We start from the raw sequence: 57,671 nt of genomic DNA on the forward strand, positions 1-57,671 counted from the left end.
CTGTTGCCGTGCCGGGGGTTTGGCATCCGCGCCGGCACAGCGTTGTCGTTGGCGCCGGGCCCGTCAATACGCCCTAGCCCAGCCAGCGCACCGTGAAACGGATGAACTGACGGGTGAAGGCGTTATAGGGCGGTCGAAACAGAAAGGCGAGTGAAAAGCGGTCGCGTAATACCGAACGCTCGTGTGAGAACGCCCGATAGCCGGCATGGCCGTGGCTGTTGCCGATGCCGGAGTTGTTCACGCCGCCAAAGGGCAGTCGCTTGTGCAGGAACTGCAGCATGGCCGTATTGATCGCGGTGCCGCCCGCGCTGGTGCTCGCCAGGATACGATCGATCACGGCCTTGTCCTTGGCATAGATATAGAGCGCGAGCGGCTTGGGGCGCGCATTGATGTCGGCGATCGCGGTCGACAGATCGTTGAAACCCAGCACCGGCATCAATGGCCCGAAAATCTCTTCTTCCATGATTCGCGCATCGGCCGGGATGTCGGTGACGATCGTCGGGGCGATATAGCGATCGGTATTGTCCGGGATCGCGCCCGTGGTCAGGCGGGCACCGCGCTCGTGCGCGTCCTCGAGGATGCCGCGCAGCCGGGCATGATGCTTGTCGTTGACGATGCGACAGTAGTCTTGGTTGTCGGCCATCCGGCCCTGATCGCCGTAGAGCGCTTCCAGCGCACTCACGCAGGCCTTGAGAAAGGCATCCCGGATATCCTCATGGACATAGACATAATCGGGGGCGATACAGGTCTGCCCGTTGTTTGCGAACTTGGCCCAGACCAGCGTGCGGGCGGTATTGTCCAGATCGGCCGAGGCATCGACGACCACCGGCGACTTGCCGCCGAGTTCCAGCGTGACCGAACTCAGATGCTTTGCCGCGGCGGCCATCACTACCCGGCCGACCGCCGGCGAGCCGGTGAAAAAGATATGGTCGAACGGTAGATCGAGCAGGGACTGCGCGGTGGCGACGGCCCCCTGGACCACGGTGACCTCGCTCGGGTCGAACAGCTCGGCGATCATCTCTGCCATGAGGCGCGCACAGTGCGGGGTCAGCTCCGACGGCTTGAGTATGACCGTATTGCCGGCGGCGATCGCCGAGACGAGCGGGCCGAAGGACAGATTGATCGGATAGTTCCAGGGCGAGATGATCAGGCAGCGACCGCGTGGCTCGGTGTGAATGGCCGCCTGTGTCCCGAGTAGCAGCAGCGTCGGTCGCTTGCGCTGTGGCTTCATCCAGGACTTGAGCCGTGCACAGGCATGGCGCGCCTCGGCGACCACCGGCAGGATCTCGGTGACCTCGACCTCGGCACGTGGCTTGCCGAAATCGGCATGGCAGGCATCCATGATCGCCTCGCGCCTGTCGAACATCAGCCGGCGCAGGCGCCTGAGCTTGTCGATGCGCTCGGCTGCCGTCGACTCGCGCAGGGCCAGCGCCCGTGGTTGTTGGGCCTTGAACAGGCGTTGGATATCGGCCGCGCTTTTTTCGGCGGGCGCGTGCGGGGCCGCGGCAGGCGCCGAATCAGTCTCGGTCATGCGTCTCCTCCTGGCGAGAATCGCCTTGTTCTATGACCGGTCCCGCCTGGGCCGGCCTTTGTGATCTCGATCATGACGCGGCGTGGCTGAACGGCCGTTGTGCGCTCAGTGTCTCGACCAGCGACGGATCGCGTGCGTAGGACGTGAAGAACATGTGCGCGATCAGATGCACCAGCGCCTGATGATCGGCCGGCTGACGTGTCCCCAGCGGCAGCACGATCGCCTCGACCTGGGTGATGAACGCTTCGGCGACCTGCGCGGCGGGCATCGGCAAGGCCAGTGTGCCGTCGTCCTCGCCGGCTCGGAGGATATGAGTGGTGGCCTCTCGGGCCGTGGCCTCGAATTCGGTCTGGACCCGAATGGCCTCGTCCACGCGAGCGCTGGCCGGGCGCAGCCAGTAGCCGGCCACCCCGTGGGCCACACGCGGATCACGCACGAGCGAGGCCAGCCCCGTGAAGGCCGCGAGAATCTGATGGGCCGGCCGTGTTTCGGCCAGGGCGGCAGCAAAGACATGGGCTTCGAACAGCCCCACCAGATCCTGCATGCAATCGGCATAAAGCGCCGACTTGCTCGTGTAATGCCAGTAGAGCCCCGGCTTGGTCAGCCCGCATTCGCGTGCCAGATGCGTCATGGACACGCCGTCGTAGCCGAACTGGCCGAATAGTCGGAAAGCCGTGCGACGCACGACATCCGAGGATGAAACATCGGCAGGCGACGATGAGGACAGCGTATGAGACATGGCGCGTGGCAACGAAACCTTCATCGAGACTAGGGCCTGTTGATGTTTCTTGCGAGTCCGCGCCAAGCGCTGTTCTGCGGCAAGACGAGGCGTAGCAGGCATGGCGTGTCGTTCTGCGCCAGCGTGCCAGAGCGCTGTATTGCCGTCGCGTCTTTGATTTCGGGGTGCTTGTCCCTTTGGGTTGGGCCGCCCATGAAAAATCGACGATTGGCGCCCTGCGGCATTACGAGTCTGGATCGTGGCACGCCACGATCGGCGACTCGCGCCTTGCCGGACACACGGCGGTCTCTCGACGAAAAGGCACTCGAACGAAACATCAACAGGCCCAAGCACGCAGCTTCGGGATGTCAGCCGCTTGACCGATCGGTCAGCCCGGCTCTAAGTTACATTGCGTGGTGTAAAAAATACAGCAGCCAGTGAAGGCTGACGGAGGAGACCATGTCCAGCCCTGAAATGACGCTTGAACAAGCGCGTGCCTACGACAAGAAACGCTGGCTGTGGCCGATGGGTTTCGGCATCGTGATTCTCGTGGGTATCGCCACCCTGTGCGGTTGGTGGTTCGGCATCACGTGGCTGATGTATGCCGGCCCGATCGTTGTCTACGGCTTCGTGCCGGCCCTGGACTGGCTGATCGGCAAGGACAGCAGCAATCCGCCGGAGCGGGTGCTGGATATCCTCGAGCACGATCCGTACTACCGTTATTCGACCTATGTCTTCGTCGTCGTCCAGTTCTTCTTCGTGATCGGCGCTTCGGCGGTCGTGGGGCTGGGGGATCTGACCTTCTGGCAGTGGCTCGGGCTGACGGCCACGCTGGGCATGCTTTCCGGCGTGGCCATCAACACCGCCCACGAACTCGGCCACAAGAACACCCGTATCGAAAGCTGGCTGGCCCGCATCGCGCTGGCACCGGTTGCCTACGGGCATTTCTATGTCGAGCACAACTTCGGCCATCACGGCAACGTCGCTACACCCGAAGATCCGGCCAGTGCCCGCATGGGCGAGTCGTTCTGGCGTTTTTTGTGGCGGACCATGGGCGGCAGTGCCCGGTCGGCCGTGCGCATCGAGAAGGCGCGTCTGGCACGCAAGGGCCAGGGTTTCTGGACGCCGCGCAACGAGATCCTGCAGTCCTGGGGCCTCACGCTCGTGATCTTCATCACGCTGCCGGCCCTGTTCGGTTGGCCGGTGCTGCCGTTTCTGATCGTCCAGGCCTTCATCGGCGCCTCGCTGCTCGAGGCCGTGAATTACTGCGAGCACTACGGTCTGCTGCGACAGAAGACCGCCAACGGTCGCTACGAGCGCTGCCGGCCGGAGCATTCCTGGAACAACGATCACATCGTGACCAATATCTTCCTGTTTCACCTGCAGCGACATTCCGATCACCACGCCCATCCGACCCGGCGCTATCAGTCGCTGCGACATTTCGACGAGGCCCCGGAGCTGCCGACCGGCTATGCCGGCATGATCGTGCTGGCCTATTGCCCGCCGCTCTGGCGTCGCGTCATGGACAAGCGGGTGGTCGCCCATTACGACGGCGATATCCGGCGCGCCAATCTGGAACCGCGCCAGCGCGCGCGGCTGCTGGCCCAGTACCCGCCGCCGCAGGCGTCGGCCGCTGCATGAATTCCCCAATCGCCGCTCGCCAGGCGATTTGGTAGCCTTGGCGGCAACCGAAGGCGGGCCCGGTCGATGCCGGGGTCGTCGTCGCCGTGATCCATCCAATGCCGAGGAACGTAATGAAGAAGTGGCAGTGCATCGTCTGCGGGTTCGAATACGACGAAGCAGAAGGCATGCCTGACGAAGGCATCGAGCCGGGCACCAAGTGGGACGATATCCCCGACGACTGGACGTGCCCGGATTGCGGCGCCCCCAAGGATGACTTCGAAATGATGGAAGTCGAATAGGCGTCACGCCACCCGAACGGGGCCGCGACAGCGGCCCCTTTTTGATTGCCAACCATAAAGAGGCGTCATGGATCAGGACCCGATCATCATCATTGGCACCGGCCTGGCCGGTTACAGCGTGGCCCGGGAATTCCGCAAGCACGACAAGCAGACGCCGGTCGTTCTGATCACGCGTGACGACGGAGCCAGCTATTACAAGCCGGACATCTCCGAGGCCAAGGCCAAGGGGCGCGATCCGGCCGAGCTCGTGCAGAAGACCGCCGAGGAAATGGCCGAGATGCTCGACGTGGTCGTGCGCACGCACGAACAGGTCGAAACCATCCAGCCCGAGGCCCACCAGATCCAGCTGGCCGGCGAGACGCTGACCTACGACAAGCTGGTGCTGGCCTGGGGCGCCGAGCCGGTCGTGCTCAATCTGTGCGGCGATGCCACCGACGACATCCACAAGGTCAATCATCTCGCCGATTACCGCATCTTTCGCGACAACCTGCCGGCCGATGCACACGTGGCGGTCCTGGGGGCCGGATTGATCGGCTGCGAGTTCGCCAACGATCTGACCGAGGCCGGCCATCCCGTGACCGTGGCCGACCCGGCCGCATGGCCGCTGTCGCAGTTGATTCCGCAGGCTGCCGGCGAGGCGGTCCAGAACGCGTTGTCCCACGCCGGGGTGACATGGCATCTCGGCCATGCCGCGACCGGCGTGCACCACGGCGAGGACGGCAAGTATCGCATCACGCTCGACGATGAGACCGTCGTCGAGGCCGATATCGTGCTCTCGGCCGTCGGCCTCAAGGCCAGCGTCCAGCTGGCCGAGGATGCCGGGCTGTCCGTGGACCGTGGCATCGTGGTCGATCGGACGCTGCGCACCTCCGATGCCGATATCTATGCACTCGGCGACTGTGCCGAGGTGGACGGCCACTGGCGGCCCTATGTCGCCCCGCTCATGCAGTGCGCGCGCACGCTCGGCAAGACACTGGCCGCGGACGAGGACGACACACCCGGCCAGGTCACTTACCCGACGTTGCCGATCATCATCAAGACACACGCCTGCCCTGTGATCGCCTATCCGCCGGTCGATGGCCACGGCGAATGGCAGGTCGAAGGCGACGGCAGCGCGCTCGAGGCCACATGCCGCGACAAGAACGGCAACATGGTGGGCTTCGTGCTGACCGGCGAGGCCACCAACAAGCGGCGTGACTACATCAAGGACGCGCCGGCGTTGATGGGCTGAGTACGCCGGGCCCGACCGGGGCCCGGTCGGCGCGACGGCACGACGATGAGCCTGTCGGCGCCGCTGCGGTGGCCGGCCGCCGCGGCGTGTTTAGGCGCGCCGGCGCCGCTGACCACGGATGAACCACCACACAATCGCCGCCGTCAGCGCGGCCGCGGCGATCATCGAGACCGGTTTCAGGTAGACCGCGATGACATCCCAGTGCACGCCCAGCTCGTAGCCGGCCACGGCCAGCGCCAGATTCCAGGGCAATGCGCCGAGCAGCGAGTAGATCAGGAAACGCCCGAGCGGCATCCGGCCAATCCCGGCCGGCAGCGAGATGAACGTACGAAACGCCGGCAGCAGGCGCGCGATGAACACCGTGGCCTCGCCGTGACGGGCGAACCAGTGCTCCGCCTGATCCAGATGGGATTCATTGAGCCGGACATAGCGGCCGTAGCGTGCGATCAGCGGCCGGCCGCCACGCCGGCCCACGGTATAGGCGATCCAGCTGCCCAGCGTGTTGGCCAGCGTCGCTGCAATTACCACCGCCGTCAGCGACAACGCGCCCTGGGCGGCCATGAACCCGGCCGGCGGCACGACGAGTTCGCTCGGAATCGGGATACAGGCGCTTTCCAGCGCGCTCAGGATGAACACGGCCAGCAGGCCGAATTGTTCGATGAAAGCGATCAGGGCATCGGACACGAGGCGATTTCCGAACGAATGGGCGGATCAGGCGGCGGCCGGGGCGCCGGTGGCCACACGCGCAAGCCGTTGGCCGGCCGTGCGCGCGCCTTTGATGTTGCCGGCCATCGGGCCGAGCACGAGGCTTGCCGGTCGGCCGATCACATGTAGCCCGGGGGCCGCCTGCAGCATCGAATCCAGAGCCAGGTGGCCGGCCCCGTCATCGACCAGCGCCAGCCGCTGAACCACCCGGGCCAGCACACTGTCCGGTGTCGGGGCGCTTGCGAAACCGGTCGCCAGGATCACGCGCTCGGCGGCCAGGCGGCGTCCGTCGGCCAGCAGCACGGCATCGTCGTCCCGGGCCACCGCCGTGCCGCGTCGCCAGGTCAGCGACCCGGCGGCCAGCGCGGCCGTGATATCGGCATGGACATCCGGCGGCAGGGTGCCCGGCCGGCGCGCCTCGGCCAGCAAGGCGGTGCGCTCGGCCGTCGGCGTGGCCACGAAGGGGGTCATGCAGCGCGGGCCGGCATAACAGGGCTCGGCGTCGAAATCCGAGGCCCGCGGCGGCGCGCGCGTCAGCCAGCACACCCGATGCCCGGCCCGCATGGCCCGCAGTGCCAGCTGCGCGCCAGTGATGCCGCCGCCGATGACGACGGTGGCCGCGCCCGGTTCGCCGAGATCGAAATCCGGGTCGAAGACGTGTTCGGCGTCATCCAGGCCCGGCGGCCGGTAGGGCCGTCCGGGCCCGGTCGCCAGCACCACCCGGGCGGCTCGACGACGAGCGCCGTCATCGGTGGCGACCTGCCAGTCCGTATCGCCCGGCGCCACGTCGAGCGCCCGGGCGGTGATCTGGGGCAGGCGCCCCAGCGTGGCTTCGGCGTGGGCTTCGAACAGGGCTCTGGATGGGCGTCGGTAATAGCCGAGGGCATGGCGCGCGTCGTAGCCGTGAGCGTCGGAGAATCGGCGCAGGCTGTCGGCCCGCGCCCCCAGATGATGGGCGTTGGACGAACGCAGATAGCGCATGTCGCAGGCCGCGGCCCGGCGCCGCCAGGCCGCCAGCGCCGGCGCGGGGTCGATCACCGCGAGCCGGCTGTCGGGCGCGGCATGGGCGATCGCCCGGGCCGCGAATCGCCCATGCGGGCCGCCGCCGATGATGAGCCAGTCGTAATCGGTCATGGGCGCAACGACCAGGGTCCGGGCTCAGGCCAGCTGCTGCAGCTGGGTGCCCGTGAGCAGCCAGCGCAACGAACCGGTCCCGCCCTCGGGGGCGCCGGGAAACTCGAGTAACGCCGCGCCGGCCCGGCTGAACGACAGCAGCCGATCGCGCTTGCGGGTCAGGCTCCAGGACGTCCACGCCGCCAGATCCGGTTCGTGGCCGACGAGCACGACACGTCGCTCGCCGAAGTGGGTGTGCAGCCAGTCATCCAGCGCGCTCACATCCACCGGCGGCGCCAGCACATCGGCCTGGTCGATCGGGGCATCGTCCAGATAAGGGGCGATGATCGCCGCGGTCTGGCGCGCGCGCAGCAGCGGGCTGGTCAGAATGTCGTCGACCGGCATGTCGGACAACAGCTGACGCAGCCCGATGGCCGCCGCGCGCGTGGCCCGCTCGCCGGCCGCGGTCAGCGGGCGCTCCGCATCGGACAGGCCCATGCCATGGGCGGTGGTGGCATCCAGCGCAATGCCGTGGCGTATGACGATGACATCCATGACGGAATTGTCGCGCGTTCGGCCGGCGCGAGCCAGTCGTACCGGCATCGCGCTATCGGCAGACCGGCGAACGAAGAAAAAATTCATCGCCGTCCGGGGCGGGCTCGTTGCGCGGCTTGATATCGCTTGTGTGGCAAGCAGATGCCCTGGGACTGTGCGTATCGATCGGCTCGCGGCAGCCGGCGGACCGGGCTCGGGCGAGACACAAGACAGACCGAACGTGTCGACAGGCTGGCCAAAGCGTGATCATCCGCGCCAAGCCTTTGTTGGCGCGAGGGATCGGCGTTTTCCACAGGGTTTATCCACAGTGTTATGCCCAGCTTGTTCATTTTTGGCACACAATATGTAGTGATTGGGGCCCCAAAATGGCCGCTTGACCACAGCATCTAGTGGAGTATCTTGTCCTGCCAACAGCGCTGAAACGCTCGATGGCGCAGCGCGTTGGGGGATCAGCCAAATCACGGTGCGCGGGCGTCTCGCGTGCCACAAAGCGCGGAGCACACATGGCAGAAGCACAGGTTTCGGAGCGCGCCGAGTCGCGGCCGCAGTCCGGCGAGCAGCACGACAGCAACGGTGCCGCTATTGCCGCCACGCAGCCGGGCTCGTACAAGGTCATCCGGCGCAACGGCAAGGTCACGCCGTTCGATGCCTCCAAGATCGAGCTGGCCGTCACCAAGGCCTTCATTGACGTGGAAGGCCAGCAGGGCGCGGCCTCGTCGCGCATCCGCCAGACCGTCAAGGACATCACCGAACAGGTGGTCTCCGGCGTGACCCGAAGCCTGCCCGGCGGCGGCGCGGTCCACATCGAGGACATCCAGGACTACGTCGAGCTGGCGCTGATGCGCTTCGGCGAGCACAAGATCGCGCGTTCCTATGTGCTCTACCGTGAAGAACGGGCCCGCGAGCGTGCCGCCAAGAAGGCCGAAACCAGCGAGACAGCTACGGCCGAAGCGCCCAGCGACATCCAGGTCAAGTTCAAGAACGGCCAGTCCGCCGAGCTGGACCGGGACCGTCTCCAGCGCGTGATCGCCGAGGCCTGCGAGGGGATCGACGGCGTCACCGCCCAGACTGTCTTCGACGACACGCTCAAAAACGCCTACGACGGCATCACCGAGGACGAGCTGTCCACAGCGCTCATCCTGTCGGCCCGCCAGCGTCTGGAAGCCGAGCCCAACTACGGCAGCACGGCGGCCCGCCTGCTCATGGACAAGCTGCGCCACGAAGCGCTGACGTTCCTGGCGGGCGGCGAAGTCATCTACGCCACGCATGCCGAAATGCGCGAGCAGTATGCGAGCTATTTCGCCGACTATATCCATCGCGGCGTGCACCACGAGCTGCTGGATCCGCGTCTGGCCGAGTACGACCTCGACCAGCTCGGCAAGGCGCTGATCGCCGATCGCGATCTCGAGTTCACCTATCTCGGCCTGCAGACGCTCTACGATCGCTACTTCATCCATCAGAACAACGTGCGCTTCGAGCTGCCGCAGGCGTTCTACATGCGTGTGGCGATGGGCCTGGCGATCAACGAGATCGAGCGCGAAGAAAAAGCCATCGAGTTCTACAAGCTGCTCTCTTCGTTCGACTTCATGAGCAGCACGCCCACGCTGTTCAACTCCGGTACCCTGCGCCCGCAGCTGTCCTCCTGCTATCTCACCTCGGTGGACGACGATCTGCACGGCATCTACGAGGCGGTCCAGGACAACGCACTGTTGTCGAAATTCGCCGGCGGTCTGGGCAACGACTGGACGCCGGTGCGGGCCATGGGCGCCCACATCAAGGGCACCAACGGCAAGAGCCAGGGCGTCGTGCCGTTCTTGAAGGTGGTCAACGATACGGCCGTGGCCGTGAACCAGGGCGGCAAGCGCAAGGGCGCGGTCTGTGCCTATCTGGAAACCTGGCACAAGGACATCGAGGAATTCCTCGATCTGCGCAAGAACACCGGTGACGACCGGCGGCGCTGCCACGACATGAACACCGCGAACTGGATCCCGGATCTGTTCGTCAAGCGCGTGCTGAACGACGAGCCGTGGACGCTGTTCTCGCCCAACGACGTGCCCGAACTGCACGATCTGACCGGCCGCGCCTTCCAGGAGGCCTACGAGGCCTACGAGCGCAAGGCGGAAGCCGGCGAGATCACGAACTTCAAGACCATCCAGGCCGTCACCCTGTGGCGCAAGATGCTCTCCATGCTGTTCGAAACGGGCCACCCGTGGTTCACCTTCAAGGACCCGTGCAACCTGCGGTCCCCGCAGCAGCACAAGGGCGTGGTGCACAGCTCGAATCTCTGCACCGAGATCACGCTGAACACCGCGCCCGGCAAGGAAATCGCGGTCTGCAACCTGGGCTCGGTGAACCTGCCGCAGCATATCGAGAACGGTGTCCTGAACACCGAAAAGCTCGAGGCGACCATCAACACCGCCATGCGCATGCTCGATAACGTCATCGAGTACAACTACTACAGCGTCAAGACCGCCCGGGACTCCAACCTGCGCCATCGCCCCGTGGGCATGGGCCTGATGGGCTTCCAGGACGCCCTCTACAAGCTGAAACTGCCCTACGAGTCGGACGAGGCCGTCGCGTTCGCCGATCGCTCCATGGAACAGATCAGCTACTACGCCATCCAGGCCTCCACCAACCTGGCCGAAGAGCGGGGCGCCTACAGCACGTTCAAGGGCAGCCTGTGGGATCAGGGCATCCTGCCGATCGATTCCATCAAGCTGCTGCGCGAGAACCGTGGCGCCGAATACCTCGACCAGGACGAGTCGCAGACGCTGGATTGGGAGACCCTGCGGGCTCGCGTGCAGCAGGTGGGCATGCGCAACTCCAACTGCATGGCCATCGCCCCGACGGCGACCATCGCCAACATCACCGGCGTGTCGCAGTCCATCGAGCCGACGTATCAGAACCTGTACGTCAAATCGAACCTGTCGGGCGAGTTCACCGTCGCCAACCCCTATCTGGTCGAAGACCTCAAGGCACGCGGCCTGTGGGACCAGGTCATGGCCAACGACCTGAAGTATTACGACGGCTCCGTCCAGGCCATCGACCGCATCCCGGACGAACTCAAGGTGCTCTATAAATGCGCCTTCGAGATCGACCCGCGCTGGCTGGTGGAATCCGGTTCGCGGCGCCAGAAGTGGCTGGACCAGGCCCAGAGCCTGAACCTTTACATGGCCGAACCCTCGGGCCGCAAGCTGGACGAGCTCTACAAGCTCGCCTGGAAGAAAGGCCTGAAGACCACCTACTACCTGCGCACCATGGGGGCGACGCACACCGAGAAATCTACCATCTCGGATCATCGCCTGAACGCCGTGGCCAACGGCGGCAAGGGCTCGGGCGGTGGCCACACGGCCGGTAGCGGCAACGGCGGCAGCCCCGCGGCCAGCAGCACCGGCGGCGGCGCCAGCGGGCACGCGGCGAGCGGCAACGGGGCCAGCGCCCGGTCGACGGCGAGTGCCGCCAGCCCGGCGCCGGCGGCGGCCCCGGTCGCCCCCATGGCCTGTGCCATCGACGACCCGGACTGCGAGGCCTGTCAGTAAGACAGTCGGGCCGGCGCTTGCCGCCGGCCCACTGTCATCGACACCCGCGTTCTAAACCGTAATTAAAGCAGCACACGACAGGAACCCATCATGCTCGACTTCGAAGACACCCCGCGCCAAGGCACGCCGAGCAATCCGGGTGCGAGTTCCAACCCGAATCCGGCCGGTAACACGCCGGACCCGTTCGCACTGGACAAACAGGCCGAGGCGCCGCAGCCGTCGGCCGACGACGGTGGTGCCGTCACCGGCCTCGAACAGGTCGAGCTGGGCGGCGATCGCGTCTCCGTCGACGAAAAGCAGATCATCAACTGCCGCGCCGACGTGAACCAGCTCGTGCCCTTCAAGTACACCTGGGCCTGGGAAAAGTACCTCAACGCCTGCGCCAACCACTGGATGCCGCAGGAAGTGAACATGGCCGCGGACATCGCCACCTGGCAGGACCCGAACGGCCTCACCGACGACGAGCGCGAGATCCTGAAGCGCGGCTTCGGCTTCTTCTCCTCCAGCGAATCGCTGGTAGCCAACAATCTGGTGCTGGGCATCTACAAGCACCTCACCAACCCCGAATGCCGCCAGTACCTGCTGCGTCAGGCGTTTGAAGAAGCCGTGCACGGCCACTGCTTCCAGTACATCGTGGAGTCCTTGAACCTCGACGAGGGCGAGATCTTCAACATGTACCGTGAGCTGCCCAGCGTGCATAACAAGGCCGCCTGGGCCATGCAGTTCACGCAAAGCCTGTCGGACCCGAACTTCCAGACCGGCACGCCCGAAAACGACCAGAAATTCCTGCGCGACCTCATCGCCTTCTACGTCATTTTCGAAGGCATCTGGTTCTATGCCGGCTTCGTGCAGTTCCTGTCGTTTGGCCGCCGCAACAAGATGACCGGCACCGCCGAACAGGTGCAATACATCATGCGTGATGAGTCTATGCACCTGAACTTCGGCATCGACGTCATCAACCAGATCAAGATCGAAAACCCGCACCTCTGGTCCGAGGCCTTCCAGGAAGAAGCCCGCACCATGATCGACGAGGCCATGCACCTCGAAATCGAATCCGCCCATGACACCATGCCGCGTGGCGTGCTGGGCTTGAACGCTTCGATGTTCGATGAATACATGAAGTTCATTGCCAACCGGCGTTGCTCGCAGATTGGTCTCGCCGAGCTTTATCCCGGTGCGGAAAACCCGTTCCCGTGGATGAGCGAGATGATGGATCTCAACAAAGAGAAGAACTTCTTTGAGACTCGGGTGATTGAGTATCAGACGGGTGGGGCGTTGAGCTGGGATTGATTAATCTCGTTATGGATGCTTAATTGTGAAATAACAATCCGAGGAGATCACTGATGCCGTCTAGCGAACAAATAAGTGCGAGTAGAAAGTTGTTGCAGAACCCCTACGCATACCTAGACGACATCGGTGGATTCTCGGCACTCCCGGTGACTTCGAAGGGAGCGAAAAAACAGGCTGATAGAGAGACGATCAAAACATCCTTGGCCAAGCTCCGGAACGATATCTCGGTCGGCAAGCGACTTTCAGATAACGAAATAGCGCTGGCAGCTAGATGGGCCCATAAGCAAATTTGGCAAAGTAGAGATCTAATTTGGGGGACGAACTTACCCAAGGATCGGGCAGAAATGATCAATGCTGCCGAGCTTCTTGGACTGATTGGCTATAGGGTTAATCGCGAGAAAGTGCTTGGCCAATTTATGGTCGGCGGGCAACGCGCCGAAGTGGCCGGGATCTTGGATCGGGATAATGAGGAGGTTCATATTTCCCCGATGTTTGATCCCGAGGTGTGTAATTTTACGCTCGCTCATGAGGTAGGGCATGTATTGCTTCATGAAGGTACAGGATTGCATCGTGATCGTGCGCTAGATGGTACCTCTTCCAAACTTCGGCGAGTTGGCATCGAGTATGAGGCTGACAAGTTTGCCAGCTATTTTTTAATGCCCGAGAAAACACTAAAAGCGAAATTCAAAAAATTCTTTGGCACCGAACTTTTCGTCATTAATGAAGTAACAGCTTTTGCGTTTCAAAGAGATACGGTTTCAGCTTTTAAAAGTCAACATGCTTCAATAAGAGCGCTTGCTCGTAAGCTTGCCTCTGCCGAATCTTACGATGGGAAAAGGTTCAATTCTTTAGCTGCGCAGTTTGGAGTGTCGGTGGAGGCAATGGCGATAAGGATGGAAGAATTGAACTTGGTGCAATACTAGGAAGTTCCGAGTAAGCATCAGGCTGTCGGCCTTCACAATCAGTCTATAACTTTTTACTGGCTAATATTGAGAAATAGCCGGTAAAGGTGGTGCCGATATCTTACGTGCTGTTACCTTTTGACCTTTTGTCTTTTTTTTGAGAGAAAACGGTATGATTTTGCGCGACTACTTTTTTGCCGCTGTTTAGCATGATCACGCCTCAGTATGTCGGCAGGTGCGACTGCAATTAACAACGTAATTAACTGTAAGCCGGTAAGGATTAACAAGCTGGTATAGGATATACCGCGAAGAAGCTGGACCTGCGCCCTAAGCCACGGTATTTGTTCCAATAAAGGCTTTAGCACACTCAGCAGAAGTGCGACAGCAACTATCAGAGCCGCAAAAAAAATTGGTTGAATGAGCTTTTTGAGCCGTATCTCATCGCGGAGCGAGGTTTGCTCGTCAGAATGCCTAGCGGCTCTCGTTAGAATTTCCGGGTATATGATTGCTAGCCATGCTCCCATGACGCCGAACACTATCGCGGATGTATTACGAAGTGCTGCGTAAAGGGGCATTTGTTCCGACATAGGAATATGGCGTCCATACCAGTATGCGATAGCAGCGATGGCTGCCCCTATGGTTATGCCCACTAGTAGATGACGGAAAGCCATGTTCTGGTCAGTCTAAGAGATCAAGCATGCGCCGGCGGGTTCTCACTAGTTCGCTAAGCAGGGATCGGGAATTAACTACTTCCTCATTTGCTCGTTGAACCTCGATGTCGAATTTGTCGCGAGCAAGGCTATTACCGAACCATCGCGGTACTTGCTCACCCCGCATTATCACCCCAACATCTATCCACTTGCTGTCTCCGTCGGCGTCTTCTTCCCGCCATTGTTCGATAATGCCTTCTAGTTCGTCCTGCGTCGGCTGGTAGTCTATTTCGTACCGAACGTGATGAGTTTGCTGAATTTCCTGGGGTTCGCTAATACCAAAAGCGGTTAATAGGGTGCCCCATGGGTCTAAGTGATCGTCCACATAGGGTTCGAGCGCATTCTTTTTGATGAGGCGTCGAATATGCGCTTGGTTATCTCGGATATACTCGAGCTCCCCGGGCTTCCGGACGGGCTGTGATCGGAACCGCGGCCAAAAATGCTCAGGTTCGTCAGCGTCGTCGAAGGCGTATCCTAATATCTCGTGCTCTTCGTGGTTATCTTTATTGACGACTGTATAGCTGGAAAACTTAGCCATAAAATCATTTAGATAGCGGTAAAGATTTCTTCGGCCGTTCATCCTATTTCTGAAGCGAATAGTCGCGTAGACATTGCGCGCCGGAACAAACCAAAAATAGGTAGCAAAACCGGGGATGCTATTTTCAGGGATATCAGAGAACTGTACCTCAGTATTCCCGACGGCTTGTCTAGCAAGCACGCTTGGTATTGACCCATCAACGCTTGGAACTTCATTCCAAGTGACTAATAGAAAGTCGCCGGTTACGTCATCGGATACTAGGTCGAAGCAATAAGTCGGCATGCCGTCGTCGGAATCGTCGACCTCGAATGTGCACGTTTCGCCGAGTGCAAGCCCTCCTTCGTGAACCCATGTATGAAGCTGGCTCAAGATATCCGAAATATCACCGAAAGCTGCCTCATCTTCACCGGTTTTGTAATAGCCGCATTCGGTTATTTCGTAAAATCGAACACTTATTTCTTCCACGACGTGTTGGCCCCTTCCCCTAGATAGTGCAGAAAGGATAGTGGCTCAGGTTACATTGTGGTTCAAGCGGATAGAGAGGCTGATGGGGTCAGATTGAGCTAGCCCGGCTCCCACGGACAGGTCAATCAAGCAAAAGCCTGATGCGTTTCCTCCACTTCTAGCGGTGTTCGGTAACCCGGCGTTTGATGGATGCACTGGCGGTTATAGAACACCTCGATATATTCGAAGATCGCGGTACGAGCCGCTTGGCGGCTGGCAAACACGCGACGATCGATGAGCTCGGGAATAATAGGGGTCAGACCCCTAAAAAAACCTCGGGAGTAAGTTGTTGATGCCTCGATTGACCGGCGGCTGGTAGCCCGTCAATCGGGAAGATTTGCGGGCTTTTTCAGCAGCCTCCTAAAAAACCTATAGTCAGGTCGGCTGATCTGGTCCGGCTTTATTTCGAAGCCGATAAATCGATCTCGTCGAGGTTAAGCCCGCGAATACAACCTGACAAAGCGATGGTCGAAGGCCTCGATGTCCTAGAAAAAGTGCCGAAACGACAGCTGGCAGTCGGCTTGCCCTTGCGCGTTCCAGCTTTCGTACTCGCAGCGTGCCCGGAGTGCGTTGTTGCGCGATACCGGCAGGTTGGCGCTCAGGCCGGCACGCGTTCGATGGAATCCTTGGGCGAAATAACGCTGTGATAGCTCGAGGCCCCATTGCACCGTGGGCGTGATCCATAGCGCCCCGGCGTTGGCGCCCAGGCCGGTCCCGAACGTTGGCTCTTGGGTCGCGACGGTTTCCAGGCGTGCGGCCGCAAAGACGTAAGGCACCACGTCACCCACGCGCCAGGACAACCCCGGGCCACCGTCCAGGTACAGGCCCAGCTGGCGGGTCGAGCCCGCCGGCGTTTGCTCGAGGCCGCTGTCCACAAACCACGATATCGGCTTGAAGAAAGTGCCACGCGGGGCAATCGAGCGGATATTGACCAGTCCGAGACGTTCCAGCTCGATGTCGCCGTTGTCGTAGGCCCGCAGCTTTAAATCCAGGCCCTGAATACCGGCGCCTGTGGGGAAACCCTGGGGACGGTCGAGTACGTCGTGGTAGGTCATGCGAAACCCGAACTCGCCGTACGAAGCGCCGTCGATACGCCCGCCGGCCAGCGAGATCAGATGCGTGGCATGGCCTTTTTCGGGCGGCGCCGGTGGTGTCGCGGGCGCGGCCGCCGGCGCCGGATTCCTTTGTATCGCACGCAGCAAGGCCAGACTGTCATGCGCGGTGCTCTTATCGCGCTGGCGCGTGCGCCCATCGACGCGTAATGCTTGATACGCCACCTGGGCCACCCGGTGACGTGCCGCCGGTCGCAGATCCTGAAACGCCGGCGTTTCCAGCAATCCGGTATTCCGGGTCAGTCGCTTGGTCAGTGCCCGCTCGGAAGAACTCAATGGGTCTGCGTACCGCTGCAGCGTGTGGATCTTGGACGGCCGGTAATGGTTGTCGCTGACTAGGCCCGCATCAACGAGGGTACGAATGGTATGGACCGGCAGCTCGGCAAATCGCTGGCCGGCCAGCAGCGGTAAATCCGGACGCGCGACGTGAATCAGCTCAAGCAGGCGAAACGAGCAGTTCTCGTCGAAGAAGAAGTAATCGAAATTGACCCCGCGCAACTCCCAGAGATGCCGAACCAGCCAGTCGAGTGCGTCGTGATCCAGGTTCAACGGGTATTCCCATATATCCCGGTTTTCGATGAACCCGTATCGATGGATCGTTTCGACGTAAGAATTGACCGAGAACCGGCCCGGATAACCGCCGACCAGGCCGCGCCAGACATAAAGCGCCGAGCCGTCTGCGCCCGTCGACTGGGCGGAGAAATTGATGGCCCGAGAGAGATACGCCGATTCGGGCTTGGCCGAGGCGTCGAGTCGGAGCAGGGTATGGCCGAACATCGATGAAGGGCTATTCAGATACGCGGCCGGAAAAACCATTACGAGCCGCCCGATCGGCATGCGATCCCGCCAGTCCTGGTAGTCGGTGCAATGGGCGAGCGCATCGGTCGTGTCCCAGCCAAGTTGTGTGGCCACGAATTTGTAGCGTGCTGGATACCGGCATCGCGCCGGGCTGTCGGGCTTGGCCAGGGCCTGGATGGTGGCGGCTAGCTCGTCGGCCGCGTTGGTGGCGCCATCGGACGCCAGGAAAAAGTTCGGGTCGTCCACATAGCTTTCGCCCACGCCGCGCAGCGTCGCGCCGGGGTTGTAATGCAACAGCGCCTGCCAACGCGGTGTATCAGCCAGGCGCGCAATCGTTGCGGTATCGGGCATGGCCTGGGCGCTATCGCGCGCTGCCGCGGAAGAGGATATGCACACGCTGGCTGTGACCCCGACCAGGCCCAGCGCGAACCAGCACAAAAAACGCATCGCTACCTGCCACTAGACATAAAAAACCCTGCCAAGGCGAATGCCTGGCAGGGCGTGCATGGCCCGTTGGCCAACGCAGATTTACGAGGCGTAAACCTTCAGGCGTTCATCCTGGCGCATGACGGAATCGATATGCGTCATCACCTGCCCGGCATCGACATCCTGGCTCGGGAATACATCGGCAAAGTGTTGATGCATGACGGTATCAAAGTGGGCTCGGTCTTCCGGCTCAATGCCCATGGATACCGACAAGGCTGTGAGCGCCTCGCCATGGCCCACGGCCATATCCTGTGCCACTTCCTCCAGCATGCCATTCATCGCCAGAAGGCTCTTGCCGTCGTAGGTCAGCGCGCCACTCGTGTCACAACCATTGGTACCGCTGGTCATACCGAACGTTGCGTTGCCCGAAGTCCCGTTCACCGTTGTGGCCAGCAAGTGCACGGGCAAGCCGCTCTTGCCCTCGAACAACAGATTACCCCAGCCGCAGCCGTCCCCGCCGGGGGCGACAGCACTAGCCGACGCGCTCATACCCAACAACGCGGCGCCTACCAGAATCTTTTTCATAACTCCCTCTTTATTTGATTAATAACCCCAGAAGGCCATGATCCCCATGTGCCTTTCGCCTGACGATAGCTTGGCCTCGTGCAGCACACAACACATAGTCTTCTGAGGGCACCACAATGCGTCAGAATTCAAATGCCATCAACGCTTTTCTACATCGTGTGGGAGTGACAATAATTGTGACGTAAACGTAAATTATGGAATGTAATGGCCCGCAATCTAATTTCGCGTGTCGAGAATTCGGCATATTCGTCGCCGGTCGGCCGGCGACGTGCGGTTTGTTCATTCATGCTGGTTGCCCCATGCGTTGACGGATCAGGGCGTGGCTGCCTCTTTCGCAGCGTCATGAGATCAGCGTCGGCGTCGATTTTGGTCACTGCGCGGCTGCGACGATGTCGGGCGCCCTGGGTATAGGCCTATCGCGCATCGGCGCCGGCCGATGTTCGCGCGGGTGTCGATGGATTGGCCGCGCTGCGGTCTTGGCCGCCTTTCTTCGAGGGTGTGTCGACAGCGTTCTGCGTGGTCGCAGGAGATGCTACGGAATCGAACACGCCGGCCTGGTCAAGAAAATGGACTATACCGAGTTGGAGGGGATCAGGCCGGAGAGCGACAAAATGACGCCGCCGAGATACAGCCCCACTCCGAAGGAAATATGAGCGATCAGCGAGCGGATTCGTGCCGCATTCGGGCGTGCGCTGTGTGAAGCCGCCAGCCCGGCGCCGAATGCCGGCTGCATGATCAAAAAGGGGGCGGCAACGGATAACCCGCCGACGATTAATGCAGGCAGAAGCGTTGGATCGCTCGCCCACTCAAGGCTGCACGCTATGAGGAGAATGGCCGCGAAGACGAGGCCTATTGCGTAATGGACGAGCCAACCAATGAGCGCTTCACTCGCCACGCGGGGCGAATCGGCGATGGCGGCGTGGCTGAATTGCCCGCGCGACATGTGTCCGATCCAGCGACCAACGAGGGCGTAATTCAGGCCGGGAATGCCGAAGATGCGCTGTTGCATCCAGGCACATGCATCCATGAATGCGGTGGCAGTTATGCCGATGGCGGTCGCGGCACCGAGCGCGGTCACGAGGTCGTGCATGGGTCTGAAGTCTTTGCTTGTGTCGAGTTTCGCTCGCCTGAGCGCCGGTTGGGCAGTTCTTGTCTGGCGTCGGCGTTTACCGAGGCGCAGGGATAAGACACGATACGACTTCAAGTTGACTTGAAGTCAAGCATGCAACGGATCGATATTGGCGACGTGGTACGACGCTCGGGCGTGCCGGCCTCGACCCTTCGCTACTATGAATCGAAGAATTTGCTGAGCCCCGCCGGCCGGGCCGGACTGCGTCGATTATTCTCTGAAGATGTGTTTGAACGCCTTGCGCTGATATCGCTCGGTCAACGAGCCGGCTTCTCACTGGATGAGATCGCTGCGATGTTTGATGCGAAGGGGCAGACGGCGATCGATCACGAACAATTGCGAATGAAGGCGGACGAATTGGACGAAACCATTCGCCAACTCTGCGCCATGCGAGATGGGCTGCGACATGCCGCGTCCTGCCCGGCGTCAACCCATATGGAATGCCCGACGTTTCGGCGTCTGATTCGATTGGCATCGGCTGACCGCGTACGCAAACAACGGTAAAGCCGCGCCAGAGTCCGTCCGGAATATGCCATCACAGGTGCATGGCACCGTTTCTCGATTCAACGAGTTGCCAGTTTCAAACGAACAGTACGCACGCTGTCTCTGGCGTCTTTAGTAAACCGCGGCCTCTACGCGTGCCTGAACGATCAGGACGCAGGTGACGGCGCCGTCATGTTCGATACATCCAGCTTTTCATTCCGGGTCCGGAAGATCGCGGCGCTTTTTTCCAGGTCCTGTGCCTGTTCATTGAGGGCGCGGGCAGAGGCTGCGGATTCGTCGACCAGGGCGACGTTCTGTTGCCGCATTTCGTCCATCTGCGTGATGGCCACGCCCACCTGCTCGATTCCGGCACGTTGTTCACTGGCCGCTGTCGAGACGTCGTGCATCAACTGACTGGCACGCTGGATGGATTGAACGACCTCACCCATCGTCTCTCGCGTCTGATCAACCTCTGTCCCCCCGGTGTTGATACGCTCGCGGGATGACTGAATCAGCTGCTTGATCTGTTGCGCGGATTGTTTCGTGCTCTCGGACAACGCACGAACTTCGCCCGCCACGACCGCGAAACCGCGTCCGTGTTCACCGGCGCGCGCGGCCTCGACCGAGGCATTCAGTGCCAGCAGATTGGTCTGAAACGCGATATCGTCGATCACGCTGACGATCGTATTGATCTGTTCGGAGGACTCGCGGATCTGGCGCATCGTCTCGACCAGATCGCCAATCTGTTCGCCGCCCCGAGTGGCTGTATGGGAGGCCTGGTCGGCCAGTTCCGAGGCGGCGCGGGCATTTTGCTCGCCGCTGGCCACCGTGGCGGTCAATTCCTCCATGCTGCTCGATGTCTGTTCGAGCGCGGCGGCCTGGGCTTCTGTGCGGTCTGCCAGTTTCCGGTTGCCCTCGGCGATGCTCGAAGTTGCCGGCGTGACCACCTCCATGCCTCGTTTCACGTCTTTGACGATGTTGATCAGGCTGTAGCGCATGACGTTAAGCGAACTCATCACGCGTCCGACCTCGTCAGTTTGATTCGCCTCGATCTTCGCCGTCAGGTTACCGGCTGCAATCTGGCGACTGAGCGTCAGGGCCTCGCCCAGTGGCCGGGTGATATGCCGATTGAGTCGAACGGCCCAGCCAACGAGCGCCAGCGAAAAGATACAGACCATTATACCGAGCCCCCACAGCATCCGATCATGAATTGGCCCGGCCGCCGTTTCTGTCCCAGACGGTACGTCCGATGGCGTCAGCCCCGTATGTGCCGATGCGAGCTCAGACAGATGATGCGCCCCGTAGGCGCCCAGCAATGCAGTTGCCAAGAGCCCCAGAATGCCGACTGCGGCCATCAGCCCGAGTTGAAAGCCAAACGATACGTCGGTTAGACGGGCCAGACGGGCACGAAGCGAGTGCTCGCGTATCTCGCCCGAGGCCAGGTGTACACGTGGGGGCCGGCCTTCACGCATCCGTGCGTATACGCGGGCTGCCTGATCTTTTTCGGTCGCGGTGGCGGCACGCCGAACGGAGGCATAGCCAACCGCTTCCCCGTTCTGGATGATCGGCATCACAGTCGCATGGACCCAGTAGAAGTCACCGTTCTTGCGCCGATTCTTCACGATGCCGGTCCAGGTTCGGCCGGCACGAATCGTTTCCCAAAAGTCGGCGAATGCCTCGGGTGGCATGTCCGGGTGGCGGATCATATTGTGCGGTGCGCTGGCCAGCTCGCCCCAGTCAAAGCCGCTGACTTCGACGAACGTGGGGTTGGCGTAGACGATATGACTGTCGAGGTCGGTCTGTGAAATCAGATACTGATGCTCGCCCAGCACATATTCGGTGTCAGTAACCGGCGTATTGAGCCTCATGCGTGTGTCTCCAGACAGAAACGAAAGCGCTCGACCGCGCCGATTCGTTTCATAACGGCCAGAGATGCGAATTCTTGAGGGTTTGTCGCTTAATCCGAAGGTGGCCCGTTTTTTCGAGCAGATCATGCTTGGCTCGACTAAAAAAGGGCTAATGGGCCGCTATATGCTGCATATTTTTTCTACGCGCGTAGTCGGTGCGTGAGCCGTTGAAAGGGTGGCCATCCATACTGGAATAAAGCGTCGGCGTCAGTACGGGGCGCGGTTTGTCCGCGCTTTGAATGCTTTCGAAGGCCTCATGGCCTGCCTTTTTTGTGATCCGCAATTTTATTGCTCTAAATGAAGTTTCGAGCGGCCATCAAATGCTTTGCTTGCGATCGCAGTGTTATAAAAGCCGCGAAAGACAATTTCCTACCCGCGCTGAAACAGCGTCAAACCGGCTGTAACGATACTTGATCCGGCCGGCATATATTTTAAGAGGTATGACTCTGTGACGGATGAGGCACAGGACGCTGGTACGAAGCCGGCCCGACTTACTGATGAGCAAAAAGCGAAATTCCCGCTGATATCCCCCGAGCCGATCGATGATGTCGGGCAAACGCTAAAGGTATGCAGTTACCTCGTCATCGCGTTCGGTGTCGTGGCGTTGCTGACGGGGGGCTACAACATCATTTTCGGACCCGAAACAATTCGCTACAACGTGATTAAGGGGATGACATTCCCGCAGTTTCTACAAGCCTACCCGGGGCCGATCGCATCTCTCGGATTCATCGCAATTGCGCTGGGCCGTATGCTGGCGACCAAAGCCGATCAGATGCAGTTGGAATCATTCAACGAAACGCTCATAGAGACGCTCAGAGAAGAAGACATCGAAGCAGAAGACCTGGGCGATCAATACAAGCTGGATGTTTCAAAAAGAAAAGACGGCAATATCGAGATCGGGCTCGTCGATGTGTCACTTGCAGAGCCTCAAACTGGCGGCTCATAAGGCATAGTCGGCGTAGGCCGCGTGCTTCCAGGGCCGGGGCATGAAATCTTGAGCCGTGGCCGATCGAACTGGTGTTAGAAGCTGACGCAACCGTGTCAGTTTCTCAGACGTTGTGCGGCAGTGTAATCGTGACGCGTAGCCCCTGCGTTGAGAGGTTGTTGAGGACCAGATCGCCGCCGTGGGCGCGGACAATTGAGCGGGCAGCGCCGAGACCAAGGCCGACACCGCCGGTCCGCCTGTTGCGCGAGTTTTCCAGCCGGAAGAAAGGACGGAAAACGGCCGCTTGTTGATGGTGCGGGATGCCGGGGCCTGGGTCGTCGACGTACAGCCGTAGTTCGTGTTCCGTTTCATGTAGCGTGACGCGACCGCCGCGTCCGTATTTGACGGCGTTATCGATAACGTTGGTTAGCGCGCGCCGTATCGCATTTGGTCGTCCTTCTGCGATTTGGTGAGGAGGGCCGTCGAAAACGACGTTTGTGCTCGAGGCGGTGTCCTCGATCACCAGGTGAATGAGTTCGGACAGGTCGAAGCGGGTATGCGGTTCTGGATCGGTTTCATTGCGAAAGAAGCTGAGCGCGGCGTCGATCATGTGCTGCATTTCGTCGACGTCGCGGAATAGCCGGCTTTTCTGATCGGCATCTTCGATGAATTCGCCGCGCAGGCGCAGCCGAGTCAGTGGGGCGCGTAGATCGTGCGAGATCGCTGTGAGCATGTCGTTGCGATCGGTTACGAAGCGCTGGATGCGTTCTTGCATATGGTTGAAGGCTTCAATGACGACTCTGAACTCGCGGGGGCCGTGTGCTGGCATGGGATGCGCCTGGATATCGGTACTGAAACGATGTGCCGTATCGGCGGCCTGTTTCATGGGGCGCGCCAGGCGACGGCTGGCGAGAACGGCGACGACTAGTGTCGAAGCAAGTACGAATAGGCCAATGATGAAATAGCGGGTCGATTTATCGACGCCCCATAGGCGTTTGGTGGCGGTCAGAACCACCCAGGAACCGTCCGGTAGATCCACCGCGAGATGGTAGGCCGAAAGCGGCTCGCCGGTCTTGCCGAGATCACGGGGCGTGAAGCCGGCTGCACGTGCCCGCGGCCGATCGAGTAGCTTGCGGATCGTTTGGGTACCGTCCATCGTGTGCTGGCGTGAGATGGGCAATGGCACGTGGGCTTCATCGGTATACCAAGCCACGGCCACCCGAGATGTAGAGGCCGCCGCGGCGAGTTGCCGCCGTTGCGCTTTCGGCATACGGCCGATCGTATGGACGATGGCGGCAGCACGTTCACCCAGGCCGCCTCCGGGAAAGTCAGGGCGTGCCCATATACCGGCTAGATTGACGAATGCCGCGTTCAGCACGATGCATATCGCGATTGCGATCACGATGTTGAACGCGATCCAGCCGGATAGCGTATCGAGTGCGCCGCATCGTATCTTCACGAGGAGCGCTCGACGGATACATCGAACACGTAGCCGCCGTTGCGCACTGTTCGGATGATGTGTGGATGTGTCGCGTCGACCTCTATCTTGCGGCGCAGCCGACTGACCTGCACATCAATGCTGCGATCAAAGGCATCGTGCAGTGGGCCGTGGGCAATGTTCATGAGTTCGTCGCGCGTGAGGACGCGCCGGGCATGCTCGGCGAAGGCGAGTAGCAGTTCGAACTCGCCGGCGGAAAGCGGCGTGAGTGTATTGTCGGCCGAGCGTAGCTCACGCCGGGCCAAATCCAGCTGCCAGCCGCTGAAATGCAGTCGAGGACGTGGCGTGGCGATGAAGGCGCCCTCGAACGACTGGCTTCGTCGCAGCACTGCCCGTACGCGAGCGAGCAGCTCGTGGGCGTCGAACGGCTTGGTCACGTAGTCGTCGGCGCCGATCTCCAGGCCGATCACTCGATCGGTCGGGGCGTCGACGCCAGTGACCATGATGATCGGCAGCGCACGTGTCTGGCGCAGGCGACGACACAGGCTCAAGCCGTCCTCGCCGGGCAGCATCACGTCGAGAATAGCGAGATCATAGTGCGTCGACGCCAGACAGCGGTCCATTGCATCGCCATTGCCGGCGCTGTCTACGGCATAACCATAACGTTTGAAAAAACGCTGAATCAGGGTGCATATCTCGTCGTCGTCATCGACGATCAGAAGTCTGGGCATGACGTTTGAACGGTAGGGCGTTTGATACGAGAGCGACCGGGCCGAGCATAAAAGAAAAACCGCAGCCAAATATTTCCCGGCTGAAACATCGTGTCGATGCGGTTACATCGCCGAGAACGCCGAGAAACAACGACTTCGTACAGTCGGCGGTGTGCCCGCGCATCTTGGAAAGAGCCTCGGTGCGCGATGCCATTCATTGTCGACTCGGATATTGCCGACATGCGCATTCGTTTGAATTTACTGCCTCACGTGCTGCTGCTCTGCGTGATGCCGTTGGCGGCTTGCGTACACAGTCCGCCATCGGCGCCCTGGGATCCGATCGAGCCGGTCAATCGCGGCGTGTTCAAGTTCAACCGTGTTGCCGATAGATACGTCATCCGCCCAGTAGCTCAGGGGTACACGACAATCACGCCCGAGCCGATACGTGCCGGTGTCGGTAATTTTTTCGACAACTTGCATGCCCCGATCGTAATGGCCAACAGCCTGTTGCAACTCAAATGGGGCAGCTTCAACGATGCGCTTGGCCGGTTCATGATCAACACGACGGCAGGCGTCGCCGGTCTAGTGGATGTCGCCACGCGGCTGGATATCGCGGACCCGGATGAAGACCTGGGGCAGACGCTCGGCCACTGGGGGCTGGGCGCTGGACCGTATCTGGTCCTGCCGTTTCTGGGGCCAAGCGGCGGTCGAGACTTGATTGGTTTTGTCGGGGATCGAGCCTGGGCGCCCGCCATCGGCGATATCGATGCCCTCGACGACGAGTATGGCTATGTCCCGCCTCTGCTGACAGGTCTGGATTTCATCGACGCGCGGGCGCGTCTTATGGACCTCGACTCGGTCTTGGACTCCCAGATTGATCCCTATGCCTTCGCCCGCGAATACTATCTACAACGACGCGATGACGAGGTGCACGATCGCCCGATTGATCGGCGATCGCCGCCGGACTGATTTTCGGGGGGCTATGCGCTAAAAAACGCGGGCCTTGAGCGTGAACCATGCCGGAATAGGGCCGGCTGGGGTTTGTAATCACAGACCCGGTGATCGATGTTCTATGATGCGCGCTCGTTGTAAATGAACGGCAGTTAGTGGCTATGGCACGGTTCAGATCTCGTCCGGTTTTGATCGCGCTGGCGACATGCGTTTTATTGAGTGTGATGACATCTGCGGCGGCCGAATCTTCGGTGACGCAGCTCAGGGTTATTGACAAAAAAATCGGTGATGGCACGAAGGCGACGCCGGGAACACGCGTCACGGTCGATTACACCGGCTGGCTCTATGACGCGAATGCCAAGGATCATCGCGGCAAGAAATTCGATAGTTCGCGCGATCGTGGCCAGCCTTTAAGCTTCGAACTCGGCTTCGGCCGAGTGATCGATGGTTGGGATCGCGGCATCGCCGGAATGCGTGTCGGCGGCGAACGGACGCTGATCATCCCGCCCGATCTGGCCTACGGCGCCCAGGGCTCGGGCGGCTCGATTCCGCCGAATGCAACGCTGATCTTCGACGTTACGCTCGAGGATGTATTGCAGTAGTGCAGCCCTGCGATGCACCGGGCGTTGATCGGACCGGCGCAATCAACGCTGACTTTTTCGGGTTTATGACGTGCGTGTGCGGCGGATCGGCTGTTTGATGCCAATATGCCCATTGCGTGTTCTTCAGCCGTCGCGGCGCGGAGACGTACGAGAAGATGCCGTACGCGTAGCTTTGTCGAGTTCCGATCAGATCACTTGCCACTATGCGGGCGAATGCAGGAACAAATCATATTCTCGCGGCCCGACGCATATGCTGTCAGCGGTCATAGGGGCGCCCCGGTTTGTTATTGAGGCCCTTGTTGATAATCAGGCACACGCTCATCTGGAAAAATATGTTGATCGCGCATGTCAGGTAGAAGAGGCCGCCGTAATAGAAGTAAGGGATAACGACAGCAATCTGATTGGCCCGGATCCATACATGAATAAAAAAAGCGTCCAGTGCTGCAAAAAGAAAACCGAACATGATCGCGGCGATGTAACCCGGGCCAGGGTTGGTGCGCTCGTGGTGTTGTAAGCCATTACCGGAACCTGATCGATGTTGCGGTCCGTTTGTTTCGTTCGATATCTTCATTTGATTTGTAAGTTCAAGCTTGATCGGTTCTTTTTTGAGATCCGCCAGCTTCGTTTGGCTGACATGTTCGTCGTTGATCGGTGCTCGAGAAAGCCATCCCTTGGCCGCTTATATGCTGAAGAGTTTGGCTTTTTTTCTTCGGGTTCGGTTTGTTCAAGAGCATTGGCTTGATTGAGTTGCGTGCCAGCACGTCGCGAGGGGATTTATTAGTGCCGCGAAAAAGACAGGCATTCACGCGATAGCCACTCAGCGAACGCGGCGGCCATTGGCGGCGGTTCACCGGTGGCCGGCATGAGCAATGCGTAGGACAGTGGCGATGGCAGGGCGAACCGGTCGCCAAACGGGCGCACGAGCACACCGCTTGCCAGTCGGTCGGCCGCCAGCACGCTGCTGGTCAGGGCAACGCCGCGGCCCGCGATCGCCTGATCCAGAGCCAGTCCGAACAACGAGAAACGCCGGTGTGTGCGCGCTGATACCGGCGCCGCACCGGCGGCATCGAGCCAGGCGCGCCAGTCGGGAAACAGGCTGGCCTGCGCCGATTCCCATGCCACGTGCAGCAGCGTGTGATGCGCGAGATCGGCGGGTTCGTCGAGCGGTGTGTTGCCAGCCAATAGTGCCGGTGAGCAGACCGGAAAGACGGTTTCGGTCATGAGCGGCTGAGTGCGCACGCCCGGCCATGGCCCTCGGCCGTAGCGAATGGCCAACTGGGCACTGCTGCTGTGCCATGCCGGCGCGATATGGGCCGCACTCGCATCGAGGGCGAGATCGATGCCCGGATTTTTGGCTTCGAAATCCGCCAGGCGCGGCAGCAGCCAGTGTTGAATGAGTGACGGTGCGGCGCTGACGGTGAGTTGCGGGGCAGCCGGTATGCTTGCTCGCGCGGCTTCGTAGCCCTGGGCCAGCGCGCGCAAGGCGTCGTCGGCCGCGCGGGCCAGTCGCATGCCACGCGGTGTGAGCTTCACGCCGTGGGCGTGTCGCTCGAATACCGCCGCCCCCAGATGTTGCTCGAGCGTCTTGACCTGGCGGCTGATCGCGCCCGGGGTCAGGTGCAACGCCTCGGCCGCGCTCTTGAAGCTCTCGTGGCGGGCCGCGAAGGTGAACGCGCGCAGGGCATTCAGCGGCAGATGCTCGATCATGTGTTGCGTTTTTGTAAGCCTCGTCGACCAGTTTAATCGTTTGCCGGCTTCGCGGCGGATTGCTCTGATGGGCTGCATGATCCAACCGAATTTGCGGACATGAGCCAACGAACGCCTGCCCGAGCAACACACTGGACGCCGGAAACGCGTCGATCGATGGATATGTCGGGTAGCCTTTTGATGCTGCTGTTCTGCGTCGCGCTCGGGTTGCAGCAAGTGGCTATCAAAGCAGTGGCCGCGGATGTCGCGCCCCTGGCCCAGGTTGCCATTCGCTCAACACTGGCCGCGTTGCTGGTGGTGGCCGTGGCACGGTTGCGCGGTGTGCGATGGGTTGATGCCCGGGCGGTGTTGGGGCCGGGGCTGGCGGTGGCGGCCGGCTTTGCCGCGGAATTCACCTTCATTGCGCTCGGCCTGGGCTATACGACGGCCTCGCATATGTCGGTGTTTCTCTACACTGCGCCGGTCTTCGCCGCACTCGGACTGCACTGGTGGGTGCCGGGCGAGCAGTTGTCGCCGCGTCACTGGGTCGGCATCGCGATCGCGTTCGGCGGGATGGTGCTGGCCATGGCGCCGGGCGGGAAAGCATCCGCGGGCCCCGCGCCGACCGCGTTGGTCGTGGGCGACATACTGGGCATTCTGGCCGGTATGAGCTGGGCGGCGACGACGATCGTGATTCGCACCACACGGCTTTCCAGCCAGCGTCCGATCGTGACGCTGGCCTATCAACTCGTTTTCGCCGGGCTGTCGCTTCTTGTCGTCGCCGGTCTGCTCGGCGATCTGTCGACCATGCGGCTCTCGCCGCTGGCCTGGGCCAGTCTGGCGTTTCAGACGCTGGGTATCTCGTTCGCGATGCTCCTGCTCTGGTTCGCGTTATTACGGCGTTATCTGGCCTCGCGGCTGGGCGTGTTCTCGTTTCTGTCGCCTGTCTTCGGTGTGATCTTTGGTGCGCTGCTGCTCGGGGAGACGCTGACGGCCTCGTTTGTTGCCGGGGGCGTGGCGATCATCGTCGGCATCGTGATCGTCAGCCTGCCGAGCGGGGCCGCGCGCGCCTGATCGACTAGGGCCTGTAAACACGTCCCGCGTGCGCCGCGCCGGCGCTCATTTTTTGCAAGACAAGGCATCGAGCGCGTACGGCCGTCATTCTGGCGTCGCGAACGACAACGTCGGATTGCGCAAAAATGACCGCCGTTCCGTCGGGTTGCGCCCAAAAACCGGCCAGGCAAGGCGCATGACACCGGCCTCGGTCATTTCAAGGTCAAGCCATGCAACGCTGCGTGGCCGGTTTTGGGGCGGCCACCCGGTCACGTGCGACGTGTTATTAATCCGGCACCAAAACCGCTGACGACGTCAGCTGTTTTCAACGCCATCGAAAAATAAACGCCGGCACTTGTCCGTCTTTTTATTTTCAATGGCTTCACGGCCGGTGCTGGATGTCTGTTCCATTGACGGCCTCGAGACGCCTCAACCTGCGGGTGGGTCGATGCGCAGATGCAGATAGCGTTCGGCCTGTTCGGCGGCCCCGAGCGTGGCCCCCAATAGCGGCGCCTGGGCGCCAAAGGCTGTCTGCGTCATCTCGATCGGTCGGGGCAGGGCGTGGGATACGGCACGACGTAGCGCTTCGGCGAATGCCGGGCTGTCGAAGACCCGGCCGGCAAACACGAGAGCGCCCGGATTCAGTGTGATGACCGTGTTGGCGATCGCTGCGGCGATGGCATCGATCACGGCCGTGGCGGTTGCATCCTGTGGCCGGGTATCGAACATCGAGATCAGTCTGTCGGTGTCGATCGATGAATCGGAAGGGGAGGCGATACCCAGTTCGATCAGGCGCTGTACGAGCGTCTGACCGGGCGCGAGACGATTGTGTCCAATTTCGCCGGCCAGCCCGTCAGCGCCGCGGTACAGCGCACCGTTGACGTGTATCGCAGCACCGATACCGGCACCGATGAAGACATAGACAAAATTCGGCTGCCGCTGCATGAGGCCGATACGGCTTTCGGCGAAGGCTGCCCAGTTGACGTCGTTATCGACATGCAAGGTCTCGGGAGCGCGGTCGAAGATGGCGCTGCCGACGTCGATGTGGCCCGCGGCGAACGGCGAATTGGGCATGTCGATCACGCGGCCGGTTCGTGGATCGACCGGGTCGGCGACAGAGCAGGTGACGGCCAGGCACTCGCCACTGGCGTGTCGATGCCCCTCGGCAACGAGCGTTCGGCTGGCGGCGACGAGCTGTTCGGTCGTCAGCGGCGTGCCCGATCGATCGATTCGTTCCCAGAGTACGCCGCGGGACAGATCGCAGACCCGCAGCCCGATCCAGTCATGATCCAGTGCCAGGCTCACGGTATGGCCGCGCGCACCTTGAATATCGTAGAGCTGCGGTGTCCGACCGCGTTGGCCGGGACAGGAGCCCGTCTCACGAATGAGATTGGCCTGTTGAAGCCGCCGTGCCGATTCGGAGGCCGTCGGACGGGATATGCCGATATTGGCCGACAAGCCGGCGCGCGAGGCCGGCCCGTGAACGCGCAGATAATCGAAGCACTGTCGGTCGACGTCGGTGATCGCCGCCAGGCACGCATCGTCGGATCGCATCGGTTGGGCTGTCGTCATGACACTTTTGTCGCAATCGATGCCATAGAGGGTGACAGGTGGTGATGCCCGAGGCTATCGTCATCCATCATTAGTTAGCAGTGCTTACAAAAGGAGGGGGCAGATGTCGGATCATGCAATGGCGGTTTCATCTGCCACATTGCCCGATGACCTATCGGGCGAGATTCGCGCGCTCAAAGCCGAGGCACGGGCACAGATCGGTGATGTTGAGGGGCTTTTTGCCGCCGTCTCGGACTTCATCGCGCAGGAAGTCGCCGACATCGAGGCGGTGCGCGCTGCCGGGGGTGATGTCTGGCCACAGATCGAGTACGCCGATATCGCCAACGGCCGCGTGACGGATGCCCAGGTCCGCGATATCAAACGCCGGGGGTGTGCCGTCATTCGCAATCATTTCCCGCATGAACAAGCCGCCGCGTGGGATCGGCAGCTGGTGGCGTATCTGGACGATAATGATTTCGATCGCGTCTATCGCGGGCCCGGTGACGATTTCTTCGGCAGCCTGTCGGCCTCGCGGCCGCCGATCCTGCCGATCTACTGGTCGCATCCGCAGATGGAGGCACGCCAGCACGAACGCATGGCCGATGTGCAATCGTTCATGAATCGGCTTTGGGTACATGAGTCGGAAGGCCGGACCTGGTTCGACCCCGACCGCAATCTGCTCTATCCCGACCGGGTGCGTCGTCGCCCACCGGGCACGACCTCGAACGGTCTCGGTGCCCACGTGGACTCCGGCTCGGTGGAGCGCTGGCTTCATCCGGCCTATCAGAAAGTCTTTCGGCACGTGCTGAATCACGAATTCGACAAGTACAACCCATGGGATGCCGCCTGGCGGAGCGATATCGGTGAGTACGAAGGCTCGACGATGTGTTCGGCCTTTCGCACCTTCCAGGGCTGGACGGCACTGTCCGACATGCCGGCCGATCAGGGCGTGCTGCACACGGTGCCGATTCCGGCCGCCATGATTTATGTGCTGCTGCGGCCACTATTGTCGGATGTGCCGGCGGATTCGCTTTGCGGCGCGGCCCCGCATCAGGCGCTACCGATCAGCGAGGAATGGCATCCGCTGCTCATGCGTGCGCTGACCGGTGTACCGAAAATCAACGCCGGCGACTCGGTCTGGTGGCACTGCGACGTGATCCATGCCGTGGCACCGGTCACGGATCAGACCGGCTGGAGTAACGTGATCTATATCCCGGCTGCGCCGTGGTGTGATCGCAATGCCCGCTATGCGCAAAGCGTGGCGGAGGCCTTTACCGAAGGCCGCTCGCCGGATGATTTCCCCGAAGAACATTATGAAACAGCATGGAACGATCGCTTCGGACCGGCCGAGCTGAATGCCTACGGGCGTCGTGGTATGGGCCTTGGCGAGGCTTGAGCCCGAAGAATGCCGGCGGCCATCCGGAGAAAACAGCCGCGCGGCATGATCGGTCGTGGCGCCCGCCAGGAGAGGCGTCCGGTGCTTCGAGGGTGGCGAAAGCACCGGGCGCCTCGCCGCGCCGTGCGACCGATCGGATGACCGGTTACTGGAAGACCGGAAAAGCGCTGGCCTCGCCGTAGTCCTCGATCGGCGCCATGTTCTTCAAGGTTTCCATGTCCTTGTCGGCGATGACGAAGTCGACGTCGGCGTTGTTCTTCATGTGGTCCGGGTTGGCCGTCTTGGGCAACGGCAGCAGGCCGAGCTGCAGGTCATAGCGGATACACAGCTGCGGAATGGACACGCCGTACTGCTTGGCCATCTCGGCGATCTGTTCATTCTTGAACAACTCGCCGTGTCCGACCGGTGAATAGGCTTCGACCAGCAGCCCCTTGTCCTGCGAATACTGGATCAGATCCCAGGGCGTATTGCTGACATGCGCCAGGATCTGATTGACCACCGGTTTGACCGTGCAGGACGACAGAATGTTGTCGATATCCTGCGCCGCGAAGTTGGACAGACCGATCGCCCGGATCTTGCCGGCTTTGTGGGCATCCTCGAGTGCGCGCCATGCCTCGCGATTGCCTTCGAAGAAACGGTCCGAGCTGCCGAAGTGGTCCCAGGGCTGCGGGCTGTGGATGATCATCAGATCGATATGATCCAGGCCCATCTTTTCCAGCGATTCATCGATGGCTTCAGCGGCCCCGGCGTAGTCCTTGTATCGGGCAGCGAGCTTGGTCGTGACGAAGATTTCGTCGCGGCTGACACCGCTGGCCTTGATGCCGGCAGCCACCTCGCCTTCATTGCCGTAGTCCTGGGCGGTATCGATGTGTCGATAGCCGATCTTCACGGCCTCCTTGACCGCATTCTCGGCATCATTGCCCTCGATGAGCCATGTGCCGAGCCCGATCTTCGGGACGTCCACACCGTTGGCAAGCGTAAAGGTCTCTTTAATCATCATGATCCTCGGTGTTCCAGATGAACTCTGCATCGACACGGCTCCGGCGCGGGGCGACGCGAAGCGTCGTGACCAAGGCCCGGACCCGATATGGATGGCACTTTTAAAAAAGCTGGCTGCGCCGAATGCACAAATCAAGTCCCCGGGCGCGTCAGCGTGATGCCGAGGGTCTGTTGATGTTTCGTGCGAGTGCCTTTTCGTCAAGAGGCCGCAGTGTGTCCAGCAAGGCGCGAGTTGCCGATCGTGGCGTGCCACGATCAAGGCTCGCAACGCCGCCGGGCGGGATTTGTGGCCCAACCCTTGGGGACAAGTGTTGTTTTGCGGCAATCCAGCGTTCTAGCACGCTGGCGCAGAACGACACGCTATGCGTGCTATGCCTCGTCTTGCCACAAAACAGCACTTGGCGCGGACTCGCACGAAACATCAACAGGCCCTAGCGTATGCGATCGAGCGTTCTGTCGCGCAGGACGGCGTGGTGATAAAGCGCCGCGCCCGCGTGGCCGAGCGCTAAAAACAGCAGGCCCCAGGCCATTGTGCTGTGCAGCAGATCCGCCGGGGCTTCGAGAAACAGCATTTCGCGTTCTGCGCTCGGGATCCAGCGCACGCCCCAGACCGCCATACCGTGCCCGGAGGCCCAGGCCCGCAGAATCGCGGTGCCGGGAATCAAGAGCGTGAGCATGTTCAAGGTGATGTGCCCGGCACGGGCCAGATGACCGGTCCACGTACCGGGTTGCGTCGGGCGCATCCCCAGGGCGCGCATTCGCCAACCCCAGGCCAGTCTTGCCAGCATCAATCCGAAGACGGTCAGGCCCACCAGCCCGTGCGGCGCGACCGAGGACAGGGCCCGCGTGGCTGGGGTATCGCCCACCCAACGCCATGACAGCACCGTCGTGAACTGCATCAGCAATAGTACGGCGACCGCCCAGTGCAACCACCGCGTGACGGTGCCGTAGCGAGCCGGCCGATCCGCCCATCGACCCTGTCCTCGCCGGGACGTGCTCATCGACCGGCGCTCGCGACGACAGAGCACATCGAAGTCGGTTGCGATCGTACAGCCATGTGCCCTCTTTTATTAACCCGGCCTAAAAATAGATGATTTTTCGGGTTGATAACGCGCGTGTGCGACAGCACGCGCGCCACGGCCAACGGCCGTGAAGCCGTTGAAAATAAAAAGACGGACAAGGGCCGGCGTTTCTTTCGATGGCGTTGAAAACAGCTGACGTCGTCAGCTGTTTTGGTGCCGGATTAATATTACGACAAGTCTCCCGCATGCGCCGGTCATTCTATCGTCGTGTGCGGGCCTCAGGGCAGCTTCCATTGGGCCCAATCGATTGCCGTTGCCGTCACGAGAATCGGTCGCGCGTCGGGCAAGATGGACCGATGGCCCGAGGCGCCGCGTGCTGTCCGGTGCGATGTCGACGCGCAGTGGCTCGTGGGAGAGTTTTCGCCGGTGCTCGCGGTTCGCCACATCGGCTATATTGCCCCAAGGCGTCCGAGTCGGCGGGGATGAAGGGATGGGGCGACGCAGACGAAAACAGGGCCGTGGATTCGAACGGATCGCCGGGGCGCCGTGGCCGGCCGGAATCATGGTCGGCATCATCGGGTTTGTCACGATCCGTTACGGCATCAGCTGGGTGCTCTACAGTTACGGGGATCCGTATCTCGATTCGATGGCGGATGCCATCCGCGATGAGGGATTCGGCGGGATGGCCTGGCTGGTCCTGGGCGTATGCTGGGCAGGTGCCTTGATATCGTTCGTATCGGATCGGCTGCCATCGCGATCGGCGCCGCACAAACGATCACCGGCCCCGCGGCGAAGACGACGCCGCCGAACCGCCGCTTCGTCAACATCCCGACAGGGGCCCACGTCCTCGGCCGACGCATCGGCCTCAGAATCTCGATCGCCGCTCCTGTCGACCGCTGTGCCGAATGAACCGGCGCCCGTGACGAACCACAATATCGCGAACCTGAGTTGGCAGCAGTTCGAGCAACTGGTCGCGGCGAGCTTTCGTCGAAAGGGCTTCGTGGCGACGCTGACCGCCGATGGCGCGGACGAGGGCGTTGATATCGTCCTGACAGAACGCGACAACGTCCTGCTCGTCCAGTGCAAGCATTGGGCCGCCCGGCCGGTCGGCGTGAATATCGTCCGCGAGTTGTTCGGCGTCATGCATGCCAAGACTGCCCGCAAGGCGATATTGGCCACATCCGGCCTGTTGACGCCCGATGCGCATCGGTTCTGTCGCGAGAATTCGATTCATTGCATCGACGCCGAGGCCCTGCCGTCGTTCATCGATCCCGCGGCGATGCCGCCGCAGCATGAAATCGTCGGCAATCGGTCTGATCTCTGTCCGTTGTGTGGCGCGGCCATGGTGACCCGGACCGCCAGTCGGTCCGGCCGCCGCTTGCGGGGTTGCTCTCGTTTCCCGGCCTGCAAGGGCACGCGGTCGACCACAGCCGCGTCTGTCTGACTCGGTGCGCTGGGTGCGCTGATCGTCGCCGGAGGCGCGCCGCGGCTGCCACAAGCCACAGCGGATGCCACCTTGATCGGGTGTGTCGACAGCTCATCGACGCGATGCCGGCTGTGCGAGGGCGCGCTGCGCATGCCGGCAATACCCTGACGCTATTTCAGGCCATGGGTGTTGGACATTGGTCTTAGCGAACTCGGGAGGCAGGTCGTTTCTTTCGCCCGTGGTGCCTGAGTTGGCGTGGTTTCGGCCGGTCGATAAGCAATATGTATCGGCCCGCATGGCAGTGGTATTGGTCGCCGGCCTTCGTGCGCTGCTACCCATGACGTGAAGCGCCGTGATGGCCCGAAGACCAGTGGCATGGTCGACGTCGATAGCCCGATCGAGCCGGTTAGGGATCGATGCGCCAAGCGGGGCCTGCGCGGCGCTGGTTCGACAATTAAAACAAACGGCCGACTCGAGCATGTTTCGGTCGTCGCCAGAGGAGAAAGATTCATGCGATATACCGATGTGATTCGCCGCGGCATGGGCGTGGTTGCTGCCTTGGGGCTGGGCACGATGAGCGCGCACGCCAGCGTGATCGGGTTCGATACGCCGGCCGATTTCTCGGGAGCGCCTTATCAGGTGACTCTCGGTGAAACCGCTGATGCCGGTTATGTATTCGATCGTTTCCTGTTCGACCCGGCGGCCGGACGCGACGGCGGCTCGTCACCCGGCGTGGCGACGCTGGGCAGTGCCCTGATATCGGCCTCGCCGATCGCCGCCGATACGTTGAATACCTACCTCGAAGGCACATCGATCCGCGACGACATGGTCTTCGGCGGCCCGTTCGAGGCCTTCGATGAGCCCGCCCAGGCGCTGACCGACGACGACTTCGCGTTTCTGGGGTTCAAGTTCCTGCTCGAGGACGGCACGCACTTCGGTTATGCCGAGCTGAGCGATTTCACCCTGAAACGGTTCGCTTATCAATCGACGCCGGATACCGCCATCACGACGGGGGCGGCCATCGACCAGCGGCTGCCGGGGCATGACGTCAATCCGGTTCCGACGCCGGCGGGCGTGTGGTTCTTCGGCGCCGGCATCGCACTCATCGGCTGGGCGCGGTGGCGCAAGCGCGGGGCGCCGTACGGCGGGTCGTCTGACCTGTTGGGCCCGGTGCCGGTCTGAAGGCCAAGCACCGACACACGAACCATCAATACGCGGCTCAGCGAACGGGAGAGCGCCATGACACGATTCGACAAGACGAGACGACGGGTTCTCAAGTGGGCCGGTGGGGGGCTCGCCGGCCTGGCGGCCACGCGCCTGACCGGGCCATTCGAGTGGATCAATACCGCTCGGGCCTCGGCAGGCGGCCATCCGGGCATCGATCCGCGAGCACCGTCCGGACTGCTCACGGATCTGTTGAGCGATCCACTGGGTATCCGTGTCACCGATCACCAGCCGAGGTTGTCCTGGATCGTCCCGGCGCTCGGCCCCGTACCGACGCAGGCGGCGTATCGGGTCCAGATCGGGCGGACCCAAAGCGGTATCGCGGCCGGCCGAGATCTGGTCTGGGACAGCGGGCGCGTCGAATCCGATGTCTCGACCGGCGTTGTCTACGGCGGGCCGTCGTTGGCACCGAACACGGTCTATTACTGGCGGGTTCGGACGTGGCAGAAACACGGCCATGCCTCGATGTGGTCGGCGCCGCAGCGCGTGGTCACGGAGATGGGCGACGGCTGGACCGGAACGCCCATCTGGGCGCCGACAGTCGCCGCGGAACCCGATCAGGACATCGACCCCAACGACTGGTTGCTGGCGCGTACCGAATTCCAGATCGACGGCCGGGTGCAGTCGGCCTGGATTCAGGCCAGCGCGCGATCGCCCGAGGCGGCACGTCAGTATGTCTATCGGCTCGCGGTCAATGAGGCGTTCGCCGGGGTCGGGCCAGTGCGTTCGTTCGACCCGGAAACTGAGACGCGTTATCACACACACGACATCACGGGCCTGCTCAAGGTTGGCGCGAACGTGGTCTCGGCGTTCTGTTACACGGCCGAGGATCATGCTTTTCTGGCGGATATCGTCGTGGTCTATGAAGATGGCCGACGTCAGGTGATCGGGACCGGCGACGATTGGCGGGTGCGTCTGGCCGGGGGCTGGCGGCCGCCGAACGGGTTTTTCGGCGGTTTCTATGAAGCCCCGCAGGAATATATCGATGCACGGGCCGAGCCGGTCGGCTGGCGTCGTCCCGGTTTCGACGATTCGGCATGGGAGACCCCGGCTAGAGCGATGTCCTTGCCCGGACTCACGCCGAGCTGGGACGAGAACATCGCTTGCATACCGCGCCGGCCGCAAAGCGCGACTCAGCTGGAAGCAGGCCGCTGGCTGATCGACATGGGCCGGGAAGTCGTGGCCGGTCTCAGTCTGACCGTCACTGCCCAGGCGGGACAACGCGTGACCGTTCGCCTTGGCGAGGAACGCACGGCCGATGGCGGTGCACGCTACGAATTGCGCTCCGGGCCGGTCTATGAAGAGGTCTGGACGCTGCGCGACGGCCGACAGCATCTCGCGCACTGGGGGTATCGGGCGTTCCGCTGGATCGAGCTGATCACCGATCCCGGGCTGGATGTCACCAGCGGGCTGCAGGCACACGTACTGCGCAAGCCATGGACCGACGGTCTCGCCCACTTTGCCAGTTCCAACCGCGATCTGGATCGGGTCTGGGAATTCTGTCGATACACGATCGAAGCGCTGCGGATGAATGTCTACGAAGACACGCCGACCCGCGAGCGCGAGCCCTATGCCGGCGACGCCGTGATCAATCAGCTGTCCGAATACAACACCCAGCGTTCCTATGCGCTGGCGCGTTATTCGACGTCCTATCTCGCACGCCGCCCGACCTGGCCGACCGAGTACCACGTGATGACCGCGATCACCACGTGGCGCGATTATCTGGCCACGGGCGACGATGCCAATCTGGCAGCCGACTACGATCTGTTGGTCGAGCGACAGCTCACCGAATATCTGGATTCAGATGGCCTGGTCGACAAGTCGCCCGGCGAATACTATCGCTTCCCGCGGGACCTGGTGGACTGGCCCCGGGGGTATCGCGACGACTACGTCTTCACGGATGTGAATACGGTCATCAACGCCTGGCAATATGCGGCCTACGAGGCGTTATCGAACATCGCCGGCGTTCTCGGCCACGGCCGGGACCAGCACCGCTTCGCCGCGATGGCACGCCGTCTGCAGCATCGACTGAACAGCGAACTGATCGCCGGCAACGGCGCCTATTTCGATGGACGCGACACCACGCATCAGTCGCAACACGCCACCGCGTTTCCGCTGGCGCTCGGGGTCACCCGTGGCGAGGCTCGGCAGGCGGCCGGGCAATGGCTGGCCGGCCAGCCCATGAAGGCCAACGTGTACGGGGCCCAGCTGGTTCTCGATGCTCTCTACAACGTGAACCAGGCCGAATCGGCGCTGGCGCTGCTCACCAGCCGCGATACCTTTTCATGGCTGCACATGATGGATGACCTCGGGGCCACGATCACGCCCGAGGCCTGGGACCCATCCATGACGGACAATATCTCGTTCTCCCATGCCTGGGGCAGTGCCCCGGTGAACACGGTGATGCGGTATATCGCCGGGGTCACGCCGGCCGCACCGGGTGCGGCCCGACTGCGGATTGCACCACAACCGGCCGGCCTGAACTGGTTTAAGGCCCGGGTGCCGACGATACGCGGGCCGGTCTCGGTTGCGTTCCAGCGCGGTGGGCGTCAATTGCTGGAGATCACGTTGCCGCCGAACACGGAATCGACGATCGAGCTTGATCTGTCCCAGTTTGACGATATCCCGGCGCACCGTCTGAAAGTGCTGGCGCGGGGCTACCGTCCCCGGACCACGGTCGGGCACGGCATGCTCACGGTGGCCAATGCCTTGCCCGGTACGCTGGTGGTTCTGGCGCATTAGCTTGGGATGGGGATGTCGCCGGCACGGCCCGGCGGCGGTCTCGCCGGCCGGCGCGCACGTGGCCGGCCGGCTTTAGGACCGGTCGCTTCGATTTCGCGCGCGGCGGACACGCCTAGCACTCTCGTTCGGCGCGAGACGAGCGGTGGAGCCGGGCGATGGTCACGAGGTTGGTGATCAGAATCAGCGATTCGGCCAGCGTGCCGCCGAGCGAGCCGATGAGCAGGTTGCTGATGACCCAGCAGAAGGCGGCGGCAGCCAGCATCCAGCGCATCGTCGGGCCGTCGTGCATGAACATGCCGTAGGTGCCGATCAGGCCGGCGGCCAGGGCCCAGGCATCACGCGGTGCGGACCAGGTGATGAGTGCGGCCACGAGTGTCGCGCCCGCCATGGCGAGCATGACCGACCAATGTTGCTTGTAGCGTCTCACGAGGTGCACGCGCAGCACGATGAGGGCCGCGATCGCCGCCGCTGCCCAGCTGCGGAACAGGGCGAACTGCAGTGCGAAGGCCACGTTGGCAAACAGCAGCAGAACGAAGAGCCGGTCGTCGCGCTTGTTGGCGAAACCGGCGACACAGAGCGCCAGCGCGATCAGGCCGAAGCCCTGGCCGGCCCACCAACGGATCGATGGATAGTCGAGCACGTGGCGTGTCTCCTGCTGAGGTCGGCTCGCGACGTTGCCCGAAGCCCGCGAACCGATCAAGCGCGGCGCGGCGAGACGCGATCAGCCGGTATCCGGCCGGCCGACGCGTCCTGGCGCCGCTGCCGCGAACGGTGTCATGCCGGCGGGCGGGCGGGGTCGGGGTCAGCCTGTTCCCGAAGCCGAAAGGCCGCGACCGTATCGGCGAGCGCCCGGGCCTGCTGGTTGAGGGCACTGCTGGCGGCGGTCGATTCCTCGACCATGGCCGCGTTCTGTTGTGTGGTGCTGTCGAGCTGCGCGACAGCGGTGTTGATCTCGCTGATGCCCTGCGACTGCTCGCCGGCGGCATTGTTGAGTTCGTCGAGCATGCCGCTGACCTGTTCGATCTGCGCCATGATTTCCTGCATGGCCCGGTCGGTGGCCTCGACTTCGGCGACACCGGTTTCGGTCTGTTCGGTCGACTGGTCGATCAATGTCTTGATCTGCGTGGCCGATTCGGTGCTGCGATCGGCGAGCTTGCGCACCTCCTGGGCAACGACGGCGAAACCGCGACCATACTCGCCGGCTCGGGCGGCTTCCACGGACGCATTCAGGGCCAGTAGATTAGTCTGGAAGGCGATATCGTCGATCAGATCCAGGATGCCGCGGATCTGCCCCGCCGAGCCCTTGAGGCTCTGCATCGCCGCGCTGACACTGGCCATGCGCTGGCTGCCCTTGTGGGCCGTTTCCACCGTCTGGCGCGCGGTGCCACTGGCGGTCTCGGCCAGGCTCGCCGATTGGCGGGCCGTGCTGGACAGCTGCTCGACCGCCGCGGCGGATTCCTCCAGGCTGGCGGCGGCCGCCTCGGAACGCCGGGACAGCTCATGGTTGCCCTGGGCGATCTCATCGGCGGCCGAGCTGACTGTGGCTGAGCTGTCCCGAACCTCGAGCAGCACCCGATTGATGCGTTCGGCAAAGGCATTGAAGGCCGTGGCGATGCCGGCGATTTCGTCGTGACCGTGAACCGTGAGTCGTTGCGACAGATCGCCGTCGCCGGAGGCAATGTCCTGCATGGCGACTTGTACACGTCGCAGGCGACGAAAACCCGGTGTCAGCAGAGCCCAGAGTACCAGCACCGCCAGCAGTGCGGTCACCACGAAACCGGCGGACATGATCCAGACGAACTGCGACAGGCCGGCCAGTGTCTCGTGCTTGTCGGCGACCACCACGAGCGTCCAGTGGCTGTCCGGGACATGCTGGGCCGTCACGTAGGCTGCTCGGTCGCCGAGCGTGACTGGCGTCATGCCATCGCTTCGCGCCGCGTTCGACAGCCAGCTCGGCGTGAACAGGGACGCGATCTGGGTGGCCGGGTGCAGCACGCGATCCATCTCCGGATGCGCGATCAGCGTGCCCTGGTCGTTGACCAGAAAAGCATAACCGCTCGGCGTGGGCTTGATGGCATCCACGATCGTCGTGACTTCGGTGAGCTGGATATCGGCGCTCAGAACAGCCTCGAGACGGCCCGCTTTTTCGATCGGCATCGACAGCGACAGCGCGAGTGCGTGAGAGCTCTCGTCCATGTACGGCTTGTTGACGACCAGGGTTCCGGCATTCTTGGCGTTGCGATACCAGGGGCGCTGTGTGGGGTCGAAACCGTCGGGCGGGGTCCAGTTCTGGCCCGAAATGAACCGCCCATCCGGGAAGCCGGCATAGACCATCGAGAAATGGCTGGCATGCTCGATCAGGGCCATGTCCCGTGCCAGATGCGTCGTGTCGAAGCGGCCGTGAAGCGCGCCGAGCAACCGTTTCTGCGTGCCCAGCCAGTTCGCGATAGCGCGGCTGTTGTCGTTGGCCAGGTTCTGCATCTTCTGGGTTGCGCTGGCGAGGTAGTCCGCTTTCAGCGCGAACCAGCTGATCGCCCCGATACTGGATAACGAAAGCATGAACAGGACGATGCAGATCGCCAGGATACGGGTACGAAAAGAAAGACGCATGGGAATCAACGGGTAGCCACGAGCCGGTAGGTATCGACCGGGCCAGCGGATTCTTGAGGCCCTGGCTACGGGACATCAGGGCGTTGGATCGTGCGACTTTCGTCAGGCACACGACGGGCGCCGCATTTCAGGGCACGGTATCGATGTAATACGGCCGGGCTTCGTGTCGGCGCGTGTTGTCTTTCAGCGTGCGGTGATCCGCTTGATGAGGCGCTCGGCCAGATCCGCGTAACGACGATCGAAATGATGGCCGCCGGGCAGGCCGGCGACATCGAAGCCGGCGGCGACCAGTTCGTCGCAGATCGCTTGCGGATCCGTCACGCCGTAGAGACAGCTGGTGCGCGCGGCCGGCAGGCGTCGTGCCTCGGGCATCACGGCCCGGCCCTCGGGCCCCAGCCCGATCCACGACAGCAGGTGGTACCCGAAGGTGATATGGCTGGCCAGACCGAGCAACACGATTCGCTGTACATGGGCCTGTGTGGCTGCGGGCAGGCGATTGTAGAGAAACGGCATGACATCGGCCCCGCGTGAATAACCGATCAGCACGACGCGTGACCGGTGCCAACGGCGCCGATAGGTCTGGATGACCCGGTCGAGGTCGGCCGCGGCTCTGGCGGGATCATTCACGTGCCAGTAATAGCGCAACGAATCCCAGCCGATGACCGGATAGCCGGCCCGAGCCAGCGACTGGCCCACGGCCTTGTCCAGCCCGGCCCAGCCGCCGTCGCCGGAGAGCATGACGACAAGCGTGTCATCGGTGGTCGGCGTCGTGTCCTGTGGCGGGGGCGGCGGATAGACCATCAGCGGCAGGTCGGCCACGGCCGGTGCCGGTGTCTCGCCGCCGGGATGAAAGACACAGCCGGGGGCACCGACGAGAATCGCCACGAGGCCCAGCAGCCAGGCGCCACGCTCGACAATAAATCGCATGTTCATCGTCATCCCGGTTCGATCGGCAGAGGCGGCGTCAGCTGTCGGTGAGTATGCGCCGATACCCGCCGGCGATGAGGGCGGCGATATCCAGCTGCAGGCTCGACAGACGTGTATCCGGCGGATAGGCCAGATACATCGAATGCCAGACCGGATGCCATTTGTTCTTGAAGGCGCGCAGCCCCTTGTAGTTGTAGAAACGATTGCCGTGCTCGTAGGCCAGCCGGGCAAGCTGCTCGGCCGGTCGGGCCCAGGGCGTATCGCCCACGCCGGCCAGCGGTGCCATGCCGAGCGAGAACCAGCGATAGCCCGCGGCCTGTGCTTCCTGCATGAGCCGGACGAACAGGAAATCCATGGTGCCGCCGGGCGCGGTTTCGAGGTGCCGCATCAGATCGATCGAGTATTCCTCGAGGTGGCCATAGCTCGGCAGAATGCTGGCAAAGGCGAGCAATCGCCCGTTGGCGTCGCGGACCACCGCGATCGGGGCCCGAGCCAGATAATCGCGATCGAAATTGCCGAGCGAGAACGTCTTCTCGGCGGCTTTCTCGCCGAGCCAGTCATCGGAGACTGCAGCCAGCTGGTTCATGAACCCCGTGCTGAAGGGCGGCGCTGTAATCTCGAAGGTCAGCCCCAGACGATGCCCGCGATTGATCGCGCCGCGCTTGTCTTCGTTGCGTTTGCCGGTCATCGAGAAGGCCGCGAGATCGACCCGTGCGATCTCGCCGAGCTTGAACAACACGAACCCGTGGTCGAGATAGGCCGACAGATCGTCCGGGCCGACCTGATAGAACACCGGCGTGCACTGCATGTCGTCGGCGAGCTGGCGGAATTCACCGATCGCCGTGCGTCGTGCCGCCGTATCGCCGGCCGGATCGGACAGCGCGATGAGCCGGTTACGGATCGCGCGATAGCCGATCATCGCCTGCCCGTCGGCGCCGTAGAACAGTGTCTTGTCGCCCAGCAGCATGAGATGGGAATAGGGGGTCGACCCGTGGGACGTCAGCCAGGCGACCAGGGCATCGAGATCGGCGGGCGCCGGCCGTGCCAGCTGCGGCGTCGGCCAGCGTGGCCAGGTCCAGATCACCAGCACGATCACGCTGATAAGAGCCACGAAGGCGCCCCGTTCGAAACGCGGGGCATGGGCGCCGAAGCCGAAGTGCAATGGATCGACCGCATGGCCCTGATAAAGCGCATGGCCGAGCAGCAGATAACCGACCAGGGCGGCCAGCAGCGTGCCGGTCCAGGGCCAGGCACCGACCTGTTGGGCCAGACTGCCGTGGCGGTCGAACGTTGCCCGACTCATGTACAGCAGGCTTGCGACCACCAGCAGCAACAGGCTGGTGCCCCAGTCCAGGCCCCGGGTCAGGCCGAACAGCGCGCCGGCGATCAGCAGGCCGATCGACAGCCACAGGGATTGACGCAGTCGCAGTGACAGGCCCCGGGCGGTCATGATCAACGTCAGGCCGATGACCACGCTGGCCAGATGCGTGATTTCGACCGCCGGCAGGGGCACCCAGTGCGACAGGATGCGGGTACGAGAGAGCAGGTTCGGAAAGGCCGCCCCGGCCAGCAGCACGATGCCGGCACCGGCGGTCAGCGCCGAGAGCAGGCGGAGCCCGAGATCCACCGCCTGACCCACCGGCCAGGCGAGGACCGAGACGAGCGGATGTGCCCTGAGGGTCGCGGCCAGACGGGAACGGGCCAGCGCGTTCGCACCCAGAAACAGCGCGGCGATCAGCGGCACGAGGTAATAGGCGAAGCGAAACAGCACGAGTGCGGCCACGGCGGTCTCGGTCGCTGCCCCGTGTGCGGCGAGCAGGCCGACGAGCGTGGCATCGAATACGCCGAGGCCGCCGGGGAGAAAACTCAGCATGCCGAGCGTGGCCGCCAGCACGAAGGCGGCGGCGACCGCGGCCGGCGTGAGTGAGACGCCCAGCGCCTCGACACAGCCCCACAGCACGGCGGCTGCCAGGAGCCATTCGCCGATCGAGGCACACACGAATCCGACAGTCTGTAGCGGGGTGAGGCGTTCGATCGCCGCCAGTCGGCCGATGCGCAGCAGGGGCGTCATGGCCAGCAACAGATAGAGCGGCAGATAACAGGCGATCACGACCAGAGCCGTCATGACCAGCCACACGGGAACCGGCGTGGCCGCGAGAATAGCCGGTCGGGTGATCAGCGTGATAAGAGCGAGCGTCGACAGACCCAGCGCCGAGGCCGTGGCCACGAGGCCGGCATAGCGCACCGCGGCGCCCGAGTCCACGCCGTCCCCGGTGACGAGCAGCACCCGCAGCCCGGAACCCGTCAGCCCGGACAGGCTGACCACGTTGTTGATCCCGCTGGCCATCAGGCCCACGCGCAGCCCGGCGCCGATGCCGCGTCGATAGCCGATCACCCGGGCCGCGAGCAGGTCGTAGGTGCCGATCGCGGCACTGGCGATCAGCCCGCCCAATCCCAGCAGGAACAGATGCAGCGGCGGCACGGCCGCCAGCTCGTGCTGAATGCTGCGCAGGTTGATGTGTCGGGCTTCCAGCACCAGCAGGCCGACGACGGCGAAGATCAGAACGAACGGCAGCACACGGCGTAGTCCCTGCGCGATGGATCTGGTTTCAGCGATGTCTGACATGTATCGAATGCGATCACGATCGTGATCGACCCGGTGCGATCTATGGCTGGAAAAATACGGCGTGGCTCCATGCCAAGGCAATACCGTCGGTCGCCTTGTACAGACCGCCTGGCGCTTGCCTGATCAACGCGCACCGACCGCGTCACGTGCGGCATGTGGCCACGGCGCTGCGACGAGGAAATGCAAGTTTTCTTTAATTACAAAACACGCCAATTAGGTCGCATGGCGGCCAGCGGGCAGGCGGCCTAGCCTTGGATGCATCAGGCCGACCGTCGGGGTGGCCGCGTTTCCTGGAAGGCCATGCGTACGCCAATCTATAAAATGCTGTATGTCCAGGTGCTGGTCGCCATCGCGATCGGCGTGGTTCTGGGCGTGATCCAGCCGGACCTGTCGGTCCAGCTCAAGCCGTTGGGTGATGCCTTCATCGCCCTGATCAAGATGATCATCGGCCCGGTCATCTTCTGTACGGTCGTCACCGGCATCGCCGGCATGACCGACCTGAAGGAAATGGGCCGGGTCGGCGGCAAGGCGCTGCTCTATTTCGAGGTCGTCTCGACGTTCGCCCTGTGTCTCGGTCTGATCGCCGGGCACCTGTTGCATCCGGGGGCCGGTTTCAATGTCGATCCGGCCACGCTGGATACGAGCGTGATCGCGAAATACACCACCGGCGCCGAGTCGCACGGCATGGTGGATTTCCTGATGAGCATCATTCCGCACACGTTCTTCTCCGGCTTCACCGAAGGCAATATCCTGCAGATTCTGTTGATCTCGATCCTCACCGGGGCCGCGCTGGCCCAGCTCGGAGACAAGGGCGAGGGCATCGTGGCGGGTATCAGCAGTGCCACGCGCGTGTTCTTCAAGATCGTGCACTACATCACCCGGCTGGCGCCCATCGGCGCCTTCGGCGCGATCGCGTTCACCGTGGGCAAGTACGGCGTGCATTCCTTGTTGCCGATGTTCAAGCTGGTGGGCAGTTTCTATCTCACCGCGCTCGTCTTCGTGCTCGTGGTACTGGGTGTGGTCGCCCGACTGGCCGGTTTCCGGATTCTGGCTTTCATTCGCTATATCCGCGAGGAGCTACTGATCGTGCTGGGCACGAGTTCCTCCGAAGCGGCCCTGCCGATGTTGATCGAAAAGCTCGAGCGTGCCGGCTGCTCGCGCAAGGTCGTCGGTCTGGTCGTACCGACCGGGTATTCGTTCAATTTGGATGGGACGAACATCTACATGACGCTGGCCGTGTTGTTCATCGCTCAGGCCACGAACGTCGATCTCAGCCTCGTCGATCAATTGACGATTCTGCTCGTGGCCATGCTGACATCGAAGGGTGCGTCCGGGGTCACCGGTGCCGGTTTCATCACCCTGGCGGCGACGCTGGCCGTGGTCCCGCAGCTCTCGGTCGCCGGCATGGTGCTGATTCTGGGTGTCGATCGTTTCATGAGCGAATGCCGGGCACTGACCAATTTCGTCGGCAACGGGGTGGCGACCATCGTGATCGCGGCGTGGGAGAAATCGCTGGATCGTGCCCGGCTGGAACAGGCGATGCGCGGCGAGTTGACGACACAGCCTGTGGCTTGAGAAGCGCCGGCAAACGCGCCGTAGACCCTTCACCGCCGCCCCATCGCCGAGGCCGGTGGGTGGGGGGTATCTCGCCGAGACTGCGGACCGCTCGATCGGTCTCAGATGTAACGCACGTCCGTCATCATGCCGTCGGCCATATGGATATCGTTGTGACAGTGCAGCATCCAGCGGCCCGGCGGCGAACTCGCCTTGAAGAACCAGGTGGCCGTACCGCCTTTGGCCGGTACCAGAGTCGTGTCCTTGGGCAGCGGCTGGCCCAGCGACTGACCGTTGAGCGCAACCAGATGAAAGACATGGCCATGCAGGTGCATCGGATGGGCCATGTCGGTCGGGTTGGTGAAATGCACGAGGACCCGATCGTCGCGGTGGACATCGATCGGTCGGGTATCCGGCCAGGTCCGGCCATTGATTGTCCAGTTGCCGGCGCCGCGCGCGCCTTCACCCAGCGCCAGATGCGCGTCGACATCGATCGGCCCGGGCACGACGGGGTGTTGTAACGGCCCGGCATCGCCAGCCTGCAGATAGGTGAACCAGTCTTCGCCACGCAGCGACTGGGCGGGGCGCTCGGGGGTGGCCTGCGCCATGCCCGGTGTGTGTACGACGACCGACTGGCCGATGGCCTGGCCGTCGTCGGCGATGGCTTCGACGAGCCAGGCGCCCGGTCGGGTGATATCGAGCCAGGCGTCGTAGCGTTCGGCCACGCCGACGCGCAGGGCATCGACCGTGACCGGGCGCGGCAGGGGGTTGCCGTCGCTATGGGTCACGCGCAGTTGATGGCCACCGGCCGCGATGTAGTGCGTGATCGTGGGGCTGGCGTTGAGGATCCGCAGCCGCACGCGCTGGCCGACCCGGGCCTCGATCGGCTTCGTACGGGGCCAGGTCGCGCCGTTGATGCAACGCGCGAGATAGGCCACTTCGTCGCCCATGGCGTGGGCGCTGGCCTTGTCGGACGCGGTCATGTCGGCCATTTCCGGTGCGCCCATCGGCGCGACCATGTGGGCATGGCTGGCATCATGCAGTGCGGCATTGAAGCTCGTCATGTCCGGTACGTCGTGAAATACGAGTACTGCTTCCACGTCGGCCGGTTGTTCGTTCGGATCATCGACGATGAACGCGCCGAACAGTCCGCGCGGATTCTGGGGGGCCACATGGCTGTGATACCACCGAAATCCCGGCGGCCCCGGAGTGAATTCGTAGATGAACTCGCCGCCGTCGGGTATCGGGGCCTGGGTGACGTTCGGGACGCCGTCCATGGCATTGGGCAGGATCATGCCGTGCCAGTGAATCGTGGACGGACCGCCGCTGCGGTTGATGTAGCGTGCCCGGAATCGTTGTCCGTGGCGCACGCGGAGCAGCGGGCCGGGAATCTGTCCGTTGAAGGCCAGGCCGTCGAAGGTCACGTTCGGGGTCGGCGAGAAGGTATGCGGTCGCGATGTCAGCGTGACATCGACGACGTCGCGCTCGGCTGCCCGGGCGTCCATGGGCGACAACAAGCCAATGCTCATCGTGCTCAAACCGCCGAATAACAGCCCCTTGAGAATCTCGCGCCGTCTCACTGGCAATCGCCGCCCCGTACCGTCGATAGCGCAATGATATGACATTCAGAAAATGGTGATATTACGTCGCCGATATTCGTCACGCTCGGGCAGGCGCGCGCCCTGGGCGTTGATGACCGTCGAGATGCGGTCGCGTGGCTCGCAGCGTGGGTGTTGTCGTGTTGCAAGACAAGCAACGCTCAGGCCCAGCTCGGGCCTGTCTACAGGTCCCGCGTGCGTCGCGCCGGTGATCATTTTTTGCAAGACAAGGCATCGGGCGCGTACGGCCGTCATTCTGGCGTCGCGAACGACAACGCCGGATTGCGCAAAAAATGACCGCCGTCCCGTCGGGTTGCGCGCGACGTGTTATGAATCCGGCACCAGAACAGCTGACGACGTCAGCTGTTTTCAACGCCATCGAAAGAAACGCCGGCCCTTGTCCGTCTTTTTATTTTCAATGGCTTCACGGCCGTTGGCCGTGGCGCGCGTGCTGTCGCATACGCGCGTTATCAACCCGAAAAATCATCTATTTTTAGGCCGGGTTAATAACAGGCCCTAACCCGATCCGCGCGGGTCGGGTCGCTGCCCGAAATCGTGATCCGGCAAGGTACATGGCGCCGGCCCGGTCATGCCAAGGCCAAGCTGCGCAACGCCGCAAGGGCGTGGCTCCGGGCGTCACCCGAAGGGCCGGAGCGCTTCCTGCAATCCGGCGTTGCCGCTTGCTTGTGTCGCATAGCGACACCGGGCTCCGGCCGTCTTGTCTTGCACGACGAGCCGCCGGCGTGACTCACGCGGATCGGGTCAACAGGCCCTGGCTGGCCTGCCGGCGCGATGCGTATCAGGCCAGCGGCCGGCCGGGAGGCCAGCCCCGACATTCCGACGCCATGCCGGAGACGGCGTCGAACGAATGCGCGATCGGGGCAGCGGTGGCGAACCGGCCGGTGAATCAGCCCTGCACCACTTCCACCGGGCCGTGGTCGTCGCAATGATCCCCGTGCGGGTGGTGCAGATGCCCATCCACCAGATAGTCGACGTGGTCGCCGTGCGGCACCGGTTCGTGTCCACAACCCGGGCCGTGGACATGCCCGTCGTCGTGGCCGTTGCAGGCATGGCCCTGGGTGCAGTCGGCGGGATTCCTGTCCGTGACTTCAATGACGTGCTCGTCGACGTGGTCCCCGTGCGGATGATGCAGGTGCCCGTCGTGCAGATAGTCGACGTGACCATCGTGTTTGATCGCGGTATGGCCGCAATCCGGGCCGTGTTCGTGGGGGTGGTTGCCGTGCTGGGTGGCGTCGCAGTCGGTCATGTCATGACTCCCGGGATGTGAATCCTTGATGTTCCTCGGCGTGTTCCAGTGCATTGGCAATCAGCTGGAACACATGATCGTCGGCTATGGAATAGACGGCCGACTGGCCCTCGCGCCGGCGCGAAACGAGGCGTGCCTGGCGCAGCACCTTCAGGCGTGCCGACACGGTCCCGATACGCTCCTCGCTGGCCTCGGCCAGACGCGTCACCGAACTGGCACCGTGGGCCAGCTGTGTCAGTGTCCGCAGGCGTGCCGGGTCAGCCAGCGCGTGGAAGATCGCGGCGGCTTCCATGAGTTGGGGCTCGTCGTAGTCCTGTTGCATATCCATCTTTTGTTCTAAAGAACGATAGAATGATTGAGTTTTAGAGTCAAGGCGACGGAGAGGCGTTCTACCCAATCGTTCCGGGCAATGCGTTTTCGCCGGTGTCGTTGGTTCCCGGTGATGCCGGTTCGATGGCGCGTCCGCATTCGGCGGGCAACCGGCAGGCGGTCGGGGCGGCCGCGCCGCTGGACGGGCTCGACCGGCGGCAGCCTCGCCCCATGGTGCCGGCTGTCGGCCCGGGTTCAATCCCAGTCGGCGGGTTTACCCATGTCATTGGACGGCAGTGCCGATCCGAACCGGAACTGCACCGGGCGCTCGGCCGGGGTCAGGCATTCGATAGCAAATCGACGCAGCCGAGACTCGAGATCGGTCGGCGCGTGGCCGTCGATGGTCACCACGAAGGCTTTCAGGCGACCATCGTCGCCAAGTCGTACCGCGGCTTCCGAGACGCCGTCGTGCGCGGCGAGCAGACCGGCGATGTGCGTTGGATAGACATTGATGCCGCCGACCTGAACGGCATGATCATGGCGCCCGTCGAGCGCGATTCGACGGGTGTCGATGGCTCGGATCCGGTCGGGCAATGCGACGAGCTGGCCGTCGCGATCGCGTAGCGATAGCCCATCGTCGTGTTGCGCGAGCTGCCAGCGCGGCAACAGCGCATAGCCGGCCTGCGGCACGTCACGAAGGCCGACGGCGCTGGTTTCCGATGTGCCGTAGACATCGACGAGCCGGGACAGGCCGCTGGCGAGCAGGGTCTGGCCGACGTTCGAATCCAGTGGGCCGCCTGAGTTGATACCGATGACGCCGTTCGGCCAGTCGCGACGAAAGCGAGACAGGGCGGCCCAGTGTTCGGGTACTCCCACGATGAGATCGTCGGGACGCAGCTCGGGCAGGGCCGTGATCTGCCCGTCGATGACCGGCACATCGAGCGCGACCGGCAATAGTGCGGTCCAGACCAGACCGTAGAGATGATCGGCCGGGACGAGCGCGATGATGCGCCCGGCGGTTGTAAAGTGCTGGGCCAGCGTTTCGGCTTCCGCCCACAGTTCGGCCACGGCATGGGAATGGCGTTGCGGGGCGCCGGTCGAGCCCGATGTGTGCACGGTGAGTCGTTCGACGGGCGTCCGGTCGAGTCCTTCGGCCCAATCGTCGAGACTGTCCGCGGCGTTGATATCGAACACGATATCGCTCAGCTCGAACATTTCGCCGAGCGCGGCGGCCACGCCCATCCGCTCGAGCGAGTCCAGTGGCGCGTCCACTGGCCTGTCGTCCGGTCTCTCCGCGGGCTGGCCGCGCAATCGCTGGATTTCTCGTTGCATCACGGCGGCCGTGATCCGGCGGATCGCGGTATGCGGTAGCGCGCGAACGGTCATGTCAGGAGGCCACGACCCGGTCGCGTCCGCCATGCTTGGCCTCGTAAAGCCGGCGGTCGGCAATCGCGATGAGATCATCGCTCGACCCGTCCGTCTCGCCCATCTCGGCACAGCCAAAACTGGCGGTGACCGCGATTCGGGCACCGGGTACAGCAACGGTCATGCCGGCGATGCGCTGGCGCAGCGTTTCTGCCATCTCGGTGGTTTCGGTCAATGAACAGTCCGGGACCAGCAGCGCGAATTCCTCACCGCCCAGACGCGCGAACACGCCGCGTTCCGGCGCATGTTCGAGGCCGAGCCGCGCAACGCGCTTGAGCACGGCATCGCCGGTCGGATGGCCGTGGGCGTCGTTCAGCGCCTTGAAGTCGTCCAGATCGAGAATGATCAACGACATCGGCCGGCCTTGCGACGTGCATCGGACGCGTTCGCGCTCCAGCGTCTTCTGGAACTGCATGCGGTTGGTTGCGCCGGTCAGGTAGTCGCGCGTGAGAAGCTCGACCAGATCGTCGGGCTTTCCGCCGGGTTTCGGCACGTCGCGCAGGACGAGCGAAAACGCGCGGTCGTCCTCGTCTTCTGCCTCGGCTCGGGCGACGAGCAGGCGTTGGCACCAGTAGCGCTGGCCGTCGGCGCGTGTCTCCCATCCTTCGAACAGATGCCAGCCGTTGCGTGTCGCCAGCGCGAGCTGGTCGGTGATGGAAAGCGGCGTCTGCCCCATGCTCTGGGCGCGTGACAGGATGGCTTCCACCGAGCCGCCGATGACATCGGCGGCCTCGTAGCCGGTCTGACGCGTAAACGAGGTGTTGGCCGCCAGTACGATACCGTTGAGATCGACGGTGAGCAGGGCATGATCGTTGATCTCGTCGATCAGGGCCGAGAACCACGTATCGGCCTGTCGCAGCCGATACTCCTGAGACACCTGTGCGCTGATGTCGCTGAGCGTGGCGATCAGCTGATTCGGCGCGCGCTTGACCAGCGTGCAGGACAGCACCCGAGGGTCGCCGCCGACGTTTCGGCGTCCCAGATCCACGAAAATGCGGTGCCCGTCGCAGATCGTGCCGAAATCCGCCGCGAAGCCTTCGACGAAATTACGCAGTTCCGGCGCATGTTTCTCGGTGGCGAGAAAAAAATTCTCGACCCCGTCGGCGCCGGCCAGCGGCAACAGATGCTTCATCGCATTCGGGTTGATCATCCCGATGTGGCCCGTCTCATCGAGCTCGATGAGCCCGAACGGGCAGGCATACATGAAGCCGAGAAGTTCGTTATCGTCCGATATGGCCATGCCTGGTGGCAGGTCAGCGCTCGACGAGAACGTAGCGGCGCGCCACGTCGCGGGATTGCAGCAGGCGCAGCCGGACCCGGGTCGGGCGCATCCGCAGCGTCAGCACGAACGGCACGATCTCGTCCAGATCGGGTTCGTCCTCGAAACGCTGGGCGACCATGAAATTGTTCATGCATTGACCGATCGTGGAGAAGAATGGCGCATCGATTACAAGGGCCGGATCGATGCCGGACAGTCGTTGTTCGGCCGCGTTGTAGACGTCGGCACGCGTATCCGGCCGCAGGCCGATGACGCCGAAATCGAGGGCATCGCAGGCCTCGTGCGTCATCTGTTCCAGCTCGATCAACTGAACGGTCTCGAAAGTCGGTTGCGAAGCGGCGCTCATGCGTTGTCCACAGGCTTGGCGAAATGCTCAGCTGGCGAGCTTAATCGACCCGTCGGCCCGGCGGCTAGCCGGTCGGGGCCAACGATCGCCCTAGGGCCTGTTGATGTGTCTGCGAGCGCCTTTTCGTCGAGAGACCGCCGTGTGTCCGGCAAGGCGCGAGTTGCCGATCGTGGCGTGCCACGATCAAGGCTCGCAACGCCGCCGGGCGCCCATCGTCGATTTTTCATGGGCGGCCCAACCCGAAGGGACAAGCGCCCCAAAATCAAGAACACGACGGCAATCCAGCGTTGTCGCCCGCGGGTGCAGAATAACGGCACGGCGCGTGCTACGCCTCGTCTTGCCGCCCATCGTCAATTTCAGGGCGCGCTTGGCGCGGACTCGCACGAAACCTCAACACGCCCCAGGGACGTGGTCCAGCGTCGGCGGTCAGGCTGCGTCGTACCGGGATTCACAGAATCGCTGTACGGCCGGCGCCATTCGATGACGATCGGCAATCGCGATCCAGTCGAGTGCCGTGATCTCGGCCATCGGCGTGGGCGTGTCCAGCAGCCGGCCGGTAAAGCAATACAGCGTGACCGTGTCGTGCGAATCCAGTGCCGGTCCGTCCACGGTCATCAGATGCTGGACCGAGTCCGCGGCAATCGCCGTACCGAGTTCTTCGTGAATTTCGCGATGCAGCGCCGCCTGCGGACTCTCGCCGGGCTCGATCTTGCCGCCAGCGAAATAATAGTGGCTGTTGTCGCGTACGCGAACCAGAAGCAGCTTGTCGTTTTCTTCGATGACCAGGCAGGCACAGTGAATCATGATATATCGCCTCGTTTCGGCTGCTGCCATGGCCGCCGGTTGCACTCGGCCGTCAGGTTTCGACCAATTTGAGCTTATTGTGCAATTCCCGGCCAGACCAGTTCGCCGAATGCCGAAAGCGTGACCATGAAAATAACGAGGCGCGTTGTACCATGGCGCAGCTCAAGGGCAAAGCGGAAGTACCGATCAAAGTGCCGGACACTGCCCGTGGCACGCTCGGGACAAGCCAGCGCTTTCGATCAAAACGATACCGCTTTTGCCTACGACGACACGTGACGAGCCGTTTCCGGCTGTGCCGATATACAACCCGCGGAGGCCCGTGACTTCGACAGCTGGGCGGTTGTCCATATCAATCCCGGTAATGCGGTCAGCGATGGGCCAGAGTGCATCCCTTGACGACAGGCCCCAAGAGCGACCGGCCGGGGCGTCGAGTCGTTATCGACACGGGCGCGATCACTCCGGCACCAGAAACCGCGGCGCCTGTCAGCTGTTTGCAACGTCATCGCGCGATCGCGTCGGCACCTTTCTGTCCGGGATGTCCAATGGCGCCACGTTCGGTGCCTGCGGCAGATATGTATTCACATGCCTGTGTCATTCCTCCGAAGGTCCATTTGTTTGTCCCGGGTCGAGCGCCCGCAATGGCCGTCGCGTGCGCAGGCAGGCATGGTCGGTAGGCCGATATACCGAGGGGCGCCGAGTGGTGGGCTGCGTGCCGGCGGATGCGACAGGGCCAGGCCGTCGCTTCGGTACGGATTCGACAACGAAGGAGAGGGCGATGCGCCACGACGATGAGGACAAGGCAGCACGCGCGATACCGGAGCAGGCGGTGATTGCCCATCGCGGTGCATCGCGCGATGCGCCCGAGGCCACTCGAGCGGCGTATCTGCTGGCCCGGGATCTCGGTGCCGATTATCTCGAAGCCGATCTGCAGCGCACGCGAGACGGACACCTGATTGTGCTTCACGACACGACGCTCGAACGCACGACCGATATCGAAACGGTATTTCCGGAGCGCGTGGCCGACCCGGTCAGCACGTTCAGCCTCGCCGAGATCAAGCAGCTCGATGCCGGTTCCTGGTTCAACAAGGCACATCCCAGCCGGGCCCGGCCCGGCTATGCGGGGTTGCAGATCCTGACCCTCGACGAGTTGCGCGAAATCGCGGAAAGCGGAACGCATCAGCCGGGACTTTATCTGGAAACCAAGGCGCCGGAATTGTTTCCCGGTATCGAAGCCGAGCTGGCCGACTATCTGCGCAGACACGGCTGGATCGGCGACGATGCCCGCCGGGCACCCACGGATTTCGACCGCGAAGCGCACGTGGCGGTTGGTTATTCGGCCGGGCGTGTGGTGTTGCAGACATTTGCTCGGGATAGCCTGGCCCAACTTGCCGAGCGAATGCCGGATACGCCGAAGATTCTATTGCTCGGCCTCGGCGGCAAGCAGGGTATCGCGGCGGATGAATCGATCGTGCAACGCGCGGACGAACCCGATGCCGTGTTTCGGGCGCGTTGCACGGTAGCCTCAAGCGAGGCCTATGATGCATTTCTCGACTACGCGGTCGCTCGCGGCGCGATCGGTGTCGGTGCTTCGACCGTCCGGACCGATCTCGATTCAGTCTATAGCTATGCCGATCTGGCCCGGCCCTGGATGATTGCGCATGTCCATCGGCGTGGCCTGCACTTGCACGTTTATACGCTGGATCACGCCACGGATTTTCAGCGGTACATCGAGCGAGGTGTGGACGGTGTTTTCACCAACGATCCGTTGGCGCTATGCCAGTTCGTGGACAGATCGCCGGCCGAGACGATCGAAACGATACTCGCCCGCCACGGTCACTGACCGCCATATCGGCACCTCGTCGCTGCGGTAACCGCGCGGTTTCGGATCGCGAGCCGATGGCGCTCGGTCATCGCCGTGATTATCGTGTCGAGCAGCCGGTTGGCGATCAGACTCTCGATAAGATCGGGCGTGACCAGACCGCCCTTGCGTCCGCGCTCGGGCGTTGCGCCCGGCTTGATAAATCGACGAACCATCGACCATCGGTCGTATGGGTTCGGATTGACGTTGTCGTGAGTCCGGAGACGCCGAGTATGTCGATGATTTGAAAGCCTGTATCCAGCATCGAAGCTGGCGCCGCGTCAGGCGTGATTCGATGGCAATGCGCGATGCGACTTTTCGTTATATTGATCGTGATGCGTGATTGCCGTCGACATTCCGCTCTATTCTTGAGACTGGCCGTTGTGCCGGGTGTGGCTGTCGTCTTGGTGATGATGCTCAGCGGCCTGGTCTGCTACAGCTTCTACCAGCAGTTGACGGAGGCGCGACGCGGCAACGTCGAGATGAGTCGGCTGCATCGTGTATTGACAGCGGCGTATTGGCTCAGCGCAGAGCGCGGGCCGGCCAATGTGGCCATGACCGCTGATGCGACCCGCCGGGCGGCTGCGAAAGCCGAGCTGGCGCAAGCCCGCAACCAGACTGACCTGGCCCTGTCGCGCCTCGTTGACCTGCCCGACAGCCAGGCGTTGCAGGCGCGTCTGAGCGGTGCGCGTGCCGCCGTCGACCGTGTCGTCGACACGGCCCCGTCGCAACGCACGCTGGCCGACCTGCAGGATGCGATCGATGGCATGGCTGCCACTTCGGCTGCGTTTCAGGACCGGATTCATGCAGTCGCATCCGCCATTATCAAACGTATGCACACCCTGGCATCGCCCGTCCGTCTGGCTGTGGGGCTGAGTACGTTCCGCAATCGGGCCGGCCTGCTCGGTTCAATGCTCATCGCGCCCATCAACATGCGTCGTAACCTGCCACCGGCCAATCGCACGCGTGTGAATCAATTGATCGGCGAAATCAACGCCGACTGGGATCAATTGCAATTCCATGTCGGTCTGGAATCCGAAGAGGCTGCCGTCTTCGACGCTTGGCGGAATCGAACCCGAGAACGCTACATGACGCATGGCCTAGCGTTGGTCGAAAACACGGTGCGTCAGCTACAGGAGGCCGAGTACACCACGCTTAACGCGGCGGACTTCACTGCCCGGTATGTTCTGGCGATGCAGCCGGTCGAGATCTGGCGCCATCGATTCTTCGAAATCCTCGAGCATCGCTATGCTGAAAAGGCCCGCCGTGCGTGGCGGCATCTGGTGACGGTTATAAGCGCTGCGCTCGCCATAATGGTGGTTGCATTCCTGGCGATCGGGCGAATCTACTGGCGCCTGCAATATCCCTTTTTGCACGTCAGTCGAGATGTCGTGGAGCTGGCCCACGACAGGATTTTCCGAGCGCGTGATCGACCGCCCCATGATAAGGCGCTCACGCCGTTGTTTGATGCGGTGGATATATTGGCCGATCGGCTCGCGGAGCGGCGCGCCGTCACGCACCAACTCCGCCAGCTGGCCGATATGGACAGCCTGACCGATCTTCTGAATCGGCGTGCATTCGAGCGGCAGGCCCGGCAATGGCTGGCTGGATACCCGAATGAGCCGATATCGCTCATCTCGCTGGA

General features: G+C 62.5%; 48 protein-coding genes and 1 pseudogene (1 of these 49 cut by a window edge). 19 read left to right on the plus strand and 30 right to left on the minus strand.

Going from position 1 to position 57,671, the window contains the following annotated elements; all coding sequences use genetic code 11:
- Positions 1 to 73: 73 nt before the first annotated feature.
- Both D3260_RS07640 and D3260_RS07645 read right to left on the minus strand, forming a co-directional pair.
- Positions 74 to 1,531 (minus strand): aldehyde dehydrogenase family protein, encoded by a 1,458-nt coding sequence (locus tag D3260_RS07640; RefSeq protein ID WP_120097994.1) that lies wholly within the window; start codon positions 1,529 to 1,531, stop codon positions 74 to 76.
- 70 nt (positions 1,532 to 1,601) lie between these two features.
- The gene (locus D3260_RS07645; RefSeq protein WP_158583437.1) at positions 1,602 to 2,270 is read right to left on the minus strand and encodes a TetR/AcrR family transcriptional regulator; all 669 of its coding nucleotides are present in this window, start codon (positions 2,268 to 2,270) and stop codon (positions 1,602 to 1,604) included.
- Positions 2,271 to 2,708: 438 nt separating this feature from the next.
- Here D3260_RS07645 and D3260_RS07650 point away from each other — a divergent pair, with 438 nt between their 5' ends.
- The 3 genes from D3260_RS07650 (at position 2,709) to D3260_RS07660 (ending at position 5,402) form a co-directional block, all read left to right on the plus strand.
- The gene (locus tag D3260_RS07650; RefSeq protein ID WP_120097996.1) at positions 2,709 to 3,890 is read left to right on the plus strand and encodes an alkane 1-monooxygenase; all 1,182 of its coding nucleotides are present in this window, start codon (positions 2,709 to 2,711) and stop codon (positions 3,888 to 3,890) included.
- A 113-nt stretch (positions 3,891 to 4,003) separates the two neighbouring features.
- A complete protein-coding gene (locus D3260_RS07655) occupies positions 4,004 to 4,171 on the plus strand; it encodes a rubredoxin (RefSeq protein ID WP_120098073.1) in 168 nt (55 codons plus the stop codon).
- A gap of 67 nt (positions 4,172 to 4,238) precedes the next feature.
- A complete protein-coding gene (locus tag D3260_RS07660) occupies positions 4,239 to 5,402 on the plus strand; it encodes an NAD(P)/FAD-dependent oxidoreductase (RefSeq protein ID WP_120097997.1) in 1,164 nt (387 codons plus the stop codon).
- A 90-nt stretch (positions 5,403 to 5,492) separates the two neighbouring features.
- Here the strand turns inward: D3260_RS07660 and D3260_RS07665 are convergent, their stop codons facing one another.
- From D3260_RS07665 to D3260_RS07675, 3 genes are read right to left on the minus strand one after another with little or no spacing between them, the layout of a single operon-like run.
- Positions 5,493 to 6,086 carry a DedA family protein gene (locus D3260_RS07665; protein WP_120097998.1) on the minus strand — a complete coding sequence of 198 codons (594 nt, stop codon included), beginning with the start codon at positions 6,084 to 6,086 and terminating at the stop codon, positions 5,493 to 5,495.
- 27 nt (positions 6,087 to 6,113) lie between these two features.
- The gene (locus D3260_RS07670; RefSeq protein WP_120097999.1) at positions 6,114 to 7,241 is read right to left on the minus strand and encodes an FAD/NAD(P)-binding protein; all 1,128 of its coding nucleotides are present in this window, start codon (positions 7,239 to 7,241) and stop codon (positions 6,114 to 6,116) included.
- Between the two features lie 24 nt (positions 7,242 to 7,265).
- Positions 7,266 to 7,775 carry a histidine phosphatase family protein gene (locus D3260_RS07675; RefSeq protein WP_158583438.1) on the minus strand — a complete coding sequence of 170 codons (510 nt, stop codon included), beginning with the start codon at positions 7,773 to 7,775 and terminating at the stop codon, positions 7,266 to 7,268.
- Between the two features lie 503 nt (positions 7,776 to 8,278).
- On the opposite strand from D3260_RS07675, the gene D3260_RS07680 reads away from it, so the two are divergent.
- The 3 genes from D3260_RS07680 (at position 8,279) to D3260_RS07690 (ending at position 13,527) form a co-directional block, all read left to right on the plus strand.
- Positions 8,279 to 11,314, plus strand: coding sequence for a ribonucleoside-diphosphate reductase subunit alpha (locus D3260_RS07680; RefSeq protein WP_120098001.1), 3,036 nt, complete (start codon positions 8,279 to 8,281; stop codon positions 11,312 to 11,314).
- A 90-nt stretch (positions 11,315 to 11,404) separates the two neighbouring features.
- A complete protein-coding gene (locus D3260_RS07685) occupies positions 11,405 to 12,604 on the plus strand; it encodes a ribonucleotide-diphosphate reductase subunit beta (protein WP_120098002.1) in 1,200 nt (399 codons plus the stop codon).
- A gap of 53 nt (positions 12,605 to 12,657) precedes the next feature.
- Positions 12,658 to 13,527, plus strand: a complete 870-nt coding sequence (locus tag D3260_RS07690; protein ID WP_120098003.1) for an ImmA/IrrE family metallo-endopeptidase — start codon at positions 12,658 to 12,660, stop codon at positions 13,525 to 13,527.
- A gap of 657 nt (positions 13,528 to 14,184) precedes the next feature.
- Here D3260_RS07690 and D3260_RS17240 read toward each other — a convergent pair.
- From D3260_RS17240 to D3260_RS07715, 5 genes and pseudogenes are all read right to left on the minus strand, one after another.
- A complete protein-coding gene (locus D3260_RS17240) occupies positions 14,185 to 15,219 on the minus strand; it encodes a hypothetical protein (protein ID WP_147418129.1) in 1,035 nt (344 codons plus the stop codon).
- Positions 15,220 to 15,344: 125 nt separating this feature from the next.
- Positions 15,345 to 15,500 (minus strand): annotated as a pseudogene (locus tag D3260_RS17460) (IS3 family transposase); the annotation flags it as partial.
- A gap of 243 nt (positions 15,501 to 15,743) precedes the next feature.
- Positions 15,744 to 17,519 (minus strand): DUF4105 domain-containing protein, encoded by a 1,776-nt coding sequence (locus D3260_RS07705; protein WP_158583440.1) that lies wholly within the window; start codon positions 17,517 to 17,519, stop codon positions 15,744 to 15,746.
- Positions 17,520 to 17,696: 177 nt separating this feature from the next.
- On the minus strand, positions 17,697 to 18,179 hold the full coding sequence (locus tag D3260_RS07710; protein WP_120098007.1) for a DUF3015 domain-containing protein: 483 nt from the start codon (positions 18,177 to 18,179) through the stop codon (positions 17,697 to 17,699).
- Positions 18,180 to 18,750: 571 nt separating this feature from the next.
- Positions 18,751 to 19,269 carry a DUF2938 domain-containing protein gene (locus tag D3260_RS07715; RefSeq protein WP_120098008.1) on the minus strand — a complete coding sequence of 173 codons (519 nt, stop codon included), beginning with the start codon at positions 19,267 to 19,269 and terminating at the stop codon, positions 18,751 to 18,753.
- A 132-nt stretch (positions 19,270 to 19,401) separates the two neighbouring features.
- On the opposite strand from D3260_RS07715, the gene D3260_RS07720 reads away from it, so the two are divergent.
- A complete protein-coding gene (locus D3260_RS07720) occupies positions 19,402 to 19,812 on the plus strand; it encodes a helix-turn-helix domain-containing protein (protein WP_120098009.1) in 411 nt (136 codons plus the stop codon).
- 146 nt (positions 19,813 to 19,958) lie between these two features.
- On the opposite strand, the gene D3260_RS07725 is transcribed toward D3260_RS07720, so the two are convergent.
- Positions 19,959 to 21,659 carry a PAS domain-containing methyl-accepting chemotaxis protein gene (locus D3260_RS07725; RefSeq protein WP_158583441.1) on the minus strand — a complete coding sequence of 567 codons (1,701 nt, stop codon included), beginning with the start codon at positions 21,657 to 21,659 and terminating at the stop codon, positions 19,959 to 19,961.
- 487 nt (positions 21,660 to 22,146) lie between these two features.
- Here D3260_RS07725 and D3260_RS07730 point away from each other — a divergent pair, with 487 nt between their 5' ends.
- Positions 22,147 to 22,644, plus strand: coding sequence for a hypothetical protein (locus D3260_RS07730; protein ID WP_120098011.1), 498 nt, complete (start codon positions 22,147 to 22,149; stop codon positions 22,642 to 22,644).
- A 103-nt stretch (positions 22,645 to 22,747) separates the two neighbouring features.
- Here D3260_RS07730 and D3260_RS07735 read toward each other — a convergent pair whose 3' ends face one another.
- Positions 22,748 to 24,082: an ATP-binding protein gene (locus D3260_RS07735; protein WP_120098012.1), complete on the minus strand. Its 1,335-nt coding sequence runs from the start codon at positions 24,080 to 24,082 to the stop codon at positions 22,748 to 22,750.
- The gene (locus tag D3260_RS07740) at positions 24,079 to 24,792 is read right to left on the minus strand and encodes a response regulator (RefSeq protein ID WP_120098013.1); all 714 of its coding nucleotides are present in this window, start codon (positions 24,790 to 24,792) and stop codon (positions 24,079 to 24,081) included. The genes D3260_RS07735 and D3260_RS07740 overlap by 4 nt, the downstream gene beginning before the upstream one ends.
- 186 nt (positions 24,793 to 24,978) lie before the next feature.
- Between D3260_RS07740 and D3260_RS07745 the strand changes: the two genes are divergently transcribed.
- Positions 24,979 to 25,740 carry a VacJ family lipoprotein gene (locus D3260_RS07745; protein WP_158583442.1) on the plus strand — a complete coding sequence of 254 codons (762 nt, stop codon included), beginning with the start codon at positions 24,979 to 24,981 and terminating at the stop codon, positions 25,738 to 25,740.
- A 206-nt stretch (positions 25,741 to 25,946) separates the two neighbouring features.
- On the plus strand, positions 25,947 to 26,324 hold the full coding sequence (locus tag D3260_RS07750; protein WP_120098015.1) for an FKBP-type peptidyl-prolyl cis-trans isomerase: 378 nt from the start codon (positions 25,947 to 25,949) through the stop codon (positions 26,322 to 26,324).
- 256 nt (positions 26,325 to 26,580) lie between these two features.
- Here the strand turns inward: D3260_RS07750 and D3260_RS07755 are convergent, their stop codons facing one another.
- Both D3260_RS07755 and D3260_RS07760 read right to left on the minus strand, forming a co-directional pair.
- The gene (locus D3260_RS07755) at positions 26,581 to 26,895 is read right to left on the minus strand and encodes a hypothetical protein (protein ID WP_147418130.1); all 315 of its coding nucleotides are present in this window, start codon (positions 26,893 to 26,895) and stop codon (positions 26,581 to 26,583) included.
- A gap of 206 nt (positions 26,896 to 27,101) precedes the next feature.
- Positions 27,102 to 28,031, minus strand: a complete 930-nt coding sequence (locus D3260_RS07760; protein ID WP_120098017.1) for a LysR substrate-binding domain-containing protein — start codon at positions 28,029 to 28,031, stop codon at positions 27,102 to 27,104.
- Positions 28,032 to 28,130: 99 nt separating this feature from the next.
- On the opposite strand from D3260_RS07760, the gene D3260_RS07765 reads away from it, so the two are divergent.
- A complete protein-coding gene (locus D3260_RS07765; RefSeq protein WP_199671410.1) occupies positions 28,131 to 29,084 on the plus strand; it encodes a DMT family transporter in 954 nt (317 codons plus the stop codon).
- A 408-nt stretch (positions 29,085 to 29,492) separates the two neighbouring features.
- On the opposite strand, the gene D3260_RS07770 is transcribed toward D3260_RS07765, so the two are convergent.
- The gene (locus D3260_RS07770; protein WP_158583443.1) at positions 29,493 to 30,617 is read right to left on the minus strand and encodes an ROK family protein; all 1,125 of its coding nucleotides are present in this window, start codon (positions 30,615 to 30,617) and stop codon (positions 29,493 to 29,495) included.
- 136 nt (positions 30,618 to 30,753) lie between these two features.
- Here D3260_RS07770 and D3260_RS07775 point away from each other — a divergent pair, with 136 nt between their 5' ends.
- Positions 30,754 to 32,010, plus strand: coding sequence for a DUF1479 domain-containing protein (locus D3260_RS07775; protein WP_120098074.1), 1,257 nt, complete (start codon positions 30,754 to 30,756; stop codon positions 32,008 to 32,010).
- A 145-nt stretch (positions 32,011 to 32,155) separates the two neighbouring features.
- On the opposite strand, the gene D3260_RS07780 is transcribed toward D3260_RS07775, so the two are convergent.
- Positions 32,156 to 33,010, minus strand: coding sequence for an aldo/keto reductase (locus D3260_RS07780; RefSeq protein WP_370456285.1), 855 nt, complete (start codon positions 33,008 to 33,010; stop codon positions 32,156 to 32,158).
- A 430-nt stretch (positions 33,011 to 33,440) separates the two neighbouring features.
- The gene (locus tag D3260_RS07785; protein ID WP_120098020.1) at positions 33,441 to 34,010 is read right to left on the minus strand and encodes a cytochrome b; all 570 of its coding nucleotides are present in this window, start codon (positions 34,008 to 34,010) and stop codon (positions 33,441 to 33,443) included.
- Positions 34,011 to 34,736: 726 nt separating this feature from the next.
- On the opposite strand from D3260_RS07785, the gene D3260_RS17815 reads away from it, so the two are divergent.
- The 4 genes from D3260_RS17815 to D3260_RS07800 all read left to right on the plus strand — a co-directional run bounded on the left by D3260_RS17815 (position 34,737) and on the right by D3260_RS07800 (position 39,423).
- Positions 34,737 to 34,940 (plus strand): hypothetical protein, encoded by a 204-nt coding sequence (locus tag D3260_RS17815; protein WP_233544002.1) that lies wholly within the window; start codon positions 34,737 to 34,739, stop codon positions 34,938 to 34,940.
- A 10-nt stretch (positions 34,941 to 34,950) separates the two neighbouring features.
- Entirely contained in the window at positions 34,951 to 35,475 is a 525-nt protein-coding gene (locus D3260_RS17465) for a restriction endonuclease (protein WP_158583444.1), read from the plus strand.
- 492 nt (positions 35,476 to 35,967) lie between these two features.
- The gene (locus D3260_RS07795; protein WP_120098022.1) at positions 35,968 to 36,639 is read left to right on the plus strand and encodes a hypothetical protein; all 672 of its coding nucleotides are present in this window, start codon (positions 35,968 to 35,970) and stop codon (positions 36,637 to 36,639) included.
- A gap of 57 nt (positions 36,640 to 36,696) precedes the next feature.
- Positions 36,697 to 39,423, plus strand: a complete 2,727-nt coding sequence (locus D3260_RS07800) for a family 78 glycoside hydrolase catalytic domain (RefSeq protein WP_120098023.1) — start codon at positions 36,697 to 36,699, stop codon at positions 39,421 to 39,423.
- Positions 39,424 to 39,535: 112 nt separating this feature from the next.
- On the opposite strand, the gene D3260_RS07805 is transcribed toward D3260_RS07800, so the two are convergent.
- The 4 genes from D3260_RS07805 to mprF form a co-directional block, all read right to left on the minus strand.
- Positions 39,536 to 40,063: a YgjV family protein gene (locus D3260_RS07805; protein WP_120098076.1), complete on the minus strand. Its 528-nt coding sequence runs from the start codon at positions 40,061 to 40,063 to the stop codon at positions 39,536 to 39,538.
- Between the two features lie 134 nt (positions 40,064 to 40,197).
- The gene (locus tag D3260_RS07810; protein ID WP_120098024.1) at positions 40,198 to 42,033 is read right to left on the minus strand and encodes a methyl-accepting chemotaxis protein; all 1,836 of its coding nucleotides are present in this window, start codon (positions 42,031 to 42,033) and stop codon (positions 40,198 to 40,200) included.
- Positions 42,034 to 42,216: 183 nt separating this feature from the next.
- A complete protein-coding gene (locus D3260_RS07815) occupies positions 42,217 to 42,966 on the minus strand; it encodes a virulence factor (RefSeq protein WP_233544003.1) in 750 nt (249 codons plus the stop codon).
- A 31-nt stretch (positions 42,967 to 42,997) separates the two neighbouring features.
- Positions 42,998 to 45,538: a bifunctional lysylphosphatidylglycerol flippase/synthetase MprF gene (gene mprF / locus D3260_RS07820; RefSeq protein WP_158583446.1), complete on the minus strand. Its 2,541-nt coding sequence runs from the start codon at positions 45,536 to 45,538 to the stop codon at positions 42,998 to 43,000.
- A 348-nt stretch (positions 45,539 to 45,886) separates the two neighbouring features.
- Between mprF and D3260_RS07825 the strand changes: the two genes are divergently transcribed.
- Positions 45,887 to 47,161: a dicarboxylate/amino acid:cation symporter gene (locus D3260_RS07825; RefSeq protein ID WP_120098077.1), complete on the plus strand. Its 1,275-nt coding sequence runs from the start codon at positions 45,887 to 45,889 to the stop codon at positions 47,159 to 47,161.
- Positions 47,162 to 47,262: 101 nt separating this feature from the next.
- Here the strand turns inward: D3260_RS07825 and D3260_RS07830 are convergent, their stop codons facing one another.
- The 7 genes from D3260_RS07830 to D3260_RS07855 all read right to left on the minus strand — a co-directional run bounded on the left by D3260_RS07830 (position 47,263) and on the right by D3260_RS07855 (position 54,168).
- Positions 47,263 to 48,720 carry a multicopper oxidase family protein gene (locus D3260_RS07830; protein ID WP_158583447.1) on the minus strand — a complete coding sequence of 486 codons (1,458 nt, stop codon included), beginning with the start codon at positions 48,718 to 48,720 and terminating at the stop codon, positions 47,263 to 47,265.
- 925 nt (positions 48,721 to 49,645) lie between these two features.
- Positions 49,646 to 50,005 carry a hypothetical protein gene (locus tag D3260_RS17640; RefSeq protein WP_199671412.1) on the minus strand — a complete coding sequence of 120 codons (360 nt, stop codon included), beginning with the start codon at positions 50,003 to 50,005 and terminating at the stop codon, positions 49,646 to 49,648.
- Position 50,006: 1 nt separating this feature from the next.
- The gene (locus D3260_RS17645; RefSeq protein ID WP_233544004.1) at positions 50,007 to 50,333 is read right to left on the minus strand and encodes a helix-turn-helix transcriptional regulator; all 327 of its coding nucleotides are present in this window, start codon (positions 50,331 to 50,333) and stop codon (positions 50,007 to 50,009) included.
- A 236-nt stretch (positions 50,334 to 50,569) separates the two neighbouring features.
- Positions 50,570 to 51,700 carry a class I adenylate-forming enzyme family protein gene (locus D3260_RS07840; protein ID WP_158583448.1) on the minus strand — a complete coding sequence of 377 codons (1,131 nt, stop codon included), beginning with the start codon at positions 51,698 to 51,700 and terminating at the stop codon, positions 50,570 to 50,572.
- 1 nt (position 51,701) lies between these two features.
- Positions 51,702 to 52,979, minus strand: coding sequence for a sensor domain-containing diguanylate cyclase (locus D3260_RS07845; protein WP_120098029.1), 1,278 nt, complete (start codon positions 52,977 to 52,979; stop codon positions 51,702 to 51,704).
- A gap of 13 nt (positions 52,980 to 52,992) precedes the next feature.
- Entirely contained in the window at positions 52,993 to 53,364 is a 372-nt protein-coding gene (locus D3260_RS07850; protein WP_120098030.1) for a phosphonate transporter, read from the minus strand.
- Positions 53,365 to 53,790: 426 nt separating this feature from the next.
- Positions 53,791 to 54,168 carry an NUDIX domain-containing protein gene (locus D3260_RS07855; RefSeq protein WP_158583449.1) on the minus strand — a complete coding sequence of 126 codons (378 nt, stop codon included), beginning with the start codon at positions 54,166 to 54,168 and terminating at the stop codon, positions 53,791 to 53,793.
- 775 nt (positions 54,169 to 54,943) lie between these two features.
- On the opposite strand from D3260_RS07855, the gene D3260_RS07860 reads away from it, so the two are divergent.
- Entirely contained in the window at positions 54,944 to 56,008 is a 1,065-nt protein-coding gene (locus D3260_RS07860) for a glycerophosphodiester phosphodiesterase family protein (RefSeq protein WP_158583450.1), read from the plus strand.
- A 380-nt stretch (positions 56,009 to 56,388) separates the two neighbouring features.
- Here D3260_RS07860 and D3260_RS17470 read toward each other — a convergent pair whose 3' ends face one another.
- Positions 56,389 to 56,832, minus strand: coding sequence for a hypothetical protein (locus D3260_RS17470; RefSeq protein ID WP_158583451.1), 444 nt, complete (start codon positions 56,830 to 56,832; stop codon positions 56,389 to 56,391).
- Here D3260_RS17470 and D3260_RS17475 point away from each other — a divergent pair.
- On the plus strand, positions 56,794 to 57,671 hold the 5' portion of the coding sequence (locus D3260_RS17475) for a diguanylate cyclase (protein ID WP_233544005.1). 382 nt of this gene lie beyond the right edge of the window; only the first 878 of its 1,260 coding nucleotides appear in the window; the start codon lies at positions 56,794 to 56,796; its stop codon lies off the right edge, out of view. The two genes, D3260_RS17470 and D3260_RS17475, sit on opposite strands and share 39 nt — an antisense overlap.

Source organism: Salinisphaera sp. Q1T1-3 (assembly GCF_003602005.1).
Lineage (GTDB): Bacteria > Pseudomonadota > Gammaproteobacteria > Nevskiales > Salinisphaeraceae > Salinisphaera.

Coding starts and splice junctions, on each gene's coding strand:
- D3260_RS07640 (WP_120097994.1), bottom strand. CDS start 1,531: ATGACCGAGACTGATTCGGCGCCTGCCGCGGCCCCGCACGCGCCCGCC.
- D3260_RS07645 (WP_158583437.1), bottom strand. CDS start 2,270: ATGTCTCATACGCTGTCCTCATCGTCGCCTGCCGATGTTTCATCCTCG.
- D3260_RS07650 (WP_120097996.1), top strand. CDS start 2,709: ATGTCCAGCCCTGAAATGACGCTTGAACAAGCGCGTGCCTACGACAAG.
- D3260_RS07655 (WP_120098073.1), top strand. CDS start 4,004: ATGAAGAAGTGGCAGTGCATCGTCTGCGGGTTCGAATACGACGAAGCA.
- D3260_RS07660 (WP_120097997.1), top strand. CDS start 4,239: ATGGATCAGGACCCGATCATCATCATTGGCACCGGCCTGGCCGGTTAC.
- D3260_RS07670 (WP_120097999.1), bottom strand. CDS start 7,241: ATGACCGATTACGACTGGCTCATCATCGGCGGCGGCCCGCATGGGCGA.
- D3260_RS07675 (WP_158583438.1), bottom strand. CDS start 7,775: ATGGATGTCATCGTCATACGCCACGGCATTGCGCTGGATGCCACCACC.
- D3260_RS07680 (WP_120098001.1), top strand. CDS start 8,279: ATGGCAGAAGCACAGGTTTCGGAGCGCGCCGAGTCGCGGCCGCAGTCC.
- D3260_RS07685 (WP_120098002.1), top strand. CDS start 11,405: ATGCTCGACTTCGAAGACACCCCGCGCCAAGGCACGCCGAGCAATCCG.
- D3260_RS07690 (WP_120098003.1), top strand. CDS start 12,658: ATGCCGTCTAGCGAACAAATAAGTGCGAGTAGAAAGTTGTTGCAGAAC.
- D3260_RS07705 (WP_158583440.1), bottom strand. CDS start 17,519: ATGCCCGATACCGCAACGATTGCGCGCCTGGCTGATACACCGCGTTGG.
- D3260_RS07710 (WP_120098007.1), bottom strand. CDS start 18,179: ATGAAAAAGATTCTGGTAGGCGCCGCGTTGTTGGGTATGAGCGCGTCG.
- D3260_RS07715 (WP_120098008.1), bottom strand. CDS start 19,269: ATGCACGACCTCGTGACCGCGCTCGGTGCCGCGACCGCCATCGGCATA.
- D3260_RS07720 (WP_120098009.1), top strand. CDS start 19,402: ATGCAACGGATCGATATTGGCGACGTGGTACGACGCTCGGGCGTGCCG.
- D3260_RS07725 (WP_158583441.1), bottom strand. CDS start 21,659: ATGAGGCTCAATACGCCGGTTACTGACACCGAATATGTGCTGGGCGAG.
- D3260_RS07740 (WP_120098013.1), bottom strand. CDS start 24,792: ATGCCCAGACTTCTGATCGTCGATGACGACGACGAGATATGCACCCTG.
- D3260_RS07745 (WP_158583442.1), top strand. CDS start 24,979: ATGCCATTCATTGTCGACTCGGATATTGCCGACATGCGCATTCGTTTG.
- D3260_RS07750 (WP_120098015.1), top strand. CDS start 25,947: ATGACATCTGCGGCGGCCGAATCTTCGGTGACGCAGCTCAGGGTTATT.
- D3260_RS07755 (WP_147418130.1), bottom strand. CDS start 26,895: ATGAAGATATCGAACGAAACAAACGGACCGCAACATCGATCAGGTTCC.
- D3260_RS07760 (WP_120098017.1), bottom strand. CDS start 28,031: ATGATCGAGCATCTGCCGCTGAATGCCCTGCGCGCGTTCACCTTCGCG.
- D3260_RS07765 (WP_199671410.1), top strand. CDS start 28,131: ATGAGCCAACGAACGCCTGCCCGAGCAACACACTGGACGCCGGAAACG.
- D3260_RS07770 (WP_158583443.1), bottom strand. CDS start 30,617: ATGCGATCCGACGATGCGTGCCTGGCGGCGATCACCGACGTCGACCGA.
- D3260_RS07775 (WP_120098074.1), top strand. CDS start 30,754: ATGGCGGTTTCATCTGCCACATTGCCCGATGACCTATCGGGCGAGATT.
- D3260_RS07780 (WP_370456285.1), bottom strand. CDS start 33,010: ATGATGATTAAAGAGACCTTTACGCTTGCCAACGGTGTGGACGTCCCG.
- D3260_RS07785 (WP_120098020.1), bottom strand. CDS start 34,010: ATGAGCACGTCCCGGCGAGGACAGGGTCGATGGGCGGATCGGCCGGCT.
- D3260_RS17815 (WP_233544002.1), top strand. CDS start 34,737: ATGCTGGGCAGGTGCCTTGATATCGTTCGTATCGGATCGGCTGCCATC.
- D3260_RS07795 (WP_120098022.1), top strand. CDS start 35,968: ATGCGATATACCGATGTGATTCGCCGCGGCATGGGCGTGGTTGCTGCC.
- D3260_RS07800 (WP_120098023.1), top strand. CDS start 36,697: ATGACACGATTCGACAAGACGAGACGACGGGTTCTCAAGTGGGCCGGT.
- D3260_RS07810 (WP_120098024.1), bottom strand. CDS start 42,033: ATGCGTCTTTCTTTTCGTACCCGTATCCTGGCGATCTGCATCGTCCTG.
- D3260_RS07815 (WP_233544003.1), bottom strand. CDS start 42,966: ATGAACATGCGATTTATTGTCGAGCGTGGCGCCTGGCTGCTGGGCCTC.
- D3260_RS07825 (WP_120098077.1), top strand. CDS start 45,887: ATGCGTACGCCAATCTATAAAATGCTGTATGTCCAGGTGCTGGTCGCC.
- D3260_RS17640 (WP_199671412.1), bottom strand. CDS start 50,005: ATGACCGACTGCGACGCCACCCAGCACGGCAACCACCCCCACGAACAC.
- D3260_RS17645 (WP_233544004.1), bottom strand. CDS start 50,333: ATGGATATGCAACAGGACTACGACGAGCCCCAACTCATGGAAGCCGCC.
- D3260_RS07840 (WP_158583448.1), bottom strand. CDS start 51,700: ATGACCGTTCGCGCGCTACCGCATACCGCGATCCGCCGGATCACGGCC.
- D3260_RS07845 (WP_120098029.1), bottom strand. CDS start 52,979: ATGGCCATATCGGACGATAACGAACTTCTCGGCTTCATGTATGCCTGC.
- D3260_RS07850 (WP_120098030.1), bottom strand. CDS start 53,364: ATGAGCGCCGCTTCGCAACCGACTTTCGAGACCGTTCAGTTGATCGAG.
- D3260_RS07855 (WP_158583449.1), bottom strand. CDS start 54,168: ATGATTCACTGTGCCTGCCTGGTCATCGAAGAAAACGACAAGCTGCTT.
- D3260_RS07860 (WP_158583450.1), top strand. CDS start 54,944: ATGCGCCACGACGATGAGGACAAGGCAGCACGCGCGATACCGGAGCAG.
- D3260_RS17470 (WP_158583451.1), bottom strand. CDS start 56,832: ATGAATCCGGTCCTGAAACGCAGCCGAAGTGGCAGCCATGCCATCGAT.